Annotated in this window: 47 protein-coding genes and 2 pseudogenes (1 of these 49 running past the window's edge); 22 read left to right on the top strand and 27 right to left on the bottom strand. The window is 68.6% G+C overall.

The window, feature by feature from the left end:
* On the bottom strand, nucleotides 1-1,282 hold a 1,282-nt coding region (locus NMK44_RS31400; protein ID WP_254749583.1), incomplete at its 3' end, for a S8 family serine peptidase.
* Nucleotides 1,283-2,171: 889 nt separating this feature from the next.
* Here NMK44_RS31400 and NMK44_RS31405 point away from each other — a divergent pair.
* The gene (locus NMK44_RS31405; protein WP_254749585.1) at nucleotides 2,172-2,858 is read left to right on the top strand and encodes a hypothetical protein; all 687 of its coding nucleotides are present in this window, start codon (nucleotides 2,172-2,174) and stop codon (nucleotides 2,856-2,858) included.
* A 321-nt stretch (nucleotides 2,859-3,179) separates the two neighbouring features.
* Nucleotides 3,180-4,319 carry a S1 family peptidase gene (locus tag NMK44_RS31410; RefSeq protein WP_302888871.1) on the top strand — a complete coding sequence of 380 codons (1,140 nt, stop codon included), beginning with the start codon at nucleotides 3,180-3,182 and terminating at the stop codon, nucleotides 4,317-4,319.
* Nucleotides 4,320-4,394: 75 nt separating this feature from the next.
* Here the strand turns inward: NMK44_RS31410 and NMK44_RS31415 are convergent, their stop codons facing one another.
* The 14 genes from NMK44_RS31415 to NMK44_RS31480 form a co-directional block, all read right to left on the bottom strand.
* The gene (locus tag NMK44_RS31415; protein ID WP_254749589.1) at nucleotides 4,395-5,141 is read right to left on the bottom strand and encodes a FadR/GntR family transcriptional regulator; all 747 of its coding nucleotides are present in this window, start codon (nucleotides 5,139-5,141) and stop codon (nucleotides 4,395-4,397) included.
* A complete protein-coding gene (locus NMK44_RS31420) occupies nucleotides 5,132-6,163 on the bottom strand; it encodes an aldo/keto reductase (RefSeq protein WP_254749591.1) in 1,032 nt (343 codons plus the stop codon). Before NMK44_RS31420 ends, NMK44_RS31415 begins: the two co-directional genes overlap by 10 nt.
* Before the next feature lie 223 nt (nucleotides 6,164-6,386).
* Nucleotides 6,387-7,148, bottom strand: coding sequence for an SDR family oxidoreductase (locus NMK44_RS31425; RefSeq protein WP_254749593.1), 762 nt, complete (start codon nucleotides 7,146-7,148; stop codon nucleotides 6,387-6,389).
* Complete coding sequence (locus NMK44_RS31430) at nucleotides 7,145-8,185, bottom strand: zinc-dependent alcohol dehydrogenase (RefSeq protein ID WP_254749595.1); 1,041 nt, start codon at nucleotides 8,183-8,185, stop codon at nucleotides 7,145-7,147. The genes NMK44_RS31425 and NMK44_RS31430 overlap by 4 nt, the downstream gene beginning before the upstream one ends.
* An 8-nt stretch (nucleotides 8,186-8,193) precedes the next feature.
* A complete protein-coding gene (locus tag NMK44_RS31435) occupies nucleotides 8,194-8,625 on the bottom strand; it encodes an RbsD/FucU domain-containing protein (protein ID WP_254749597.1) in 432 nt (143 codons plus the stop codon).
* Nucleotides 8,616-9,518, bottom strand: coding sequence for an amidohydrolase family protein (locus NMK44_RS31440; RefSeq protein WP_254749599.1), 903 nt, complete (start codon nucleotides 9,516-9,518; stop codon nucleotides 8,616-8,618). The genes NMK44_RS31435 and NMK44_RS31440 overlap by 10 nt, the downstream gene beginning before the upstream one ends.
* Nucleotides 9,511-10,836, bottom strand: a complete 1,326-nt coding sequence (locus NMK44_RS31445; RefSeq protein WP_254749601.1) for an enolase C-terminal domain-like protein — start codon at nucleotides 10,834-10,836, stop codon at nucleotides 9,511-9,513. The genes NMK44_RS31440 and NMK44_RS31445 overlap by 8 nt, the downstream gene beginning before the upstream one ends.
* Nucleotides 10,837-10,933: 97 nt before the next feature.
* Entirely contained in the window at nucleotides 10,934-11,977 is a 1,044-nt protein-coding gene (locus NMK44_RS31450) for an ABC transporter permease (RefSeq protein ID WP_254749603.1), read from the bottom strand.
* The gene (locus NMK44_RS31455) at nucleotides 11,970-13,532 is read right to left on the bottom strand and encodes a sugar ABC transporter ATP-binding protein (RefSeq protein ID WP_254749605.1); all 1,563 of its coding nucleotides are present in this window, start codon (nucleotides 13,530-13,532) and stop codon (nucleotides 11,970-11,972) included. The genes NMK44_RS31450 and NMK44_RS31455 overlap by 8 nt, the downstream gene beginning before the upstream one ends.
* A 45-nt stretch (nucleotides 13,533-13,577) precedes the next feature.
* Complete coding sequence (locus tag NMK44_RS31460) at nucleotides 13,578-14,636, bottom strand: sugar ABC transporter substrate-binding protein (protein ID WP_254749607.1); 1,059 nt, start codon at nucleotides 14,634-14,636, stop codon at nucleotides 13,578-13,580.
* A gap of 371 nt (nucleotides 14,637-15,007) precedes the next feature.
* On the bottom strand, nucleotides 15,008-16,177 hold the full coding sequence (locus NMK44_RS31465; protein WP_254749609.1) for a M20 family metallopeptidase: 1,170 nt from the start codon (nucleotides 16,175-16,177) through the stop codon (nucleotides 15,008-15,010).
* Between the two features lie 5 nt (nucleotides 16,178-16,182).
* Nucleotides 16,183-17,247, bottom strand: coding sequence for a ketopantoate reductase family protein (locus NMK44_RS31470; RefSeq protein ID WP_254749611.1), 1,065 nt, complete (start codon nucleotides 17,245-17,247; stop codon nucleotides 16,183-16,185).
* Nucleotides 17,248-17,274: 27 nt separating this feature from the next.
* On the bottom strand, nucleotides 17,275-18,072 hold the full coding sequence (locus NMK44_RS31475) for an SDR family NAD(P)-dependent oxidoreductase (protein ID WP_254749613.1): 798 nt from the start codon (nucleotides 18,070-18,072) through the stop codon (nucleotides 17,275-17,277).
* Nucleotides 18,069-19,385 carry an MFS transporter gene (locus NMK44_RS31480; RefSeq protein ID WP_254749748.1) on the bottom strand — a complete coding sequence of 439 codons (1,317 nt, stop codon included), beginning with the start codon at nucleotides 19,383-19,385 and terminating at the stop codon, nucleotides 18,069-18,071. Before NMK44_RS31480 ends, NMK44_RS31475 begins: the two co-directional genes overlap by 4 nt.
* A gap of 136 nt (nucleotides 19,386-19,521) precedes the next feature.
* Here NMK44_RS31480 and NMK44_RS31485 point away from each other — a divergent pair, with 136 nt between their 5' ends.
* The 3 genes from NMK44_RS31485 (at nucleotide 19,522) to NMK44_RS31495 (ending at nucleotide 22,740) form a co-directional block, all read left to right on the top strand.
* Nucleotides 19,522-20,538, top strand: a complete 1,017-nt coding sequence (locus tag NMK44_RS31485) for an Lrp/AsnC family transcriptional regulator (RefSeq protein WP_254749615.1) — start codon at nucleotides 19,522-19,524, stop codon at nucleotides 20,536-20,538.
* A 21-nt stretch (nucleotides 20,539-20,559) separates the two neighbouring features.
* Entirely contained in the window at nucleotides 20,560-21,480 is a 921-nt protein-coding gene (locus NMK44_RS31490; RefSeq protein ID WP_254749617.1) for a polysaccharide deacetylase family protein, read from the top strand.
* 291 nt (nucleotides 21,481-21,771) lie between these two features.
* Nucleotides 21,772-22,740 (top strand): RICIN domain-containing protein, encoded by a 969-nt coding sequence (locus NMK44_RS31495; RefSeq protein ID WP_254749619.1) that lies wholly within the window; start codon nucleotides 21,772-21,774, stop codon nucleotides 22,738-22,740.
* A 235-nt stretch (nucleotides 22,741-22,975) separates the two neighbouring features.
* On the opposite strand, the gene NMK44_RS31500 is transcribed toward NMK44_RS31495, so the two are convergent.
* Nucleotides 22,976-24,367, bottom strand: a complete 1,392-nt coding sequence (locus NMK44_RS31500; protein ID WP_254749621.1) for an aminotransferase class I/II-fold pyridoxal phosphate-dependent enzyme — start codon at nucleotides 24,365-24,367, stop codon at nucleotides 22,976-22,978.
* Between the two features lie 252 nt (nucleotides 24,368-24,619).
* Between NMK44_RS31500 and NMK44_RS31505 the strand changes: the two genes are divergently transcribed.
* From NMK44_RS31505 to NMK44_RS31530, 6 genes are all read left to right on the top strand, one after another.
* On the top strand, nucleotides 24,620-25,525 hold the full coding sequence (locus NMK44_RS31505) for a type 2 periplasmic-binding domain-containing protein (protein ID WP_254749623.1): 906 nt from the start codon (nucleotides 24,620-24,622) through the stop codon (nucleotides 25,523-25,525).
* Between the two features lie 17 nt (nucleotides 25,526-25,542).
* On the top strand, nucleotides 25,543-26,352 hold the full coding sequence (locus NMK44_RS31510) for a deaminated glutathione amidase (protein ID WP_254749625.1): 810 nt from the start codon (nucleotides 25,543-25,545) through the stop codon (nucleotides 26,350-26,352).
* The gene (locus tag NMK44_RS31515; RefSeq protein WP_254749627.1) at nucleotides 26,349-27,293 is read left to right on the top strand and encodes an ABC transporter substrate-binding protein; all 945 of its coding nucleotides are present in this window, start codon (nucleotides 26,349-26,351) and stop codon (nucleotides 27,291-27,293) included. The genes NMK44_RS31510 and NMK44_RS31515 overlap by 4 nt, the downstream gene beginning before the upstream one ends.
* 20 nt (nucleotides 27,294-27,313) lie before the next feature.
* Nucleotides 27,314-28,306 (top strand): amino acid ABC transporter permease, encoded by a 993-nt coding sequence (locus NMK44_RS31520; protein ID WP_254749629.1) that lies wholly within the window; start codon nucleotides 27,314-27,316, stop codon nucleotides 28,304-28,306.
* 53 nt (nucleotides 28,307-28,359) lie between these two features.
* Nucleotides 28,360-29,112 (top strand): amino acid ABC transporter ATP-binding protein, encoded by a 753-nt coding sequence (locus NMK44_RS31525; protein ID WP_254749750.1) that lies wholly within the window; start codon nucleotides 28,360-28,362, stop codon nucleotides 29,110-29,112.
* Between the two features lie 80 nt (nucleotides 29,113-29,192).
* Entirely contained in the window at nucleotides 29,193-30,515 is a 1,323-nt protein-coding gene (locus NMK44_RS31530) for a M14 family metallopeptidase (RefSeq protein WP_254749631.1), read from the top strand.
* Nucleotides 30,516-30,635: 120 nt separating this feature from the next.
* Here the strand turns inward: NMK44_RS31530 and NMK44_RS31535 are convergent, their stop codons facing one another.
* The 5 genes from NMK44_RS31535 to rocD all read right to left on the bottom strand — a co-directional run bounded on the left by NMK44_RS31535 (nucleotide 30,636) and on the right by rocD (nucleotide 35,857).
* Nucleotides 30,636-31,829, bottom strand: a complete 1,194-nt coding sequence (locus NMK44_RS31535) for an amidohydrolase (protein WP_374215370.1) — start codon at nucleotides 31,827-31,829, stop codon at nucleotides 30,636-30,638.
* A gap of 80 nt (nucleotides 31,830-31,909) precedes the next feature.
* Nucleotides 31,910-32,701 carry an amino acid ABC transporter ATP-binding protein gene (locus tag NMK44_RS31540; RefSeq protein ID WP_302888866.1) on the bottom strand — a complete coding sequence of 264 codons (792 nt, stop codon included), beginning with the start codon at nucleotides 32,699-32,701 and terminating at the stop codon, nucleotides 31,910-31,912.
* Nucleotides 32,698-33,648 (bottom strand): amino acid ABC transporter permease, encoded by a 951-nt coding sequence (locus NMK44_RS31545; RefSeq protein ID WP_254749633.1) that lies wholly within the window; start codon nucleotides 33,646-33,648, stop codon nucleotides 32,698-32,700. Before NMK44_RS31545 ends, NMK44_RS31540 begins: the two co-directional genes overlap by 4 nt.
* A 24-nt stretch (nucleotides 33,649-33,672) precedes the next feature.
* Nucleotides 33,673-34,584: an ABC transporter substrate-binding protein gene (locus NMK44_RS31550; protein WP_254749635.1), complete on the bottom strand. Its 912-nt coding sequence runs from the start codon at nucleotides 34,582-34,584 to the stop codon at nucleotides 33,673-33,675.
* A 49-nt stretch (nucleotides 34,585-34,633) separates the two neighbouring features.
* Nucleotides 34,634-35,857: an ornithine--oxo-acid transaminase gene (gene rocD / locus NMK44_RS31555; protein ID WP_254749637.1), complete on the bottom strand. Its 1,224-nt coding sequence runs from the start codon at nucleotides 35,855-35,857 to the stop codon at nucleotides 34,634-34,636.
* Nucleotides 35,858-35,993: 136 nt separating this feature from the next.
* Here rocD and NMK44_RS31560 point away from each other — a divergent pair, with 136 nt between their 5' ends.
* Nucleotides 35,994-36,647 (top strand): TetR/AcrR family transcriptional regulator, encoded by a 654-nt coding sequence (locus NMK44_RS31560; protein WP_254749639.1) that lies wholly within the window; start codon nucleotides 35,994-35,996, stop codon nucleotides 36,645-36,647.
* Nucleotides 36,648-36,687: 40 nt separating this feature from the next.
* On the opposite strand, the gene NMK44_RS31565 is transcribed toward NMK44_RS31560, so the two are convergent.
* A complete protein-coding gene (locus tag NMK44_RS31565; protein ID WP_254749641.1) occupies nucleotides 36,688-37,797 on the bottom strand; it encodes an FAD-dependent monooxygenase in 1,110 nt (369 codons plus the stop codon).
* Between the two features lie 166 nt (nucleotides 37,798-37,963).
* Between NMK44_RS31565 and NMK44_RS31570 the strand changes: the two genes are divergently transcribed.
* The 3 genes from NMK44_RS31570 (at nucleotide 37,964) to NMK44_RS31580 (ending at nucleotide 41,461) form a co-directional block, all read left to right on the top strand.
* Nucleotides 37,964-38,926: a TetR/AcrR family transcriptional regulator C-terminal domain-containing protein gene (locus NMK44_RS31570; RefSeq protein WP_254749643.1), complete on the top strand. Its 963-nt coding sequence runs from the start codon at nucleotides 37,964-37,966 to the stop codon at nucleotides 38,924-38,926.
* A 201-nt stretch (nucleotides 38,927-39,127) separates the two neighbouring features.
* A complete protein-coding gene (locus NMK44_RS31575; RefSeq protein WP_254749645.1) occupies nucleotides 39,128-40,570 on the top strand; it encodes a glycoside hydrolase in 1,443 nt (480 codons plus the stop codon).
* 246 nt (nucleotides 40,571-40,816) lie between these two features.
* Nucleotides 40,817-41,461, top strand: a complete 645-nt coding sequence (locus NMK44_RS31580; RefSeq protein ID WP_254749647.1) for a LysE family translocator — start codon at nucleotides 40,817-40,819, stop codon at nucleotides 41,459-41,461.
* Here the strand turns inward: NMK44_RS31580 and NMK44_RS31585 are convergent.
* Together NMK44_RS31585 and NMK44_RS31590 are read right to left on the bottom strand one after the other, a co-directional pair.
* Nucleotides 41,429-41,806, bottom strand: a pseudogene (locus NMK44_RS31585) (IS5 family transposase); the annotation flags it as partial. The gene NMK44_RS31580 and the pseudogene NMK44_RS31585 overlap by 33 nt on opposite strands.
* Before the next feature lie 12 nt (nucleotides 41,807-41,818).
* Complete coding sequence (locus NMK44_RS31590) at nucleotides 41,819-45,511, bottom strand: beta-galactosidase (RefSeq protein WP_254749649.1); 3,693 nt, start codon at nucleotides 45,509-45,511, stop codon at nucleotides 41,819-41,821.
* A gap of 220 nt (nucleotides 45,512-45,731) precedes the next feature.
* Here NMK44_RS31590 and NMK44_RS31595 point away from each other — a divergent pair, with 220 nt between their 5' ends.
* On the top strand, nucleotides 45,732-46,430 hold the full coding sequence (locus NMK44_RS31595; protein ID WP_254749651.1) for an alpha/beta fold hydrolase: 699 nt from the start codon (nucleotides 45,732-45,734) through the stop codon (nucleotides 46,428-46,430).
* 110 nt (nucleotides 46,431-46,540) lie between these two features.
* Here the strand turns inward: NMK44_RS31595 and NMK44_RS31600 are convergent, their stop codons facing one another.
* Both NMK44_RS31600 and NMK44_RS31605 read right to left on the bottom strand, forming a co-directional pair.
* The gene (locus tag NMK44_RS31600) at nucleotides 46,541-47,566 is read right to left on the bottom strand and encodes an aldo/keto reductase (RefSeq protein ID WP_254749653.1); all 1,026 of its coding nucleotides are present in this window, start codon (nucleotides 47,564-47,566) and stop codon (nucleotides 46,541-46,543) included.
* A gap of 177 nt (nucleotides 47,567-47,743) precedes the next feature.
* The gene (locus NMK44_RS31605) at nucleotides 47,744-48,796 is read right to left on the bottom strand and encodes a LysR family transcriptional regulator (RefSeq protein ID WP_254749655.1); all 1,053 of its coding nucleotides are present in this window, start codon (nucleotides 48,794-48,796) and stop codon (nucleotides 47,744-47,746) included.
* Nucleotides 48,797-49,081: 285 nt separating this feature from the next.
* Here NMK44_RS31605 and NMK44_RS31610 point away from each other — a divergent pair, with 285 nt between their 5' ends.
* Nucleotides 49,082-49,744 (top strand): snapalysin family zinc-dependent metalloprotease, encoded by a 663-nt coding sequence (locus NMK44_RS31610; RefSeq protein WP_254749657.1) that lies wholly within the window; start codon nucleotides 49,082-49,084, stop codon nucleotides 49,742-49,744.
* Between the two features lie 168 nt (nucleotides 49,745-49,912).
* Here NMK44_RS31610 and NMK44_RS31615 read toward each other — a convergent pair whose 3' ends face one another.
* Complete coding sequence (locus tag NMK44_RS31615; protein ID WP_254749659.1) at nucleotides 49,913-51,406, bottom strand: glycoside hydrolase; 1,494 nt, start codon at nucleotides 51,404-51,406, stop codon at nucleotides 49,913-49,915.
* 521 nt (nucleotides 51,407-51,927) lie between these two features.
* Between NMK44_RS31615 and NMK44_RS31620 the strand changes: the two are divergent.
* The 5 genes and pseudogenes from NMK44_RS31620 to NMK44_RS31640 all read left to right on the top strand — a co-directional run.
* A pseudogene (locus NMK44_RS31620) lies at nucleotides 51,928-52,673 on the top strand (phosphotransferase family protein).
* Between the two features lie 563 nt (nucleotides 52,674-53,236).
* The gene (locus NMK44_RS31625; protein WP_302888867.1) at nucleotides 53,237-54,358 is read left to right on the top strand and encodes a 3-deoxy-7-phosphoheptulonate synthase; all 1,122 of its coding nucleotides are present in this window, start codon (nucleotides 53,237-53,239) and stop codon (nucleotides 54,356-54,358) included.
* Nucleotides 54,359-54,421: 63 nt separating this feature from the next.
* Nucleotides 54,422-55,786: an aldehyde dehydrogenase family protein gene (locus NMK44_RS31630; protein ID WP_254749663.1), complete on the top strand. Its 1,365-nt coding sequence runs from the start codon at nucleotides 54,422-54,424 to the stop codon at nucleotides 55,784-55,786.
* A gap of 60 nt (nucleotides 55,787-55,846) precedes the next feature.
* The gene (locus tag NMK44_RS31635) at nucleotides 55,847-57,172 is read left to right on the top strand and encodes a phenylacetate--CoA ligase family protein (RefSeq protein ID WP_254749665.1); all 1,326 of its coding nucleotides are present in this window, start codon (nucleotides 55,847-55,849) and stop codon (nucleotides 57,170-57,172) included.
* Nucleotides 57,169-57,671, top strand: the beginning of a protein-coding gene (locus NMK44_RS31640; protein WP_254749667.1) for a prenyltransferase/squalene oxidase repeat-containing protein. Its footprint extends 1,228 nt past the window's final position; the window shows 503 of its 1,731 coding nt (coding positions 1-503); its start codon is at nucleotides 57,169-57,171; its stop codon lies beyond the right edge, outside the window. The genes NMK44_RS31635 and NMK44_RS31640 overlap by 4 nt, the downstream gene beginning before the upstream one ends.

The raw sequence follows: 57,671 nt of genomic DNA on the forward strand, positions 1-57,671 counted from the left end.
GGTCGAGGAGGGGTTCCTTGACTCCGTCGCCGGAGTTGTCGGTCCAGCCGGAGTTGCCCGCCTTGAGGATGGCGGCGCGGATGGCCATCACGTCCTGGCGGTTCTTCGGCTTGTGGTCACCGCTGGCCAGCCAGGCCGCGGCGCCCGCCACATGCGGGGCGGCCTGGGAGGTACCGCTGTAGTTGGAGTACTCGCCGTTCTTGAAGGTGGACTGGATGCAGTCACCGGGAGCGGCGATGTCCACGCCGGGGCCGAAGTCGCTGCCGCCACCGTTGACGTGGTCGATCCACAGCGAGTCGTCCTTGTTGCGGTTCTTCTTGTTGCACCAGCCGAACGAGCCCTTGCCGCCCGGCTTTCCGTCACCGTCGCTGAGCGCGGAGACCGTGATGGCGTCGGGGACATCGGCCGGGGTGTGGTACTTGGCGTCCTTGACGTCCTTGCGCTCGTTTCCGGCGGACACCACCACCACGATGCCCTTGGCGACGGCCCGGTCGACGGCGTCCTTGACCGCGTTGGAGCTGTCGTCGTAGCCCGCGCTGATGTTGGCCACTTCGATCTTGTCGGCGTGGGCCGTGACCCAGTCCAGCCCTGCGACGAGCTCCGAGGAACTGCCGGAGCCCTCATCGTTGAGGATCTTCAGGGACCACAGCCGGGCACCCGGAGCGACACCGGTGTAGCCGGTCTTGTTGTCCAGCCCACCGATCACACCGGCGACATTGCTGCCATGGCCGTCACCGTCCGCACCGGAGTTGTCCTCGCACTCCTGGACGCCGCTGCAGTTCACCGAACGCACGACGTTGAGGTCCGGGTGGCTCTTGTCGATCCCGGTGTCCAGGACCGCCACGTCCACGTCCACCCGCTGATCGACACCATCACCGATCTTCAGCGCCTTGTTCTGGGTGGCCCCGACACGCTTCACACCGTTGGGCAACTGCTGACCCGCAACAGCCTCCGACCCGGGACGATCAGCCTTCTCGACAGGTGCGCGCCCCACGCCATCACGCTCGACATACGCCACCTTGGGGTCGGTACGCAGCGCGTGCACCGCCTCGGGGGTGAGCTTCGCCGAGAAACCCTGGACGGTCGAGCGGTAGACCGAAGCCACGCTCACACCGTTCATCCCCTCGACGACCGACGTGGGGTCGGCCGCCGCGGAGTCCTTGAGGACGACGATGTAGTCACCGGGGCGCTGCGCGGGCTGCTGGGTGGCGCCCATACCGGGGGCCACACTGATGCCCGCGGCCACCGCCGACAGACCGACAAGTATCCCTACGCGTTTCACACTTCCTCCGTGGGAATGTGGTTTTCGGCATTCAGTAATCACCTGTGCCGACAAGGAATGGGAACCCCGTCCGACGAATGAGAAGTGGTTGGGGTGGGGTCACTGTCTACCCGGACCAGATCGATACCGCAAGGTTTCTTTGGAAAATTATGGGTAGTCAATCAAGCTGCCTCGAAATCGATTTCACTTGGCATCACGCGTGAAGGCATCACCCAATTGCGTCGCAAGGCAGGGTAAAGCCATGGCATGGCGAAGCAGCTTTTTACGGCCGCGTCGATCGACTCACCTGTTCCGTGAAAGTGGTGCCGGTGCGAAATCCCCTACGAGGATCTATGCGGCGGTGCTGCGGCGGACGTGTTCGCCGCTGCCTTGTGGTCAGGGGGACGGGTACCTCATATGCAACGGGACTCCTCGACGGGTGAAGTTGCGTCTGCGGTGGGCCGGCGCGGGCGTTTCATCTAACCCCTGGCGCTGCCGCGCCGGCCCTGGACCCGGTCCGACCGCCTTCCCGGCCTTCCCGGTCGCTTTCATGACCGCTCCGCGCACTTGGACATCCCGTCACTTTGCGATTGCTTTACTTCCGTCGGCGCGCCGCTGCCCCGTGGACCGGTTGCGAGGGGACGAAGGGGGGCGCTCGAGACCCGGGAGGAACGGGTCTTCTCAGGGATGAACACGGCATCCTTCCCCACCGTATGGAAGAGCAGGACACTTCCCGGATTGGAGTTACATGGGACGCAGATCCAGACAACATCCCACCCTGGCCGGCCGACGCGTCATGACGGCGACAGCCGCCGTGATCCTTTGTGGGAGTGGCCTGTTGGCACTCGGTCTTCGTGCATCTGAAACAGAGGGGACGGCCAGCGCATCCAGCCCGGCCCATCGCGATGAAGTGCCCGGCAACCGGCAGGCGGCCACGCTCAAATGCCCCGATGTCGGCCGAACCGTCCTCGGTTTCCTTGAGCCTGGACAGGCGCGGACAGGGGATCTGGCCGCAGCGGATGCCCAGGCCATCGCCAAGTATCAGAAGCTCGCCAGCGCCAACAGCGAACGCGTCCGCCAGAACGCGGCCTGGGTCCAGGAGCGGCTGTTGACGCCCCTGCAGAACGAGCGATTGGCCCTGATCCGGCGGTACCTCCCGGCGCTCACCGAGCAGTCCGGGCAAGCCAAGGAGCTGGAACCCAAGGTGCTGTGCACCGTGGAGACGGACGGAGAAGCAGAGGAGACACCTGGCGCGACCGGCGTTACGGACGTCGACCAATCCGCTGAGGCGATCAGCGAGGCCGGGCCCAGCGCTGAACCCAGCCCCAGCGACGTCGAGCCCAGTGCCGACGCCGACGCCGACGCCGACTCGGACAACGGAAACGAGAACGGGAACGAGAACGGAAATGGGAACGGCCAGGACAACGGAAACGGAAACGGGAACGAGAACGGGAACGGGATGATCGGGGACGGGGCGTTTAACAGGAACGGCAACGGCAACGGCAATGGCAACGGGAACGGAGATGGGCTGAACAACGGGAACGGCAACGGGAACGACAACGGCAATCGCCTGAGCGACGGCAGCGGCAGCAGGTAGACATGCACCTCTGCCCGCTCCTGTCGGGGGAGCGGAACGTTTTCCGCGCTGCGCTTGGTGATGTGGGGCACATTTGATGGCCGCCCAAGTCGATGACCCAGCAGCAGCCTTGTGAAGTCTTTGTGTTGACCATGCGCCGCCTCTGTGGTGGCATAGGCGGCACCCGGACGTGAGGTCGATGGCTTTGCCGGGCCATCGCCCCTTGGTGTGTTCCGTCCGTGGCTCCCCCCATCTCACGCGGGCGCTCACGCCTGCCTCGGCAAAGGACTCCACGTGTCCCCAACTCGAATATCGATCGCAGCCGGCATCGCGGGCATTGCCATGGCCTCCGCCGTCGGCCTCTCGGCCGCCAACGCCTCTCCCGATCAGAGCCCCTCTCCCACCCCCACGTCCGCCGCGCAGTACGACGCCGGCATGGTGAAGGCTCTGGCGAAGTCGCTCGGCGTCAGCGAGGGCAAGGCGGTTGAGCGTCTGGACAGCGAGAGCAAGCAGCAGAAGAGCCTGGAGCGGCTGGACGGTGACCTCCGCACGCTCGGCGCCTACTTCGACAACGACGGCAAGCTCACCGTCAATGTGGCCGACGAGGCCGCAGCCGCCAAGGTCAGGGATGCCGGGCTCACCGCCCGGGTGCCCGAGCGCGGCCAGGAGCGCCTGGACAAGGTGATGGCCGCCCTCGACAGCGCCGCCGCCCAGCGCGTCCCCGCCGGGGTCAACTCCTGGGCGGTCGACCTGGCCACGGACACTGTCACTGTCACCGTCAGCGACGACAGCACGCCCGCCGCCCGCGCCTTCCTCAAGAAGGCGAAGACGTACGGAAGCGCCGTCAAGGTCGTGAACGAGAAGTCAACCTTGGTCGCCCAGCAGAACGTCACCCCGGGCCACAGCATGGACGTGGGCGGCGGCGTCTGCTCCGTGGGTTACGGCGCCCGCGACCGCTCCGGCAAGCAGTTCCTGGTCTCCGCCGGTCACTGTCTGGAGGGACTTCCGGACCTGACCTACGAAGGCAATCACTTCGCCAAGGCGACCAACACCCGGTTCCACAAGGGCCAGAACAGTGTCGACATGGGCATTGCCAAGCTGGACAAGGGCGTCAAGATCGAGACCAAGGTGCATGGCAAGGACGTCCGCGGCAGCAAGCGGGCTTCGTCCGGTGCCGCGATGTGCAAGGAAGGCCAGACCACCGGCTGGACCTGCGGGAAGGTCAAGTCGTACAACGTCACCGTCACGTACGACGATCCCCACGGCGGCCCCCAGACCACCGTCAAGGGACTGGCCAGCTCCACCGTGTGCACGGAAGGCGGTGACAGCGGCGGCGCGTACATCTCCGGCAACCAGGCCCAGGGAATGACCTCCGGCGGTCCGCAGGACCAGCAGTGCGACGGCTCCAGCGGGAAGTCGTCCTTCTTCCAGCCCCTGGATGACACGTTGAGGCACTACGGCCTCTCGCTCAACACCCGCTGATCCACTTCGGATTGGCACAGCGGTTCGTCCCCGGGGCCCACGGCTGAAGGCCGTGGGCCCTTCGGGGTCTCCCGACTACCGCACCGCGCGGTCAGCCGGCTTCTCGCGGGCCGTCGCAAGGTTCTGCAGGCTGGCCGCGGCCTCCAGGTGTTCCCGGAGCCACTGTTCGGTGTGGCTCACATGCAGCAGCGCCGCGGCTTGGCTCAGTGAGGGATCGCGGGCCGACAGAGCCTCGAAGATCGCCTCGTGCTCCACGAGCGTCCTGGCCGCGGCGTGGGTGTCGGCGATGCCGCGCCAGATGCGGGCGCGCAGGGTGCGGCTGGAGATGCCCTCGAGCAGGGTCAGCAGGGTCTCGTTGTCGGTGGCCGAGATGATGGCGCGGTGGAAGGCCGCGTCGTGTGCGTTGAGTCGCTCGATGTCGTCACGGGCCTCGCGCATGGCGTCCAGATGCTGCTTCACTTCGGCCAACTGGTCGTCGGAGATACGGGTGGCCGCCAGCGCGGTGGCGGCCGGTTCCAGGAGGCGGCGTACCTCCATCAGATCCACCAGGGCCGTCGCGTCGCTCTGGAGCAGTTCCACCGCGCCGCCGAGGCCCTCGAGAAGCACACTCGGCTGGAGACTGGTGACATAAGTGCCGTCACCCCGTCGGACATCCAGCACCCGGGCCACGGCCAGCGCCTTGACCGCCTCGCGGGCGAGGTTGCGGGACAGGCCGAGCTGCGCCGCCAGCTCCGCTTCCGGCGGCAGCTTCGAGCCCGGTGGCAGCGCGCCGGTGCGGATCAGCTCACGGATCTGTTCTATGGCCTTGTCGGTCAGCGCCAACGCGGATCCCTTCCCTCTCCGTGGGCGTCCTCCGCGCTGCTCGGCGCAGGTACGTCCGGCCTGATCAGGCCGTGTGCGCGGAGATCGTCCCACAGTCCCTGGGGGATGGGCCGACGGTGGAGCTCGGTGTTGCGCCTGACCTGTTCCGGGCTCCGCATGCCCAGGGTGACGTTGATGATACGGGGATGGCTGAACGGGAATGCGATCGCTGCCGCGGGCAGGGGCGTGGAGTGCTCCTCGCAGATCTCCGCGATGGCTCGTGCCCGGGCGACCAGGGCGGCGGGGGCGTCCTCGTAGTCGTACTTCATGCCCAGCGCGGGCCGGTCACAGGCGAGCAGGCCCGAGTTGAACACGCCGACGGCCACCACACTCTTGCCGTGTTCCTGTGCGGCGGGCAGGACGTCGTCCAGGGCCGACTGATCGAGGAGGGTGTAGCGTCCGGCGAGCATCACCACGTCCGCGGCGGTCTCGCGCAGGAAGCGGGCGAGCATCGCCGACTGGTTCATACCGGCGCCGATCGCTCCGATCACACCGTTGTCGCGCAGCTCCGCGAGGGTGGGCAGCGCCTCCTCGGCAGCCTGCTTCCAGTGGTCGTCGGGATCGTGGACGTAGACGATGTCGAGGCGATCGAGGCCGGTGCGCTCCAGGGTCTCCTCGAGGGAGCGCAGGACGCCGTCCCGGCTGAAGTCCCACTGACGGCGCTGGTCGTCATGGACGACGAAGCCCTCGCTGTCGACACCACGCGGCCGCTCGTTGAGCACGAGCAGTCGGCCCACCTTGGAGGACACCACGTAGTGCTCGCGGGGGCGGTCGCGCAGGGCGGCGCCCAGACGCCGCTCGGCGAGGCCCAGCCCGTAGTGGGGGGCGGTGTCGAAGTAGCGCATGCCCGCGTCCCAGGCGGTGCCGATCGCGGCCGCCGCCTCGTCGGCCGGGGTGACCTGGTACAGGTTGCCGATAGGGGCGGCCCCGAAACCGAGTTCGGTGAGCTTGACGTCGGTGTTCGTGATCTTCCGATGCCGCAAAGGGAGCTCCTGAGAGGTGGCGGGCCGGGCAGGAGGAGCCGTCCAGCGCCGAGAGCGGGGGCGCTCCGGGCCGGTCACCGCGGTCGGACGTGTGCGGCGCTGGGGTGCGTCCCGGCCGGGTCCCGGGCGCCCACCGGACTGCTCCAGGGTGAGCACGGTGGCCGCGAGACCGCCGGGGAGCGGGCCCGTGCCCGAGGTGGAGCGGATGGTCGCGCTGACACGGTCATCGGCCCATCCATCCGCCGTCGACGGGCAGGATGGTGCCATGGATGTACGCCGCGGCGTCCGAGGCCAGGAACACCGCGGCGCCCGCGAGATCGTCGGCGCAGCCCCACCGCCCGGCCGGAATGCGGTCCAGGATGGCCCGGCTGCGGTCTGGATCGTTCCGCAGCGCTTGGGTGTTGTCGGTCGCGATGTAGCCGGGTGCGATGGCGTTGACGTTGACTCCATGTGGGGCCCACTCATTGGCCAGGGCCTTGGTCAGGCCGACGATGCCGTGTTTGGCGGCAGCGTAGCCGGGGACGGTGATGCCGCCCTGGAAGCTGAGCAGCGACGCCACAAAGAGGATCTTTCCCTTGCCGCGCGCCACCATCAGCGCGCCGATCGCGCGTGTCAGTGCGAACTGTGCGCTGAGGTCGACTTGGAGCACCAGCTCCCAGTCGGCGTCCGAGTGTTCTACGGCCGGGGCGCGGCGAATGGTGCCCGCGTTGTTGACCAGGATGTCCACCGGCCGTTCACGCCCCGCGAGGTCCGTCCCGAGGGAACGTACGGCCTCGGGGTCGGCGAAGTCGGTGCGGATTGCCTCGAAGGTACGGCCCGCGGTGACGACGTCCTTCTCCACCGCGCTGACGGACTCCTCCAGCGTGGCGCTGACGCCGATGATGTCCGCGCCGGCCTGGGCGAGCGCGCGGGCCATGGCCCGTCCGATGCCTCGGCGGGCACCGGTGACGACGGCCAGTTTCCCAGTGAGGTCGAAGGCGTTCACGCGCTCGCTCCCGGCGCTCCGTCAGTGCAGTCCACGAGGACCTTCATCACGTTGCCGCCCTCCAGGGCCTCGAAGGCGGTGGACGCCTGGGCCAGCGGAACGACCCTGCTGATCAGCCGCTCGACGGGCACCGTGCCGTCCGTGACGAGCGATACTGCCGTCTCGAAGTCGGCGCGGTCGTACAACCGGGCGCCGACGAGGGTGAGTTCACGCCAGAAGAAGCGGTGGAGGTTCACCTCACGGGGCTGTGGATGGATGGCCACCAGGCACATCCGGCCGCGGACGCGCAGTACCTCGACCGCCGTGTTCACTCCGGCCGCGGCGCCGGACACCTCGAAGGCGACGTCCGCACCCGCCCCGGCCGTCCACTGCCGGACCAGCTCGGGGATGTCGTCCGTGTCCGGATTCCAGGAGGTCAGTCTCAACTCATCGGCCAGCAGACGGCGATGGGCACTGGGCTCCACCACGCGGACCTCGGCCCCGGCCGCGCGCGCGACCAGCGCGATCAGGATGCCGACGGGGCCGCCGCCGACCACGACGACCCGCTCGCCGTCCCGCACGGCGGCCCGGTCGACGTCGTGCACGGCCACGGCCGTGGGCTCGACCAGCGCGGCCCGCCGGAGCGGGAGGTACTCCGGCACCCGGATCAGAGTGGAGACGGGCACGTTCCAGCGCTGCTGCATCGCGCCCGGCGAGTCGATGCCGATGAAGTCGAGGCGGTGGCAGATGTGCCGGTGGTCGGCCCGGCAGGCAGGGCAGGTGCCGTCCCAGCGCAGCGGCATCACCGTGACCGCGTCACCGGGCCGCCAGCCCGCCACGTCCGGGCCGACGCGCACCACGCGACCGGACATCTCGTGCCCGATGACGGTGGGCGTACTGACCCGGGCATCCATGTCGCCGTGGAAGATGTGCAGATCGGTGCCGCAGATGCCGACATAGGCGGGGGCCAGCTGGACCTCGCCGGGGCCGGGCGGGGAGCTGAGCGCGGGGGCCGTGTCCAGGGTCCGGGCGCCGGTGTAGCGGACTGCGAATGCCATGGTGTGGGTCAGGTCCCTTCGACGTGGCCGCGGACACCGATGGTCAGCAGCAGGTTGGCGTAGGTGCGGAGGTCGGCGGTGACGATCGCCAGCGCCAGGTCGGGGGACCGGGCGGCGTCGTAGAACGCGAACCGGCCGAGCGTTGTGAGGGGGACAGCCCCGAGCAGTGAGCGGTATTCGGCGAGGGCGGGCGGCTCCGGTTCGCCCGCGGGCCCCACCATGGCCTGGGCCGACTCCACGGGCAGTACCCGCAGCAGGACGTCGAGGACGGTGGTGACGTCGAGGAGGCCCGGGGCGAGATTGAGGTGGACGGTTCTGGAGCGTTCCCCGATGGCGGTGCTGGCGGGGTAGTGGCCGTCGGCGAGCAGCACGCGGGCTCCGTGGCCGGAGCCGGCGAGGGACTCGAGGATCCCGGGGTGCAGCAGTTCGGTCAGGAGCACGGTGTTTCCCCTTTCGCAGCGGCTCGCCCCAGGCGGTAGAAGGCGGTCGCGGTGCCGGTGAGGATCGCCTCGGTCTCGTCGGGGGAGCAGTGGGTGAGGAGTTTCTCGACGGTGGCGGCCCAGCGGTTCCAGCCGCCCGCGAGGACGCAGACGGGCCAGTCCGAACCGAACATCAGCCGTTCGGGTCCGAAGGAGGAGAGCAGAACCTCCCACACCGGCCGGATGTCGGTGAGGGTCCACCGCTGGTGGTCGGCCTCGGTGACCAGCCCGGACACCTTGCACCGGACCTGCGGATATACGGCAAGCCGCCGGATCCGCCGCTCCCACTCTCCGAGTTCTCCATGGACGAGGGGTGGCTTTCCTGCGTGGTCCAGGACGAGCGGGAGCTCCGGGAGCCGCTCGGCCAGACTGATGGCCTGGCCGAACTGGTGATGGCGGATCAGGATGTCGTAGCCGAGGCCACGGCCGAGTGCGGCCCGTAGCCCCGATTCCACGGCGGGGCGTTGCAGCCACTCAGGGTCCGGCTCCTCCTGGACGATATGGCGCACGGCCCGCAGGTACCTCCCGCCGGGCCCGGCGCGCAGTCCGTCCAGGGTGTCACCGATCGCCGGGGAGGCCAGATCCGCCCAGCCGACGACGGCGCCGATCAGCGTGTCCCGGGCGGCCAGGGCGAGCAGTTCCCGGGTCTCTGCCACCGAGGCCACGCATTGGACGAGCACCGTGGTGTCGAGCCGCCGTCCGGCTACCCACCGGGACGCGGCCGATCGGAGGTCGTCCGGGCCGAAGCTGCGGCGGATGGGCGCGTGGCCGGGCTCATCCAGCCAGGGCTGGGGACGGTGATCGAGGTTCCACACGTGGTGGTGGGCGTCGACCAGGCGCGAGAGGTCAGCCACGGGCGGACCAGACCGGGCCGTCGGGGTAGGTGTGGTTCTTGAGGGACTCGGGTCGCATCTGTGCGCTCAGACCGGGTCGGGTCGGCGCCAGGTAGTGGCCGTCGGCGATGCGCACCGGGTCGACGAAGTGCTCGTGCAGGTGGTCGACGTACTCGATGACGCGGTCCTCGACCGTGCCGGAGACGGCGATGTAGTCGAACATCGACAGGTGCTGCACCATTTCGCACAGGCCCACCCCACCGGCGTGCGGGCAGACCGGTGTCCCGAACTTGGCGGCGAGCAGCAGGATCGCGATGTTCTCGTTGACCCCGCCGACCCGTGCGGAGTCGATCTGCACGATGTCCACCGCACCGGCCTGGAGGAGTTGCTTGAAGACGATCCGGTTGGCGATGTGCTCGCCTGTGGCAATCTTGATAGGGGTGAGGGCGTCGCGGATGGCGGCGTGGCCGAGGATGTCGTCGGGTGAGGTGGGTTCCTCGATCCAGTACGGCCGGTAGGGGGCCAGTGTGCGCATCCAGTCGATCGCGGGGCGGATGTCCCAGCTCTGGTTGGCGTCCACGGCGATGCGGATGCCGTCGCCGACCGACTCGCGGGCGATGCGCATGCGTCTGATGTCATCCTCCAGACAGGCGCCGACCTTCAGCTTGATCTGGGTGAAGCCATCCGCGACGGCCTCCAGGGCCAGGCGGGCCAGCTTCTCGTCGGAGTAGCCGAGCCAGCCGGGCGTGGTGGTGTATGCGGGGTAGCCGCGTTTCAGCAGCCGGGCGATCCGCTCGTCACGGCCCGATTCGGCGTGGCGCAGGATCTCCAGCGCTTCCTCCGGGGTGAGGGCATCGCTGAGCCAGCGGAAGTCGACCTGGGCGACCAGTTCCTCCGGCGCCATCTCGCACAGGAACCGCCACACGGGCTTGCCCGCGCGTTTGGCCGCCAGGTCCCAGGCCGCGTTCACGACCGCTCCGGTGGCCATGTGGATGGCGCCTTTCTCCGGGCCCAGCCAGCGTAGTTGGGGATCGTGGACGAGTGAGCGGGAGAACGCTCCGAGGTCGTCGCAGACCTCTTCGACGGGCAGGCCCACGACATGCGGGGCGAGGGCCGCGATGGCCGCGGCCTGCACGTCATTGCCACGGCCGGTGGTGAAGGCCAGGGCGTGGCCCTCCAACCCGTCGTCGGCGTCGGTGCGCAGGACGACATAGGCGGCGGAATAGTCGGGCTCGGGGTTCATCGCGTCCGAGCCATCGAGGTGTTCGGATGTCGGGAAACGTACGTCCAGAACGTCCAGGGCGGTGATCCGGGCCGATGGAGACACAGCAGAAGACATGACAGCAACTCCTGTGACAGCAGGCGGGAACATGGCCCCCTGCGAAGGGATGGAGACAGTGGCGAGGGATCTCCGGGCGCGACGGTGGTCGCCCGGTTCACTCTTGGACCTTGCCGCCCGTGACGCGTGAGATGGTCAGGGCGACCAGGATGATCAGGCCGTTGAGGGCGCCGGTCCACTGGGCGGGGACTCCCGCGAGGGTGAGTACGTTCTGGATCATGAAGAGCAGCAGGATGCCGCAGAACGCGCCGAACATGGTGCCCTTGCCGCCGCTGAGGCTGATCCCGCCGATCACGGCGGCGGCGAAGACGGTGAAGATGTAGCCGTTGCCCTGCGCGGAGGCCACTGAGGCCAGCCGTCCCGACAACAGGAGTCCGGCGAGGGCCGCGAGCATGCTGCCGGAGACGATCACGATCCACAGCACGCGGTCGGTGCGGATGCCGGCGGCCTTCGCGGCGTCGACGTTGCCGCCGATGGCGTACAGCGAGCGCCCGAAGCCGGTCCAGCCGAGGACGACGATGGCGACGGTGAACAGCACCAGGCAGATCCAGATGGAGGCGGGTATCCCGAACCATTCGGCGGTGCCCGGGTAGAGCATCGACTGCGGCAGTTGGAAGAAGGTCTGGCCACCGGAGATGCCGGTCAGGACACCTCGCAGGACGATCAGCATGCCGAGGGTGACGATGAAGCCGCTGAGTCCGAAGCGGATGATCAGGAGGGCGTTGACCACTCCGATCAGGGTTCCCACGGCGAGGGTGAGGGGGATGGCCCAGGCCCCGGGGAGGAGGCCGAGTCCGTGTCCAGCGCCGGTGGGCCCCACCAGCCAGGCGGCGACGCCGGGCGCGAGGCCCATCGTGGACTCCAGTGACAGGTCCATCTTCCTGACGATCAGGACCATGGTCTGGGCGAGGACCAGCAGGGCGATCTCGGACATGGTCTGGAGGACGTTGATGAGGTTGTCCGTCTGCAGGAACACCGGGCTCACGATCCGGCCGACGATCGCGATGACCACGATCGCGGGAATGAGCGCGAGTTCGCGCAGCCGCGCCAGCGGAATCCGGCCGCCTAACAGCGTGATCTGCCTGCCCCGCGGTTCGGCTGCTGTGGAGGCGGGCGTGTCCGCGAGGACGGTCTCAGGCATTGCGGTCCACTCCTTCCATCGCGGCCACGAGGTCGTGGTCGTGCCAGCCGCGGGTGATCTCCGAGGTCACTCGGCCCTGGAACATCACCAGGACCCGGTCGCACATGCGCAGGTCGTCGAGTTCGTCGGAGGCGATGAGTACTCCGGTGCCGGTCTCCGCGGTCTCCGCCACCTTGCCGAGGAGGAACTCCTTGGAGCGAACGTCCACGCCCGCTGTCGGATTGATCAGAACGAGCAGCCGGGGATCGTCGGCCAGGGCGCGAGCCATGACGACCTTCTGCTGGTTGCCTCCGGACAGTGCGGAGACGGGGAGATCAGAGCCTGGTGTCTTGATGGCCAGGTTCTCGATCAGGCGCTCGGCGAGCCGGTCCCGGCGGCCGTGGCTCAGGTATCCGTTCCTGCCCAGTTTGCGGGGTACGGACAGTGTGGCGTTGTCCGCGATCGACATGTCGGGAACGTAGCCCTGGTGGTGCCGGTCCCGCGGGACGAACCCCGCTCCGGCGGCCAGTGCGGCGGGCACGCTGCCGGGGCGGTGGGGGTGGCCCGCGATCTCCACCGTGCCGGTGTCGGGGGTCCGCAGCCCCACGACCGTCTCCGCCACTTCGGTACGTCCGCTGCCCGCTGCTCCCGCGAGGCCGACGATCTCGCCTGCGCCGACCCGTAGGGTCACCTCGCCGTAGCCCGCGCCGCTCAGATCCCGGACGCTCAGCGCGGCCGTGGTGCTGTCGTCGACGGTGCTCATCCGTTCCTCGCGCCGGTCCGCCGCCGCCTCACCGGTCATGGCGGCGACGAGTTCGGCGCGGGGCAGCTCCGCGACGGGAGCGGTCAGGATGTGCTGTGCGTCCCGGTACACCGTCACGATGTCGCAGATCTCGTAGATCTCCTGGAGGTGATGGCTGATGAACAGGAAGGTCACGCCCTGGCGCTGCAGGTCGCGGATGCGGTCGAAGAGCCGGTTGATGGCGGCCGCGTCGAGCTGGGCGGTCGGCTCGTCGAGGATGATGAACCGGGCGCCGAAGGACAGTGCGCGGGCGATTTCCACGAATTGCCGCTGTTCCACGCTGAGATCACCGGCGGGAGTCTGCGGGTCGACGTCGACGGACCAGGCTGACAGCAGGTCCTGGGCCCGGCGGCGCATGGTGGGCCAGCGGATGAGTCCGGTGCGGCCGTGGCTGTGCCGGTTCAGGAACAGGTTCTCGGCGACGGTCAGTGTGGGGATGATCGTCGACTTCTGGTAGACGCAGGCCACGTGCCGACGCCAGGCGTCGCGGTCGGAGGGCCTCGGCGCGGGATCGCCGCCGAAGGCCACCGTTCCCTGATCCGGGGTCTGCAGGCCGGTGAGGACGGACACCAGGGTCGACTTGCCGGCGCCGTTGCGGCCGACCAGCGCGTGGGTCTCGCCGGGCTGGATGGTGATCCGGGCGCCTCTGAGGGCCACCGTCGGGCCGAATCGTTTGACGATCCCCGTCGCCTCGACGACGGGCGGATCCGTCAGGCCCGGTCCATCGTCCGCCGACGCGGGTGGGAGGTTGACTGCTCGCTCCCCGTCGCTCATTGCAACCACCTTGCAATCGTGAGCCGTTGGATTCCGGGAAGGGCGTCAGTCGGGGTTGTTGCCCCACAATGAGGTGTCGGTGCTCTTGGTGCTGGGCACGCCGCCGTAGGTGGCGCCGTCGGCGGTGACGAGCGGGGCGGGGATCTGGTCCTCCAGCAGTCCGTCGCGGACCCGGACGATCGTGCTGTGGTGGTCGGTCCTGCCGGGCTTGAATGTCTTCCCGTCGATCGCGGCCTTCAGGTAGTACAGGGCGTACTTGGCATAGAGGTCGGCCGGCTGGGAGACGGTGGCGTCGATCTTCCCGGCGGCGATGTTCTTGAGCTCCTCCGGTATGCCGTCGTTGGAGACGACGAACACGTGCTTCTTGTCCTTGGGGCCGACCGATAAGCCCTTCTGTTTGAGCACTTGGAGTGTGCCGGACAGGGCGAAGCTGGACTGCATGTAGATGCCCTTGATGTCCGGGTGGGCGGTCAGGTCGGTCTGGAGCTTCTGTGCGGCGACGGCGCCATCCCAGTTGGTGGCCTCTCCGAAGACCTTGATGTCCGGGTAGTTGTTCTCCATGCAGTCGTTGAACGCCTCGGTGCGGTCACGGCCGTTGATGGAGGAGAGGTCGCCCTGGAGCATGACGACCTTGCCCTTTCCTCCCAGCTTCGTGCCGAGGTAGTGGCATGCCTTCTCGCCGTAGGCCCGGTTGTCCGCGCGGATCACCATGTAGACCTTGCCGTTGTCGGGGCGGGTGTCGACGGTGACCACCGGGATCTTCTTCGCTTCCAGCTGTGCCAGGGCCGGTGAGATGGCGGCGGTGTCCTGTGGAGCCATCGCGACGCCCTTGACGCCCTGGCTGATGAAGGTCTGTGTGTCGGCGGTGAGTTTGGCGACGTCGTTCTGCGAGTTGGTGGTCTTGAGCGAGAGGCCGAGCTCCTTGGCGTACTGCGGCGTGTAGTTGATGTATGAGTTCCAGAAGTCGGTGTCGGAACGCGGGTAGTCGACGCCGACCAGTGGCTTGCCACCGGATGAGTCCGCGGCGCCGGAGTCGCAGGCGCCGAGCAGCGCCAGTGCGCAGAGCGTGGAGACGGTGGGACAGAGGGCGCTTCTGAGTCTCAACGGGGCTTCCTCTCTGAGTTTCATCGGTCTTCCTCGCGCTGGTCCCGAAACGGGATCGTTCACCGGTGCGATAGCTGCGTATGGCTCAGGGAGAGATGGGATGTATGTATAGACGCCACAAGGGGAGACTGTCCAGTCTTCGCGTGGGGAATCCCAGTAAACAAGCGCTTTGCGCCAGAGTTGAGCGGTTGAGTGCGGTGCCCCGCGGGGGTTGATTGCTCCCATCAATGATGGGTTGGGTTTCGCTGTCTGGCCGGACTTCGCCGGTGACCCCGTCTCAGCCGGACGGGCGTGGGTGTGCCCGGGCCCGCCGCGACGAGCGGCGGAACCCAGGAGAACCACACCTCACGGACCTGGCCCGGCCGCGGGCGTCACGCGGACAGCAGCCCGGCGAAGAGGGCGGCTCGCTCGGCCAGGCTGTCGACGTCGACGTATTCGTGGCGGGCGTGGGCTCCGCCCCCTACGGCGCCGAGCCCGTCCAGCACCGGAACACCGAGCGGAGCGACGAAGTTGCCGTCGCTCGCGCCGCCGACGTGCGCTTCCGACAGGCGGACACCGAGGGCGGTGGCGATGCGCCGGGCGCTGAGAAACAACTTCTGGGTGGCGGGGTTGTCGGCGAAGACAGGGCGGTTCCAGCCACCGGTCACGGTCAGCCGGATCCGTGGGTCGCGGGCCGAGAGGGCGCGCAGCGCACGCTCGACGCGGTCTCCTTCGGCCTCCTCGGCGACGCGTACGTCGATCTGGGCGGTGGCGTGGCCGGCGATGACATTGGGGCGGCTGCCGCCGTTGAGCACTCCGACATTGACGGTGGTGCCTCGCCAGGGGTCGGCCAACTGGTTCGCGGCCAGGGTTGCTTCGGCGATGGCGGTGACGGCCGAGGCGCCGTGGTGGGGCTCGAGGCCGGCGTGGGCTTCGATGCCGTGGGCGGTGATGTCGAAGTCGGCGATGCCCTTGCGCGCGACCTTGAGGTCGCCGTCGCCCGCGCTGGGCTCGAGGACCAGGCAGGCCCGGCATCCGACCGCCTCCCGCTCGATGACCTCGCGGGACAGGGGGCTGCCGATCTCCTCGTCGCCGCTGAGCAGCAGCCGTACCGGGGGGCGCGGCAGGCCGAGCGCTTCCAGGGCGCGCAGGGCCCAGACACCTTGGACGAGGCCGGCCTTCATGTCGTAGACGCCCGGTCCGCTCGCCCGCCCACCGGTGACCGTGAACGGCCACTGGGCGAGTGTGCCTTCGGGCCAGACCGTGTCGTAGTGGGCGAGGACGAGCACAGGAGGGCCGGGAAGCTGACCGGGCAGATCGACGACGGCCGTATCGCCGTGGACGCCGTCGAAGTGGCCGCGGGCCAGAGTGCCACCACCGCAGCGGTCGTCGAGCCACTCCAGTACATGCGTGAGCCCCTCGTCGAGGAGGGCTTTGTTGTCGCTGGGTGTCTCCCGCTCTACGCAGGCGGCGAGGTCGTCGAGGAGCTGTCCGTGGTGGTCGGCCAGCCAGCGGTGTACGGCCACGGCCGTGCTGTCCGCGGAAGGGGTGGGTGTGTTCACCGGGGTCACCGCCGGTCCGCGGCGGCCGGAGTCCCCGCGGCCTGGCCCAGTTCGACGACGTTGGCGTCAGCGAAGGTGCGCTGTCCGGTTTCGAGTTCGGTGAGCATCTGGTCCAGTCGGCGCAGCAGGGGGACGGGGAGTCCGTGGGTCTCGGCTCGGCGGATGTGCCCCTCCAGGTCGAGATGGACCTCGGTGCGGCGGCCGCGCACCGCGATATCGCGCCATACGCCGCTGCGGTCCTTGGGCATGGTGGTCAGCCAGGCGACGAGCCGGTCGAGGGCCGCCTGGGTGGTGGTCGGGTCGGCGCGGTCGGTGAAGGCGGCCGGATCGTAGGCGTCGAACCGTTCGAGCCGGTGGCCCTCGGCGGCCGCGATGCGGTTGACCTCGCGGGCGACGGCGGTGACGACACCGCGATGACGGTCGATGGTGCTCGCCATGGGGGCGTCGACCAGGGCGGTGGTGGTGAGCATTTCGGCGAAGCCGTGTTTGGCCCACAGGTACCCGGTCACGTTGCCGGTCTGCCGGACGGGACCCCAGGCGCGGAGGTCGGTGACGGTCTCGGTGACCCGTTTGCTGAGGGTGCCGTCGAGCTCGCCGATGACGAACGCCGCCGAGCCCCCGTCGCGGATGACCCCGGGGCCGACGACGTCCGCGAAGAGGTTGACGAACGCCCCGACCACTCGGTGGTGGCCGATGAGCTCGGCGATGACCGGTTCGTTGTCACCGTTCTGGCAGGAGACCACGAACCCGTCCTCGGCCAGATGCGGGGCCAGCCACGTCATGGCGGTGCGGGTGTGGTGTCCCTTGGTGGCCAGCAGAACTCGCCGGGCTGTGATGCCGGCGGCGTCGGCCTCGTCGGGCGTCAGGGCGTGGGCGACGGGGACGCTGCGGCGCTCGCCGTCGCGGCGGGTGAGGGTGATGCCGTCCCGGCGGATCGCCGCGATGTGCTCGGTGTCGGTGTCCACCAGGGTGACGGGATGTCCGGCCGCCGCCAGGTGGTGTGCGAGGGTGCCGCCGATCGCACCGGCACCCAGGACGAGGTAGTCGCGAAGGTCGGAGGGGTGGTTCACGGGAGTGCCTTCCGGGGAGGGGAGGAGTCAGGGGGCGGGCGGGTGCTGCGTGGCGGATTCACCGGCCCAGTGCAGGGGGAGGGCGGTGGTTCCGGCCGTGGAGCCGCCGTCGACCTCCAGGACCGCTCCGGTCACCCAGGCCGCCTCGTCGGAGAGCAGGAAGCGCACTGCCCCGAGCAGATCGTGAGGCAGTCCGGTGCGGCCCAGGGGATTGGCGGAGACGGCCACGGCGTACTGGGCGGTGACGGGGTTGGCGGCGCTGTCGACGGTGACGAAGCCGGGGGAGACGGCGTTGACACGGATGCCGTGGGTGCCGAGTTCGACGGCGCATGCCTTGGTGGCCATCGTGAGGGCCGCCTTGGAGCTGCAGTAGTGCGCGGCGCCGGGGCGGGCGCGCAGGGCGGCGCCGGAGGTGATGTTGACGACGGCGGGGGTGCGGCCGTGGGCGACGGCGTGGTGCGCCAGGGCCACGGTGGTCAGCAGGGGAGCGCGGACGTTGACCGCCATGACGTGGTCCCAGGCTGCCGCAGTCATGTCCAGCAGGGGCCGGGCGGGGTAGATCCCGGCGGCGTTGACCAGGGCGTCCACCGGGTGTTCGTCCCATGCGTCGGCCACGAGTTCTTCCAGGAAGTCCATGTCGTTCAGATCGCCGACGCGAATGTGCGGTGCGGTGCCGGTGCGGCGTAGTACTTCCTCCCGTAGCTGTTCGAGACCGTCGGCCCGGATGTCGGTGGCCGTGAGGCGACGGCCGCGGGTGGCGAGGTCGATGGCGATCGCGGCTCCGATACCGGAGGCCGCTCCGGTGACCAGGGCGTGGCCGTTCATGTGAGGTCCTTGCCTTTTGTCTCCGGCATGGTCGCGTAGACGGCGACGCCGATCAGGGAGGCGACAATGAGGTAGAGGGCGACCCAGCTCTCCAGATCGTGGGAGAAGAGCCAGGTGGTGACGTAGGGGGCGGTGCCGCCGAAGACGGCCACCGCGAGCGCGTAGGGCAGCGCGATGCCGACCGTGCGTACTTCCGCGGGGAATTGCTCGGCCATGACGGTCGCGCAGTTGGCGGAGTAGCCGACGATGAGCAGCATGCCGAGGACGGACAGGCCGAGGAAGCCCCAGAAGTCATCGCTGAGCAGTTCCAGCATCGGCCAGGCCAGGACGGCGAAGCCGATGGCGAAGGCCAGCATGGTGGGTTTGCGTCCGTAGGTGTCCGAGAGCTTTCCGCCGAGGGGCAGGGCGGCGATGAAGACGCCTTGGGCGATGGTGTTGGCCCACAGCGCCTGGCTCAGCGGGAGACCGGTGGTGAGCTGGGCGTACTGGGCGAGGTAGACGATCCAGACGTAGTAGGTGACCGTGCCGGCGATGGTGATGCCGAAGACACGCAGCGCGGCGCGCGGGTGGTCCCGCAGCAGTACGCGCAAGGGGTTGGTACGGACCCGGCCCTCCCGGGTGGCCTGCGAGAACTGCTCCGTCTCCGCCACCCGGGTACGCAGCCACAGTCCGACGACGCCGAGCAGTCCGCACACTCCGAAGGCGATCCGCCATCCGTAGGCGGCCTGTTGCTGTTCGTCGAACACGGTGGTGATGGTGGCGGCGATGGCAGCGGCGATCAGTCCGCCCGCACCCACGGATACCTGTTGCCAGGAACCGGTGAACGCCCGCCGTGAGGGGGCCGCGCTTTCGACGAGGAAGGCCGAGGACGAGCCGAACTCACCGCCGGCTGAGAACCCCTGCACCAGCCGGGTCACCACCAGGATGAGCGGCGCGGCGATCCCGATGGTCGCGTAGGTCGGGGTCACGGCCATGACCATCGAGGAGCCGGCCATGAGCAGGACGGTGAGCGCGAGCCCCTTCTGGCGTCCGTGCCGGTCGGCGAAGGTGCCCAGCACGGCGGCGCCGATCGGACGCATCACGAAGGCCAGGGCGAAGACCGCGAGTGTGGCGAGCAGGTCGGTGGCGTTGTCCTGCGAGGGGAAAAACGATTCTGCGAACAGTGGGGCGAAGTAGCCGTAGATCGACCAGTCCACCCACTCGACGGTGTTGCCGACCACGCCCGCGACCGTGGCGCGCATACGGCGTCTTCCCTCGGTCGGATCCGTGGGCGCGGCGGCTTCGTCGGCGCGCGCCCGGGAGACATCCTCCATTGTCAACCCTTTCACTGTGATGCTGCGATGCAGACATTCGACATTCAGAGACCCTTGGATGACGGGTTGCTGCGAAACCATAGGCTGAAATGAAGGATCACTACAAGAGTCGGCGATGAGCCGCTATGCTGCCGGCATGGTGGATCTCCCTCTCGACCCGACCGACGCCAGGGTGCTGGCCGGCCTCCAGACCAATCCCCGCGCCAGCTGGGGACAGATCGCCCGCGTCCTGAAAACCAGCGAGTCGACCGTCGCGCGCCGCGCTACCCGGCTGTTCGACTCGGGGCTCGCCCGGGTGATCGGCGTCGTGGACGTGCTGCGCTGCGGAGTCGGTGTACCGGCGTTCGTGATGATGCGCTGCTCCCCGGGGCGAAGTCATCAGGTGGCGGAGAGCATGGCCGCGCACCCGCAGGTGCGGTTCGTCGCGCTGGTCACCGGCAGTGTGGATGTGATCGCGGAAGTGGTCCTCGACTCCCATGAGTGCGCGACCCCCGTCATCGACGAGACACTCGGCAGACTGCCCGGAGTGGTCGCCACCGAGACGGCGTTCGTGATGAGCACCTTCACATCGGTCCATGACTGGGGCCGTCATCTGCTGGGGGACTCTCAGCTCGCGGAGGAACTGCCGCAGCCGGAGCCCACACCCCCGGCGCCGCACGAGGCGTTCACCCCGCTCGAACGGTCGATCCTGGACGCCCTGGCCGACAACGGACGGCTGTCCTACACCGCCCTGGCGTCGCTCTGCGGTGTCTCGGAGTCGATGGCCCGGCGCCGCACCGAGGCCCTGGTCGAACGCGGCTGTCTGCGCTTCCGCACCCTGGTCGAGCCCCGACTGCTCGGCTACGACATCGAGTTCGACCTGTGGCTCACCGTCGAGCCCGCACATCTGCTCACCGTCTGCCAGCAGCTCGCCCGGTGTCCGGACGTCCGCTATCTGTCCGCGATCACCGGCCCCGCCAACGTCTGCGCACAGGTCTCCCTGCACCGCCACCAGGAGATCTTCGGATTCCTCAACGAGACCATCGGCGCATTGCCGGGAGTGCGCGGTGTCGAGACGCTGGTTCTGCTGCGTGTCCTCAAACGCGGTTTCGCCGACGTCCCTTCATCCGCCCAGGCGGACCAGCCCGCCCCCGACGACCGGCCCCTCGACTGACCCTCACGGGAAAGGACGACAGTGTCCCCTTCTTCCACCTTCACCGACAGCGCCCAGACAACCCAGCCGTGGCAATGGCCGGAGTCGGAGTGGCGAGCCCACGCCGAACGTGTCGGGGCGGGCCGCTCCCTGCTGCCGGACCAGTGGCCCGGCGGCGCCCGCGTCGCGGTGGCGCTGTCGTTCGACTCCGACCATGAGACCCCCGCTCTGCGCGACGGCATCACCAGCCCCGGAGAAATGGCGCAAGGACACTACGGCGCGAGGGTCGGAGCGCCACGCATCCTGCGTCTGCTCCAGGAGTTCGGGATCCCGGCCTCCTTCTACCTGCCCGCGGTGTCCGCCCTGCTCCATCCCCAAGAAGCCCGCAGGTATGCCGACGAAGGGCACGAGGTCGCCCTGCACGGCTGGATCCATGAGCGCAACGCCCTGCTGGACGCCGATGACGAGCGGGAACTGCAACTGCGCGCGGCCGACACCCTGGAGCACATCACCGGTACGCGCCCCGTCGGGCTGCGCACCCCGTCATGGGACTTCTCACCGCACACTCTCCCCATCATCGAGGAGATGGGACTGCTCTACGACTCCTCACTGATGGCCGACGACGATCCGTACGAGCTCCTCGACCGGGGCCGACCGACCGGTATCGCCGAAATACCCGTCCAATGGATACGGGATGACGCCCCGTACTTCGTGATGGAGCGCTACGCGGGGCTGCGCCCCTACACCCCGCCCCGCTCGGTCCTCGGCATTTGGCGAGATGAGTTCCAGGGCGCACTGGCCAGTGGTGGACTGTTCCAACTCACCCTGCACCCCCACATCATCGGACACCGCTCCCGCATCGTCATCCTGCGGGAACTGCTCGAAGAGCTCGCGGCGACCCCGGGGGTGTGGTTCGCGACCCACGCCGAGATCGCGCGGCACAGCCTCGGGCTCGCGGAATGACCCGCCTCGCACGGGCCCCGGGACTGCCTCGGGAGTAGGGCAATCTGACCAGATCTCGATGGGGTGACGGCGCGTGGCCAAGGCGGCTCTGGGGTCTGGAGGTGATGTCGGCGCTGCGCCTACCAGGCAGGATTCCGTTCCCTGGACCTTCTGTGGAGAAATGCGGGATCGTATACTACTGTCGCTCTCGCTTCGGGTCGCTGTCCAAAATCCGTCCATCGTAAGGAATTTCGAGGCGGCCTGCTGTTCTGGCGAATCGCTCGATCCAAGCCCGACTATGAGGGTCCATCGATGCCCACATGCCCCTTTTGCGGTGACCCGTCATGTATTGCTCGTGGAGACTGTGGAGCAAGACGCGCCCCGGCCGACGCGGGCTCGCCCTTCGAACTGCCCGTCTTCCTCCCCTCCGACTCCACCCCGCCGGACCCGGACGTCGTCGAGGCCTTCGACCACGGCGGTACACCGCCGCCCGAGGACCAGGATCCGCTCCCGGAGCGTGGCGATGATCCGCCACCCGGAAGTTCCGCCAGGCGCGGCATCCTCGGCCTCTTCCGGCGCCGCCGGGCCAGGATCGGCGCCGCGATCCTGGTCGGCGCCGCCATCACGTCCTCGCTCATCCTCCTGCCGAACCGGGATGACCCGAGCACCTCCCCGTCCTACTACGGGACACCACCGGCGCATCGCTCCACTGCGCCCAGCGCATCTCCCACGGACACCCCGCCCCACCCCATCGCCCCCTCCCGCTCGCCGGACCACCCCGCCGCGCCACAACCCTCGGCGTCCAAGAGCAAGAGTGCCGACCCGAAGCCCCCGGGCTCCGGCAAGGCTCCGCCGAAGCACACGCCTGAGCCGGAACCGACGACGCCGTACGCGTACCAGTACGTCGGCGTCAAGTCGGGACTCTGCCTCGATGATCCCTTCTCCTCCACGGAGGACGGGACGCAGTTGCAGCTCTGGCCCTGCTACGGAACGGCGAACCAGCGGTTCGTCCATACGGCCGCGACCGAACTGCGGCTGCTCGACGACATGTGTGTGACCGCGACCGGAGGCCGGGGCGAATGGGGTACGCCCGTCGTGGTCGCCCGGTGCGACGGCGGGGTTCGCCAGCGCTGGCAGCTCAAGAAGGACGGCACCATACGGCAGGACGGGCTGTGCGTCGATGCCACGGGCGGGTTCGACGACCCGGGCACCCCCATTGAGATGTGGGAGTGTGTGGTGGCGAGCAACGAGCAGTGGTCACGCGAGCGGCCGCCGCACTGATCAGGCGCGGGAGTGGCGCCGGTGGGTGACGCACATAGGTGACGGGGCGTCAGTTCGTTTTTCCCCGTGCGTTCTCCTGGCCGTCGATGACGACGCATGGCGGCTTCGACATGCCGAGGTGGCTTTGATGCGCAAGGTGAGGTGTCGGCCGAACTGCTCGATACCACCTCGATGGTGGTCGGCCGCGGTTCCGGCCCCGATGCGGATGATGCCGGAGCAGTGGGCGCTTCTGCGGTCAGGCCGGATGGCCGCCGGAGGTTCCGGCCGCGATGGCGATCAGCGAGGCCGTCTCATCGAGCAGATCGGACTCCTGTGTGAGCCTGCTGGTGGCGACCTTCAGATGGGGGCGGGTGGAGGAGACGCAGAACCGGCTGCCGGGCGACGCGGTGATGCCATGGGCGGCCAGGGTGACCAGGGCGGAGGTCTCCTCCGCCACCGGAACCCACAGCATGAGCCCGGCCCGGTTGCCGGTGGGCACCCCTCGCTGCGCCAGGCGCTCGGCCAGGGCGTCCCGGCGTGCGTCGTAGCAGCGGCCGGCCTCCTCCACCAGGCGGCCCGTCTCCTGGTCGGTCAGCAGGTAGGCCAGGGCGTCCTGGAGGATCCGGCTGGTCCATCCCGTGCCGAAGGTGCGCAGCACCCGAGCCCGTTCGATCACCTCGCGCGGCCCGCCCACCACGGCGATCCGCAGATCGGGTCCATACGCCTTGGAGTAGGAGCGGACCAGTGCCGTCCGGTCGGGCAGATGTGTGCCGATGCTGACGGCCGGGCCGGTGGTGAGCGGGCCCAGGCCGTCGTCCTCGACGACGATGACGTTCGGCGCGTCCTCCAGCACCCCGGCCAGCGCGGACGCCCGCTGCAGGTCGAGGGACCAGCCGCAGGGCACCTGGGCCCTGGGCTGGTGCAGGAAGAGCGCGGGGCGCGCTTTGAGCGCCTGGGCGAGGGATTCGGGGAGCGGCCCCTTGTCGTCGCACGTGACCGGCACGGTCTGGGCGTCCAGTGCCTCCAGGATGTCCAGGAGGCGCGCGGCTGTCGGGTCCTCCACCACGACGCGGTCGCCGGGCACGATCAGTGCCTGGCACAGGAGCTGGACACCTTCGTAGCCACCACCCACCGCCATCCATGCGTCCGGTCGATAGGGCCAGGTGTCCTGGACTGCTTCCAGCAGACGATCGGTGATCGCCGTCCGCGAGTAGTCATTGAGCCGGGGGGTCCGTGCCCCGGCGAGGAGAGCGTCGTCGAGCGGAGGCAGCAGCGACCGGTCCGGGGCGGCGAGGACCAGGTCCAGTGCGAGGCGGTCGCCGAAGTTCCCGATGCGTTCGTAGCGGGTGGGGCGCGGGACGCTCGGCGGGCCGGTGACGACACTTCCGCGGCGGCCGAGGGTCGTGATCATCCGGTACTTGCGCAACATCGCCCAGGCGTCCGCCACCGTGCCGGGGCTGACACCCAGTTCGGCGGCGAGTCCGCGCACGGTGGGCAGGGCGCTGCCGGGTGCGAGCTCCCCGGCCCGGATGAGGTCCGTCATGGCCGCCGCGATACCGCGTGCGCTGGCGTCCGGGATGCGGTCCGCCAGGCGTGCCGCCCGCCCCGGATCCGTCGGCCGTGCCCCGTCCGCGATGTTCTCCTGCATCCCGCTGCCCCCTGTCCCGGCCCGCGACCTTGCTCTGGATCAGCAGGTCACAACGGTGAAGAATTATGTTCGGTAACAGAATAGACCTTGTCCCGCGACTTCTCTGAACAATAACCTCCTAGACATCGCGCAGCCTTATGCAAAAGGTGTGCGGGTGTGCGATGTGCAAGGAGAGTGCGAACTGTGCCAGCTCCTCTGATACGCCTTGGCCTTCGTGACTGGGACCACCTCGTACCACTGGTATCCGGGCGTGTGAAGATTCCCCACTTCAATGTTCTGATCGAGGTTCGGGACGTCACGCCCGATGTCCTCGCGGAGCCCGGGCTCGACGGTGGCGAGACCTCTTTCAGCCGTTATGTCCAGGCTCGTGCCGCGGGGGACCACCGCCTCGTCGGCCTTCCCGCCTTCGTGATGCGCGGGTTCCGCCACCGATGCGTCCTGGTACGCAACGACAGTCCGCTGCGCTCCCTCGAACAGCTCGACGGTGCCCGCGTCGGGCTCACCGGATGGCCGGACTCCGGCAACGTGTGGACGCGCGCCCTGCTGCGCTCCGCAGGGGTGGACCTCACCGGCATCCGGTGGCATGTAGGGCCACTGGCGTCCGGAGAGCCCGGCAAGGACAGGCTGGGCAGCCGGCCGCTGCCCGAGAACGTCGTGGCCATGGCCGAGGGCACATCACTGGTGGACGAACTGGCCGCGGGCCGTCTGGACGCGGTGCTCTCCCCCTTCATGCCACCGGAGCTGTTCACCCGGACCAGCCGTTTCCGGCATCTGCTCGATGACCACCGCGCCGCTGAACGGGCCTACTGGACGGACACCGGATTCGTCCCGGGCATTCATCTGGTCGCGCTGAAACGGGAGGTCGTGGAGATCCACCCCGAGCTCCCCGCCGCGCTCCTCGCGGGTCTTGAGGAGTCCAAACGCCTGTGGCTCGAACGACGCCGGCTGCTCGCCGACACCACCCCGTGGTTGCTGCATGACCTCACCGAAAGTGCCCGGCTCTTCGGCGACGACTGGATGCCGTACGGGGCCGAGGCGAACGCGGCGATGACCCGGGCCTTCTGCGGAGAACTGCACGCGCAGGGCGTCTGGCCCGATCCCATCGACCCCGGCCTGGTCTTTCCCGAGCCCGCCCTCACCGCCGTCCCCACCCCATGACCGCCCGGAGCAGGCCCATGCGCATCGCCGTAGGACAATTCGCCGCCACCGCCGACTGGACGTCCAATCTGGCGGTGTGCAAGGAGCTCACCGCGGAGGCGGAACGGGGCGGAGCGGATCTGCTCGTGCTTCCCGAGGGTGTGCTGGCCCGCTTCACCGAGGACCGTCACCGGATCCGTGAGGTCGCCCAGCCACTGGACGGCCCGTTCGTCACCGCACTCCGCACCGCCACGGCGGGCGGGAACACCACCGTCGTCGTCGGCATCCACGAGCCGTCCGGGGACGGCCGGGTGTTCAACACCCTCGTGGCGCTGCGCGACGGTGCGCTGATCGCCCACTACCGCAAGATCCATCTCTATGACGCCTTCGGTGATCTGGAGTCCGAGAACGTGTGCCCGGCGGAGGGCCCACCCGTCATCGTCGAGGTGGCGGGCACCAAAGTCGGCCTCATGACCTGCTACGACGTCCGCTTTCCCGAACTGGCGCGGCTTCTGGTGGACGCCGGCGCCGAGGTGCTCGCCCTCCCCGCGGCCTGGGTGCGCGGACCTTCCAAAGAACATCACTGGGAGGTGATGATTACCGCGCGGGCCCTGGAGAACACCTGCTGGGTGGCGGCGAGCGGCGAATGCGGTCCGCGCAACATCGGCAACAGCCTGGTCGTCGACCCGCTTGGTACCGTTCGCTCCCGACTCGCCACGGCACCCGGCCTGATCTGGGCCCAAGCCGATGCCACCAGCACCGCCGCGGCCCGCCGCGCCCTCCCCGTCCTCGCCAACCGGCGTTTCGCCGTCGATCCCACCCCCATTCCCCTGGGAGCCCCCCGATGAGATTCCTGACGAGACCGCTCCTGGCCGCCGCCTCCACCGCCGTGTGCGGCTGTCTCGCGTTGTCGGCCTGCGGGACCAACCCACCTCAGGCCGAGGGGGCCGCCGATGCTTCCGGCAAGTCCGGGAAAGTGGCGGCCATGGCCGAGGACAAGGCGCTGCACGCCCTGCTGCCGAAGAAGAACCGCGCGTCCGGCCGACTGGTGTCGGTCAACAACGGCTCCTTCCCGCCGTACGAGATCGCCGGTTCGGATGGCCACAGCCTCACCGGGGCAGCGGCGGACCTGGCCGTCTCCCTGGGGCAGGTACTCGGCGTCAAGGTCGACCATGTGACCGCGGACGGTCTGCCCAGCGCCCTGACCGGCATCGCGGCGGGACGCTACGACCTCGCCCTCGGCCCCATCGGCGACTTCAAGGACCGACAGCGCTCCAACGACTTCGTCGACTGGGTACGTGAATTCGTCGTCTTCGCGGTGCCCAAGGGGAATCCCCATCACATCACCTCCCTGGCGGCCACCTGCGGACAGCGCATCGCGGTGATGGCCGGCGGCTCCGCCGAAGGCGTCATCAAGAAGCAGTCGGCCACCTGCCGGAAGGACGGCAAGAAGGCCGTCACGGTCCAGTCCTACAAGGACCAGCCCGGCTCCATCCTGGCCGTGCGCTCCGGCCGCGCCGATGCCTTCTTCTCCTCCAGGGCTCCCCTCACCTATTTTGTCTCACAGGCCAAAGGCGAACTCGAGCTGGCCGGCACCGACCAGGCCAACGGCTTCGAGGACCTCTACCAGGGCGCTGTCGTCGGCAAGAACTCCCCGCTCCGCGACGTCCTTCACAAGGCCCTCAAGAAGCTCATGGACAACGGCACCTACACCAAGATCATGAAGAAGTGGGGTCTGTCCGCGAACACCCTCGACAAGCCGGGGATCAACCTCGGCGGTGAGTCCTGAGCCCAGGAGCTGAGCCGATCATGTCCACCACGCATCATCCGACCGTCCGGGGCGACGCGTCCGAGGCCGAACACCCACCTGGTGCCGTCCCGGCCGTCGACGTGGCCGGAGCCGCCCCGGTCCGTCATCCGCTCCGCTGGCTCTCGGTACTGATACTCGCCGTCCTCGGCACTCAGCTCGGACACTTCCTGGTGACCAACCCGCACTTCGAGTGGGGCACCGTCGGCAGCTATCTCGGGGCGCAGGTCATCGGCCAGGGCATCGCCACGACGGTCGAACTGACCGCGATCGCGATGCTCATCGGTATCGCCGGGGGAGTGCTCGTCGCGGTGGGACGGATGTCGGACAACCGCGTCCTGAGCTCGGTCTGCGGCGCCTACGTGTGGTTCTTCCGCGGTGTCCCGGTACTGGTGCAGCTCGTGTTCTGGTACAACCTCTCGGCACTGCTCCCCAGGATCTCCTTCGGCATCCCGTTCGGACCCGAGTTCGCCAGCTGGCACACCAACGCACTCATCACTCCGCTGCTCGCGGCCATCCTCGGCCTCGGCCTCAATGAGGCCGCGTACATGGCCGAGATCGTGCGCGGCGGTCTGCTGGGCGTCGACCCGGGCCAGACCGAAGCCGCTTCCGCTCTCGGGATGGGCCGCGCCAGACTGCTGCGCCGGGTGATCCTCCCGCAGGCCATGCGTTTCATCATCCCGCCCACCGGGAGCCAGGTCATCAACATGCTCAAGGCGACATCGCTGGTGAGCGTGATCGCCCTGGCCGATCTGCTGTACACGGTGCAGTCGATCTACAACCGCACCTTCGAGACCATCCCGCTGCTGATCGTGGCCTGCCTGTGGTACCTGATCATGACCTCCGTGCTGTACGTCGGCCAGTCGTTCATCGAGCGCCACTACGCACGCGGGGCGACCCGCCACGCTCCCCAGAGCTTCTGGAGCTTCGCGCTGTTCCGCCGGGCTCCGGCGGCTGAACGGGACGCCACCGTCAGCAAGGAGGAGACCCGGTGATCCAGGACACCAGCCGCCCGACCGGCCCGAAGGACACTCCGGCGGATCCGCCGATGGTCGTCGCCCGACACGTCCGCAAACGTTTCGGACACCTGGAGGTGCTCCGCGGCATCGACCTCGAGGTGCGACGGGGTGAGGTCGTCGTCATCCTCGGCCCCTCGGGTTCCGGCAAGTCGACCTTCCTGCGGTGCATCAACCACCTGGAACGCATCGACGCCGGATCCATCCATGTCGAGGGTCAGCTGATCGGCTTCCGGCAGGCGGGCGGACGCGTCCACCATCTGCGCCCGCGCGAGATCACCCGGCAGCGCCGCGACATCGGCATGGTGTTCCAGCACTTCAACCTCTTCCCCCATCAGACGGCTCTGGAGAACGTCATGGAGGCCCCGACAGGTGTCCTCCGCGTTCCCAAGGCCGAGGCACGAAAGGCCGCGACGCAATTGCTGACGCGTGTGGGCCTGGCCGACAAGGCGGCCTGCTACCCGCGGCAACTCTCCGGTGGACAGCAGCAACGCGTAGCCATCGCCCGCGCCTTGGCCATGGAGCCCAAGCTGATGCTCTTCGATGAGCCGACCAGCGCCCTGGACCCCGAACTCGTCGGCGAAGTCCTCGCCAGCATGCGCGACCTGGCCCGGGAAGGTCTCACCATGCTCGTGGTGACCCACGAGGTCGGGTTCGCGAAGGAGGTGGCGGACCGCGTGGTGTTCATGGACGGAGGACAGATCCTGGAAAGCGGCAGGCCCCAGGACGTGCTGGACAACCCGACCCATCCCCGCACCCGGGCGTTCCTTCGCCGCTTCCTGTGAGCAAGGCGCGCCGCACTCAACCGCATCGATCCGCTCTTACCCCCCACGCGAACCGTCCCCATCCCAGGAGGTACTTCCCCATGCTCCCACCAACTTTCTCGAACCGTGCCGCCATCGGCGGAACGGTGGGCGCGATCCTGACAGGGTCCTTCTTGATAGCCCCCGCACACGCGGAAACCTCCACTCCGCGAACGGGCTTCGAGACAAGCCACGGCGCCCGTTGGACCTCGGAGGCCGAGGAGACGGACTTCCTCACCACGGTCGACAAGGCCAGCTCACGTGTTGCCATCCGTCAGATCGGCACCACCGCACAGGGTCGCCCCCTGCGCCTGGTGAGCATCGGAGCCCGCTCCGCGCCCACCGACCCGTCCCGTGCCACCCCGAACACCCTGCTGCTCATCTGCTCGCAGCACGGCGATGAGCCATCGGGGCGCGAGGCGTGTCTGACGACCATCAGAGAGCTCGCCTTCGCCCAGGACGAACGGACCCGGCGCTTCCTGCAGCGCACCAATGTTCTGGTGATCCCCACCGCCAATCCGGACGGCCGCGCCGCCGACACCCGTACCAACTCCCAGGACGTGGACATCAACCGCGACCACATCGAGCTGAAGACGGCCGAGTCCCGCACCATGGCGGCCGTACTCCGCGACTGGAAGCCCGACACCGTCTACGACCTGCATGAATACACGCCCACTGTCCCGTATTACATGAAGGACGTACTGACGCTGTGGCCGCGTAACCTCAACACCGCCGACGCTGTGCACAAGGAGGCGCACACCCTGTCGAACTCCTATGTCCGGCCGAGCGCCGAGGCCGCGGGCTACCCCGCGGGGGACTACGGCATCTGGACCGACCCGGAGACCGGCGAGCCCATCAAGCAGACCGCCGGAGACGGCCAGGAACGGATCCTGCGCAACACCCTCGGCGTCAAGAACTCCGTGGGGCTGCTCGTCGAGACCCGTGCCGAAGCCATCACCCCGGAAGAAGAGAGCGACCCCGCGCTCAACAACCGGCGGCGTGTCACCTCCCACCTCGCCTCGCTGGACGGGGCCTTCGCCTATGTCACCAAGCGGCGCGGGTCGATCGAAGCGGCCACCACGGCGTCCCGTCTGGCCGGTCTGGCGGATCGCGGACCGGTCTACCTGGGCGGCGCGGACAATGACCCGGCGAGCGAGGACGAGATCCTCAAGGACCCGCCGTGCGGATACCGCCTGGACGCCGCACAGTACAACGACGTACGGGACGAACTCGCCCTGCACGGTGTGAAGACGCGCCCCGTCCCCGGCTCCGACGGTGAGGCCTTCGTGCCGTTGCGCCAGTCCGCGCGTGCCCTGGTGCCCCTGCTGCTCGACGACCGTGCCGCCTACCACCTGACCTCCGGACGTCCGGTGGACGGCTGCTGAGGCCGTAGCTCTGTCCAGCCCCCCGTGGCCCGTTCGTCCCCGGCGGACCGGCCACGGGGGGTTCGCTGATACACCGGGACACCTCGCCCATGCTCACGCACCCGGTGAGTGGCGTGTTCGTCAGCGGCCCACGGTCCGCTGCTCCTCGAAGACGTTCCACGCCCCGCGGGTGACGGCGGGGTCGTCGAAGGCGTCGTACGCAGTGCATGCGAGGGCTTCCGCCGCTGCCAGCATGGCTGCTCTGCCCCGTTCGTCCCCGGCCGCGGTGGCGAACTCGGGGGTGTGATCGCTGTGGTCGGGCGGGAGGATCCGCACGAAGGGGTGGATGGTGGGGACGCGGGTGCTCACATTGCCGATGTCGGAGGAGCCGAGGAACACGCCGGGGTCGGGCTCGGTCGCCGTGATGCCGAGGCGAGCCAGGTGGCGGGTGAACACCCCGGCGAGGACGGGGTTGCTGCGGAAGTGACCGTAGGCGTCGCCCTCCCGGGAGATGGTCACCCGGGCGCCGACCGTCCGGGCGGCCTCGGTCGCGCACCGGGTGAAGCGGGATTCCAGCTCCGCGAGTGCGCCCGTGGTGAGTGCGCGGAGGCAGAAGCGTCCTTCGGCGTGGTCGGGAATGACGTTCGTGACCTTTCCTCCTTCGGTCACGATGCCTTGGATGTGCGAGCCGCTCGGCGCGTTCTCACCGAGTTCGTCGAGTGTGGTGAACAGTCGGATCAGTGCGTGGAGGGCGTCGACGCCGTCCTCCGGGTTTCCGGTGGGGTGTGCGGCGCGGCCGTGGAAGGTGACGCGCAGGTCCGTCAGCGCGGTGAGGGGCGCCCACGACCAGTTGTGCACTCCCGGATGGAACATCAGCGCCGCGTCGACGCCGTCGAACACCCCTGCCTCCACCTGGGCGATCTTTCCTCCGCCGTCCTCTTCGGCGGGGGATCCCACCACCAGCAGGGTCCCTCCGGTGGCGGGCAGCAGATCACGCAGGGCGAGGGCGGCCCCGAGGCCCGCGGCGGCGATCAGGTTGTGTCCGCAGGCGTGCCCCAGCTCCGGCAGGGCGTCGTATTCGAGGATCAGTGCCACACGAGGGGCGTCGCCGCTCCCGGCCCGCGCCACGAAGGAGGTCGGCAGACCGGCTGTTCCCCGCTCGACATCGAAGCCCGCTGCCGCCAGTTCACCGCTGAGGAGCGAGGCCGCTCGCCGTTCGTGATGGGAGAGTTCGGGTCGGCCGTGCAGCTCCAGGCTGATCTCCCAGAGCCGCCGCGACAGGGCGTCGATGCGCGTGCTGATGTGCTGGTGCGGCAGGGTGGATGGGGTGTCCACGGGTGGTTCTCCGGTGTCGGGGCTGTGGGAGCGCCGGTCTCGGGCGCCCGGGGGACGAGTGAGGTAGGGGTGATGCGGCATCACAGCACCTTGGAGAGGAACTGCTGGGTGCGGAGGTGGCGGGGTGCGGTCAGGACGTCCCGCGGGCTCCCGGATTCGACCACGACGCCGTCGTCCATGAAGACGACGGCGTCGCCGACCTCGCGGGCGAAGCCTGTTTCATGGGTGACGACGATCATCGTCATACCGTCCTCGGCCAGGCCGCGCATGACGTCGAGGACCTCCCCGACGAGTTCCGGGTCGAGTGCGGAGGTGGGCTCGTCGAAGAGCATCAGTTTGGGCTCCATGGCCAGTGCCCGGGCGATGGCGACGCGCTGCTGCTGGCCACCGGAGAGCTGACTGGGATAGCTCCGGGCCTTGTCGGCCAGGCCCACCCGGGCCAGCAGATCCAGCGCGCGGTCCCGGGCGGCGGCCTTCGGCTCCTTCTTGACCCGCACCGGAGCTTCCATGATGTTCTCCACCGCGGTCATATGCGGGAAGAGGTTGAAGCGCTGGAAGACCATGCCGATGTCCCGACGCCTGCGCGCCACTTCGTTGTCCTTGAGCTCGTACAGCCTGCCGTCCCGCTCGTGATAGCCCACCAGGTCGCCGTCGACCGTCAGCCGTCCGGAGTTGACCTTCTCCAGGTGATTGATGCAGCGCAGAAAGGTTGACTTGCCCGAGCCGGAGGGGCCGAGGAGGCAGAAGACCTCTCCGGTGGCCACTTCGAGGTCGATGCCCTTGAGGACGTCCACCGGACCGTAGGACTTGCGCACCCCCTGGGCCCGGACCATCGGTTCCGCCGTGGGTGTCGGGTGGGTCGGCTGGTTCATGAGGAGCCTCCGGTGACGAGGGGCGCGCGCCGGGCCCGGAGCGCGGTCCGGACACGTTGTACGGGGGTGGGCGGGAGGGAGTGGGTGGTGCCCCGGACGTAGCGCCGTTCGACGTAGTACTGGGCGATGGTCAGCAGCGAGGTGAACAGCAGGTACCAGACGCTGACCGCGATGAGGGAGGGGATGATCTGGAAGGTGCGTGAGGAGATGTCCTGACCGGCCCGGGTGATGTCGACGAGGGAGATCGCGCTGACCAGCGAGGTGGCCTTGAGCATGGAGATGGTCTCGTTGCCGGTCGGTGGGATGATCACCTTCATGGCCTGGGGCAGGATGATCCGCCGCATCGTCTGTCCATGGGTCAGTCCCAGGGACGCGGCCGCTTCGGGCTGGCCCCTGTCCACGGACAGGATCCCGGCTCTGACGATCTCCGCCATATAGGCGGCCTCGTTCAGTCCCAGGCCCAGTACGGCGGCGGTGAACAGGGACACCAGGTCGTTGTAGTCCCACGAGTGGAACGAGGGGCCGAAGGGCACACCGATGGAGATCGTGGGCCACAGGGCGCCCAGGAAGTTCCAGACGAACAGCTGGACGAGTACCGGCGTGCCGCGGAAGACCCAGATGAACAGCCAGGACGCGCCGGACAGTATGGGGTTGCGCGAGAGCCGCATGACGGCCAGCAGGACACCGCCGACCAAGGCGATTCCCATGGCCAGCACGGTCAGTTCCAGTGTGGTCCGCAGACCGCGGAGCACCGAGGGGTCGGCCATGATCCCCCCGACGGTGCCCCAGTCGAGACGGGGGTTGGTGAGCATGGCGTGGCCGAACATGGCGCCGAGCAGCACGACGGCTGCGGCTCCTGCCCAGCGGCCGGGATGACGGACGGGCACGGCCGGGATGTCCTCGGAGGGCCGGTTGCGGGCGGTGTCCGGGGGAGCGAGAAGTTTCACGGTCTTTCCTCGGATAGCGCTGGCTCAGTGGGTGGCGGCATTGACGGCCGCGCGTTTGATGGCACCGGAGTTGACACCCCAGCGGGTGAGGATCCGGGTGTAGGTGCCGTCGTCGATCAGCGCCTGGACGGCGCCCCGTACGGCTTCGGTGAGCCGCCCGTCGCCCTTGGGCACGACGATCCCGGAAGGGTCGACAGCATAGGCGGTTCCGAGCTGCTGGATCTGACCGCCGGACTGCTTGACGGCGTAGGCGACGACGGAGGAGTCGGAGATCATGGCGTCGTCACGCCTGGCGATGAGGGCGGTGGTGACATCCGTCTGGAGTTCGAAGCGGTGGCCGTCGCCGGGGATGGCCGGGCGGCCCTTGGCTTCGCATTCCGGGTTCCGCCGGTCCTTGATGTCGTCGGCCGAGACGCTGCCGGTCTGGACGGCGACCTTCACCCCGCACATCCGGTCCGGGTCGATTCCTTTGGGGTTTCCCTTGTTGACGGCGACGGCGAGACCCGCGGAGAAGTAGGTGACCATGTCGACCGACTTCTCGCGTTCCTTGGTGGCGGTGAAGGACGACATGCTCAGGTCGTATTTCCGGGCCTGGATCCCACCGATGATCCCGTCGAACTTGGCGTTCTGGAAGTCGGCCCGCAGACCCAGCTTGCCGGCGATCGCCTTGCCCAGGTCGATGTCCACGCCGACGATGGTTCCGTCGGGTTCCTTGTACTCCATGGGCGCGTACGAGGCGTCGGTGGCGATGGTGAGCGTGCCCGACTTCTTCAGATGCGGTGGGACCATCGCGGCCAGTTCATCGTCCGCCGCGACCCGGACGGGCCGGCCGGCCGAGCCGGTGTCCGAGACCGGGCGGCAGCCGGTGATGAGGACGGATCCGGTGAGGATCAGTGTGACCGCCACACCGAAGGGCGGTCCGGTCTTCACGGGCATGCGGTGTTCTCCCCTTGCGGAGGCTGGTCATGGACGGGGACCCGACCGGTCAGCGGGCGGAGAGGACGTCGCGGAACTGCGCGAGGGCATGGTCGATCTCGTCCTTGTCGATCACCAGTGGGGGTGCGATCCGGATCGTGCTGCCGTGGGTGTCCTTCACCAGTACGCCGCGCCGCATCAATGCCTCCGCGACCTCGCGGCCGCTGCCGAACCGCGGAGCCACGTCGACTCCGGCCCACAGCCCCCGGCCGCGAACGGCGGTGACCGCTCCGGTGGCGGTCAGCGAGGACAGCTCGCCTCGCAGATGCTCACCGAGTTCGGTGGCGCGCCGCTGGTACTCACCGGTCCGCAGCATCGCGATGACCTCCAGGGCGACGGCGCAGGCGAGCGGGTTTCCTCCGAAGGTCGATCCGTGGCTGCCGGGGGTGAACACTTCCAGCACTTCTCGTGAGGAGACCACGGCGGAGACCGGGACGACTCCGCCGCCGAGGGCCTTCCCCAGGACATACATGTCGGGTACGACGCCCTCGTGGGCGCAGGCGAAGGTCGCGCCCGTGCGGCCGAGTCCGGACTGGATCTCGTCGGCGATGAACAGCGCCCCGCGCTCGGCGGTGATCCTGCGGACGGCCGCGAGGTATCCGGCGGGCGGCACCAGGACTCCCGCCTCACCCTGGATGGGCTCCAGCAGTACCGCCACCGTGCGGTCGTCGACGGCGGCGGCCAGCGCCTCCTCGTCGCCGAAGGGAACGGTGACGAAACCGGGGGCGTAGGGTCCGAACCCTTCCCGGGCCTCGGGGTCGTCGGAGAAGCTCACGATGGTCGTGGTGCGGCCGTGGAAATTGCCGGCCGCCACCACGATCCTGGCCTGGTCGGCGGGGACCCCCTTGACCCGGTAGCCCCAGCGGCGCGCTGTCTTGATCGCCGTTTCCACGGCCTCGGCGCCGGTGTTCATCGGCAGCACCATTTCCATTCCGCACAGCTCGGCCAGTGCGGAGCAGAACGTGGCGAAGCGGTCGTGGTGGAAGGCCCGTGAGGTGAGCGTGATCTGGTCCAGCTGTTCCTTCGCGGCGGCGATCAGCCGCGGGTGGCGGTGGCCGAAGTTCAGCGCGGAGTAGCCGGACAGCAGATCGAGGTACCGGCGGCCGTCGACATCGGTCAGCCAGGCCCCCTCGCCGGAGGCCACGACGACGGGGAGCGGGTGATAGGTGGGTGCGCTGTGCGCTTCGGCGGCGGCCCTCAGCGCCGCACCGCCCGGGACGAACGTCTCCGACATGGCTTCTCCGTACCTGTGCTGGGTCATTCTTTGACGCCAGAGTCAAAGATAGGTGCGGGAGTCATGTCAAGGGCTCAACCGTCGGTAGCCATTATTTCTCGTACCCGCCAGTTAAATAATTGGGTACACTCCCCGCATGGCCCGCCCGAAGAACCAGACCGCCCGCCGGGAACAACTGATCCGAGCAGCCAGCCGCGCCATCAGCGCCCAGGGGCTGGCCCGGCTGAAGGTCTCGGGCATCGCCGACAGCGCCGGGGTCACCCGCGGCTCCGTGCACTACTACTTCAGTGATCTCTCGGAACTGCTCGTCCAGGTCCACAAGCGCGCCCTGGAGCGGTTCTTCACCCAGCGCGCCACGGTGACCCAGACGCTGCCGGACGCCCGCGACCAACTGGTGGAGTCCATCCGCCGTGGTGTCCCCGACGGGCCCGACGACGAACTGGCCGTGGTCCTCTGTGAGTTCAACACCGCCATCAGGGACGAGCCGCTCTACTCCACCCTGGCCCAGAGCCGCTACGACCGGCAGGTCGTGATGTACACGGCCATCCTCGACGTCGGCACCGCGCAAGGCCACTTCCGGCTCTCCGAGCCGGCCCGTGACGTGGCGTCCAACATCGTCTCGCTGGAGGACTCCTACCTGCTGCACATCGTCTCGCGCAATGACTCTCTGCCGCCGCGACGGGCCTTCGAGCTGATCCTGGGCTACGCCCGGACGGCCACCGGTTGCCCCGACCTCACCCCCGACCGTCCTCAGGCCGGACCGCCTTCCGTCACCGATCCCGACGCCTGAAGCCGAACGCACCAGCGTCGGGTGATGCCGGGTTAGGAGCTCAACTCTCCAGTGAGAGTGCGTTCTTGGCGTGCGCGACGGATTCCTCCGAGGCGGGCCCGCCGGGATTCTCGGTGGCCAGGGCCTGGTTGAGGGTGACGAAGGGGCGCATCCGCCGCTCGTAGCGGGCATACGCGGTGCGGTGGTCGCCGTTGTCCCGGGCGAGGCAGTCGGCCAGTACATGGGCGCCCACGAGGGCCAGGCTGGTGCCCTGCCCCGAGAGAGGGGAGGGGCAGTAGCCGGCGTCTCCGAGCAGGGCCACCCGGCCCCGTGACCACTGGTCCATGCGGATCTGGGCCATGGCGTCGCAGTAGAAGTCGGGTGCCTTCCGGGCGGCCTTGGCCAGGCGGGTCCCTTCCCATCGCAACGACGCGAGCTTGTCCGCGACGAGCTGCCGCAGAGTCGCGGTGTCGCGGCGGTCGTGGGCGAGGGGGGCGGACTCGAAGCCGAAGGCGATCCTGAGTTCGGTGTTGTCGCGTACGGGCATGATGCCGAAGCCCGCGTCGCCGTCCCGCAGCCATATCTGCCAGTTGTCCAGGCCGAGGAAGTTGCCCGCGCTGAACACCGAGAGGTAGCTCCCCAGGTGGTGGGCGAAACCCTCCTCCGGGCCGAAGGCCAGGCGTCGCACGGTGGAGTGGAGGCCATCGGCTCCGACCACGAGGTCGAAGGTGCGGGACGGTCCGTGTGCGAAGTCGACACGCACACCGGTCCCGTTCTCGTCGAGCGCGGTGACGCTGTCGCCGAAAAGGTACTCGACGTCTGCGCGCGTGTGCTCGTACACCATCCGGACCAGGTCCTCGCGCAGCACTTCGATGTCTTCGCTGTCGAGCCGGCCGCTGCTGAAGGTCGCCTCGGTGGAGCGGTCGATCTCGTGGCCGTCGGGGTCGAGGATCGACATGCCGCGCATCCGGGTCCGTACGCGGCTCGCGTGCTCCAGCAGTCCCATCCGCTCCACGACGTCGAGCGCGACGCCACGGATGTCCACGGCCTGGCCGCCGGGGCGTTGGCCCGGAGCGCGTTCGACGACGGTGGGTGCGAAGCCGTGGCGGCGCAGCCAGTAGGCGAGGACGGGTCCCGCGATGCCGCCGCCGGAGATGAGTACGGTCTGCATGAGAAGCTCCTCCAGTGCTCTGTACGGTGTACGCGCTCTGAACGTACGTCGTACGTGCAGGCCCTTCAACTGGCCATATGCGGTGCGTGTACTAGGACAGGGCCCGTTCGTTCCGCGTTGCCGCTGCTACCCTCTGCACTAGTACAGGAGAGGAAGGCGGCAGGACGTGACGAAGCCCACGGGAACAGCCGGTGATCCGCCCTATCTGCGCATCGTCGCCACGATCCGGCGGCGCATCGCGGAGGGTGAACTCGCCCCCGGGGACCGGGTTCCCTCGACCCGTCAGATCGCCGGGGAATGGGGCGTCGCACTCGCCACCGCCACCAAGGCCCTGACCACTCTGCGTCTGGAGGGACTTGTCGAGTCCCGGCCCCGGGTTGGCACGGTCGTCGCCGGAACCGCCCCCGCCGCGCCGACTCGCAAGCGCCCGCCATCCGCCCCCGACCCCGAGCAGGAGCTGAGCCTTGCCCGGATCGTCCGTACCGCCATCGAGATCGCCGACGCCGAGGGGCTCTCGGCGCTGTCCATGCGCGGCGTCGCGGCCCGGCTCGGCGTCGCGGCGATGTCGACCTATCGGTACGTCGCGAGCAAGGAAGACCTCGTCCTGCACATGGCCGACGCCGCGTTCGGCGAGGAGACCTACCCCGCGAACGCCCCCGAGGATTGGCGTACCCGCGTTGAGATGGGTGCCCGGACCCTGTGGAGCTTGTACCGGAAGCACCCGTGGCTGGCGCAGCTCGGCTCCCTCACACGCCCGTTGCTCGTGCCGAATCTGATGGTCCACGGCGAGTGGGTGCTGGGCGCCCTCGACGGCCATGGCCTCGATCCCACGAGGGTGTTCGACATCCACGTTCTGCTCTACAGCCATGTCCAGGGCCTGGCGGCGCATCTGGAGATGGAAGCGCACGCCGAGGCCGCCACGGGCCAGTCGGAGGACCAGTGGATGGACAGCCGCGCCCCGGCCCTCCAGGAACTGGTGGAATCCGGCCGCTTCCCGACCTTCACCAAGGTGGTCGGAGCCTTCGAGGACGGGTACGACCTTCGTCTCGACGCGCTCTTCGAATTCGGCCTCAAGGCACTCCTCGACGGCCTGACTTCCCTCATCGAGGGTCAGGAAGTCGCCGCGTAGACACGCGGGTTCCCTCGTGGCATGAAACCGGTGTCGCACACCTGGCGGACACTTCGTATATCGAATACGTTCAGCGTGCCGGGGGCCGCTGGGTGACATCCATCCGTGTACGGCCCTCGCTCCCGCCCATGCAGACGAGGAGAATCAGACATGCCACCCCCCAACCCGCTGCCACGCAGAACCATGTTGCGTGGAGCCGCCGTGGCCGGAGCCGGAGCGGCGATGTGGCCGCTGTTGGACCAGTCCCATGCAGTGGGCGCGCCCAAGGACGATGCGGCCGCCTACACGATCCGCTTCGACAACGGCCGCAAGCAGACGCTCTGGGGCCTCGGCTTCGAGATCCAGTCGGATTCCATCAACTCCGGCAATGACGGCATGGACGACAAGGTGGTCAGCGGTGTTCCGTATGACCTGACGGACAGTGAGCGGGAGCGCTTCTACGGGCAGCTGCTCAAGGCGGGCTCCGGACGCGGATTCCGCTACTGCCGCCTGGCCATGGGGCTGTACCACCGTGGTCTTGATCCCCAGAAGAAGCACATCGTGGACCGCTACAAGGGGCAGACGGCACTGCTGGCGGACATGATCGAGCGGACCGGGATCGAGGGTATCTCCGCGGAGTACTGGTCACCCGCTCCCGGCTGGAAGAAGAACGGATCCTACGTCGGCGGCAAGCTGGCCTCGTTCTCCCCCGAAGCCCTGGACGCCCTCGGCGACGCCATGGTGCGGGACCTGGACTATCTGGCCGCTCGTGGTGTGCCGATCTCCATGTGGGGATTGCAGAACGAGCCCCGCGCCGACACCAAGTACTCCTCGTGCACCTACTCGCCCGATGAGTATCTGAAGACCTTCAAGGCGGTCGCCCCCAAGATCAAGAAGAAGTACCCCCGGACGCGCATCATCGCGGAGAGCCAGGACGGCTGGAAGCGCGGAATCGGCAAAGCGATCAAGGCCGATCCGGACGCGCTCCGCCTTGTCGACGCGTGGACGTTCCACCGGGTGGGCACGTCGAGCAAGGAACAGATCGAAGGTGACTTCACCTCCGGCCGGGCCGGCAAGACCGTGTTCAACAACGAGTTCGAGTACCTGCACTACGGCAGCGTGAAGCCCAGGCACACGATCAACACGGCGCAGTCGATCATGAACTGGATGACCTTCCAGAACGCGCCCTCCTGGTTCTGGCTGCACGCGCTGAAGCCCACGTCCAACGCGGAGGCACTCGGCTACGGACTGGGCTTCTGGCGCTCCCCGCACGGTAAGCACCTCCCTCGTTTCCCGGACCTCAAGCCGGGCCACTGGACCTTCAACGCGCTCAACTGGAACGCCGTGGCCGGGTTTCTGCGGTACATGCCGTGGGACTCCGTTCGCTACCACGTCGACGAACCCCGGCACGCCGACGGTACGCCGTACACCGAGCACCGGATCATGGCCTGGCGCACCCCCAAGGGCGACCCCGTCTTCGCGGTCACCAACAGTTCTGAGAACAAGCCGTTCACCTACAGCGTGGACACCCAGACCAAGGAAGCCTTCCATGGCCACCGGTACGGACCGAAAGTCAACGACATGAGCATCGGCACCAAGCACGGACCGCAGCTCACCTTCACCGTGCCCCCGCTGTCCATCGAGTTCTGGGCATCCGGCTCCTGAAGGGCCGAAAGGGAAGGCGCATACGGCGGGCCGTACCGGCAGCAACCGGTACGGCCCGTACTCCGGTGTGCGCGTATCCCGCGCGCGGCAGGGACAGGCAGCGCCAGCGGGAGTCAGGGTGCACGGAGACACCGAACGCCAGGGCCGTATCCTGAGGCAGGCGATGCAGGCACTGCCGATGCGTCGCAGCCGGGTGCCGCCCCACTCCGGGTACCTGATACCCGGCAAGCAATCAGGAGTTGACCGGTGATCAGTCTGGCCGCAGTGGGGGGAGTGGCCCTGGTCGAACTGGGCATGGCCCTGACTCCGGGACCGAACATGATCCACCTCGCCTCTCGCGCGATCACCCAAGGCCGCAGGGCGGGCCTGGTCAGCTTGAGCGGGACCGCCGTGGGATTCCTGTGCTACCTGCTGGCCGCGGCCGCGGGCCTATCGGCGTTGTTCACCGCCGTGCCGCTGGCGTTCACGGTGGTCAAGCTCGCCGGGGCCGCCTACCTGGCCTACCTGGCCTGGGACATGCTCAAGCCCGGTGGCCGCTCGCCCTTCGCCCCGGCCCAGGGTCTGCCTCCGGTCTCTGACGCCCGCCTGTTCTCGATGGGGCTCCTGACCAACCTGCTCAACCCCAAGATCGCTCTCATGTACGCGGCTCTTCTGCCCCAGTTCATGGACCCGCATGCGGGTCCGGACTGGGCGCAACTGCTCCAGCTCGGCGGTGTGCAGATCATCGTGGGAATCTCCGTGAACGCTCTGATCATGCTGGGCGCAGCGCGGGTGTCGGGGTTTCTGGCCGCCCGGCCCCGCGTGATGACCGCTCAGCGGTTCGCGTCAGGCGGCTTGCTCGGCGTCTTCGCGCTGCGCACCGCCCTGTCCCGTACGCCGGCCTCGGCCTGAGCCATGCCCGCGCGACCGGATCGGTGCGGGCGCCGGCCGCAGCCGATGCGCTTGGACAGTGGTGGAGTCCACCGAGATGTCCCAGTCGATCTCGCCTGCGGCGTCGGCCGCGGCCTGGACCTGCTGGAGCAGACGTTCCCAGGTGCCGTCGGCCGACCACAGACGATGGCGTTGATGGACGGTCTTCCACGGCCCGAACCGTTCGGGCAGATCACGCCACCGCACCCCGGTCCGCACCGTGTGCAGAATCCCATCGATCACCTGTCGGTGATCCCGCCACCTGCCACAACGTCCGTTGCTGACCGGCAGGAACGGCCGAAGCCGTTCCCACTCGGCGTCACTCAGATCACCCCGCCCCTAGCCGCAGGTCAGCCGGGCGCGTGCCCAGTCGGCGTGGTCGTGGCTGTTGCCGTCGCCACCGTCGGTGACGCGTAGTTCCAGCACCCGTGCTCCGGTGATGTCCGTGTCCAGGGGCACTCCCGTCCCTCGGCCGGTAATGACGTCGGTGGTGCGCAGGGGCTTGCCGTCGGCCAGGACGGAGAAGACGGCGCTTCCGGCGTCGCCCGTCTCGTCGTCGATTCCGGCGACGCCGGTGAAGCGGGTACACGAGCCGCCCAGGTAGAGGGTGACGGCGCTGTTGGCGTGCACACCGAGGCCGGTGTCATAGCGCGTGCCCGCGATGGTGATGGGTTTGCCGTCGCGCGCTTCCTCCTCACCGTTCGAGGTGTTCCGCTCGACGGGGCCCCAGCCGTTCTCGGCGTCGAACTCCAGTGAACTCACTTCCTGGGTACCGGCGTTGGGCGGCGGGGGAGGGGAGAGGACCGTGGCGGGGGCGCTCGCCGTGGCGGGCCGGCCGTCGGAGGTGTAGTGGGCGGTGGCGGCGAAGGCCGCCGTCCACGGGCTGCCGGTCCCGGAGGATGCGGTGACGGTCCATGAGCGCTTCACGGTCCGGCCCGCGGGGACGGTGCCGAGCTCGCGTGGCTCGGCCGGATCCGCCTTCCATCCCGGCGGCAGTCCCAAGGCGAGCGTCGCGTTCCGGGCCGCCGACCGGCGCGGGGTGAACGTGGCGGTGACGGTCCCGGTGGCGCCGCGGGCGATGGTGTCCGGAGCGGTGACCCGGACGTCGGCGCTCGCCTGGGCGTCGCGGTGCGGCACCTGTGCGTAGGTCGGGGAGGCGAGGTCGCCGTACCGCAGGGGTGTGGTGTGGTTGCCGTAGGACTCCAGGGAGACGGATCCGAGCCCGCCGCCCCGGCCGTCCTCATTGATCACCGCGATGGCGATGGTGTTGCCGCCCTTGGTCCTCAGCATGCCCGGCGGGACGGGAAAGGACTTCTGCGGTCCGAGGTCGTTGATGTAGAGCCCGGCCATCCAGCCGTTGACGTAGAGCAGAGCGCGGTAGTGCCGCTTGCCGTCATCGTCGATCCGCAGCCCGAGCGGTACGTCCTGTCCGGGGGGCAGGTCGAGGTCGACGGTGGTGCGGTACCAGGAGACACCGGGGGTGTCGTCGCCGTGGGGCAGTGTGGTCTTCTGCCAGCCGTCGGACGGGTAGCCGGGCAGGTGCATGCCGTGGCGTTCGCCGTACAGACCACCGGTGTTGAGCGGTCCGCGGACCGGGTCGGCGAGGTCCTCACCGCCGAGCGCGCCTTGCAGTCGCCACCCGATCCGCCGCTCGGAGCCGGTCAGAGTGGCGCCGAGCAGACCTCTCGGCTCCTTGTGGCTGTCGTCCGCGGACCAGTCGACGTTGTGCGCCATGTTGGCCGTGAGGACCGCCAGGACGTTGTCCTTCCCGGGCTTGAGGACACCGCTCGGGATGGTGAAGGTGTGTTCACCGGCGCGGCTGCTGCCCAGGAACCGGCCGCCGAGCCAGACGAGGTAGGAGCCCGCTTTGCCGGGGGAGACGTTCAGCCGTACCGATGTCTCCTGGCCGGTGGCCGTGAAGTGGCCGCGGTACCAGACGGAGCCGGTGTGGAAGCCGTAGTGGTCGGCCGCGAGCGAGGGGCCGTCGGCGGCGCGCCAGGCGGCGTCGTCGAAGTCGGGCCGGGCCTCGGGGGTCTCCTGCTGGAACCGCCAGTCTCCCAGCTTCGGAAGGGTGACGGGATTCGGTCCGGCCAGCGCGGCGCCGGTGGTGTCCAGGGCTCCCGGGACGCGCTCGCCGTTCCAGGTGACCGAGGTGGCCCGGGTGCCGGTGAGTACCCGCAGTCGCGCTGCCTTGTCGGTGTCGCCGGTCAGCCGCAGCACGCCGTTGTCGTGGTCCGCGGTGCGCAGCAGCTCCGGTCCGGCGGCCAGTACCGGGCCGTCGGAGGTGTCGAGCCGCCAGAAGGTGTCGGCCGTGGCGTCGTCGGCGAGGAGCAGCAGCACCGGGGTGCCGTGCGCGGGGGTGACGAGGACCTGGGCGAGACCGTCATGGCGGTAGTTCAGCCGCAGGTCCCCTTTGCCCGCGTCCCAGTGTTGTGCGACGGAGCCGCTGACCACCTTGACCTCGGGGCGCGCGTCGTAGTGCAGGACGCTTTCGCCGTCCTGCCCGTGGCGGCCGTAGAGCAGTGCCACATCGCGGTCTCCGAAGGTGTCGTGCGTCATGATCTCGGAGGTCGAGTAGCGGAGCCGCTGGTGGTCCATGGCGTAGTCGGCGACGAGTGTCTTGGTGTCACGGGCGTCGATGGTCAGCGCGGTCCCCGGCTCCTGCGGCACGGTGGGGTACGAGCCGAGGGCCAGGTGTGTGGTGTCCCGGCTCTTGTCGTTGACGTCCTTGTGGCGCACCACCGTGAAGGTGGTGCCGGTGTCGGGGTTGCGGCGGTCACGACGGGAGATCGCGGTGTTGTCCGGGGCGGTGGCGGTGTGCGGCCCGGTCCTGGTGAGCGGGGCCACCGCCTGGACGAAGTACCCCAGTCTCTTGTTGACCAGGTACTTCTCCGTCAGTTGCCGGTCCTCGCTGATCGAGGCGCCGTAGTCGTAGGAGGTGTAGACGTTCTTCGGCGCGGGCAGCCAGCCCCAGGACGTGCCGCCGTAGGCCATGTAGAAGTTCTGGAGAGTGGCGCCGGAGGCGATGTTGTTCTCGTACGCGGCCTTCTCGAACTCCCCGTTGGTGAGCTGTCTGCACTTGCCGTAGCCGGGGCCGCCCCAGGGATCGAAGGCTCCGCCCTGGAACTCGGCCAGGAACAGGGGCTCGTCCGGTGCCTTGGCCCGCGACCAGTCCGGCAGCTTGTTCCAGCGGTCGGGACTTGAGCAGTTGAAGCCCTGCGGGTAGGAGTCGCTGCCGTCGATGTCGAGCTCTTTGGCGAACGTGCCGTTGTGGTTGCCGGTCAGCGGCACCGTGATGCCGTGGTCGCGCGCCTGGTCGACGAGGTGGCGGATGTAGGCGTGTCCGTCCGCGGTGTCCTTGTAGTACTCGTTCTCCACCTGGTAGGCGATCACCGGCCCCTTGCCCTCACTCAGTTGGTGGCGGGCGATGATGGGGTCGATCTTGGACAGCCATTCGTCGACGGACTTGAGGTAGTCCGGCGCGGTGGTGCGTGCCTTTCCCTTCTGCGTGGTGAGGTAGCCGGGAAAGCCTCCGCCATCGGTTTCGGCGTTGATGTAGGGGCCGGGCCGGGCGATGACGTAGATGCCCGCCTCCTCGGCCATGTCGAGGAGGCGGTCGACGTCGCGCAGTCCGGTGAAGTCGTAGGAGCCCGGCTTGGCGGAGTGGAAGCCCCAGTCGAAGTAGAGGGAGGTGGCGTTGTAGCCACCCGCCTTCATCTTCTGCAGGATGTCGCGCCAGGCGTCCGGGCTGGGCAGCCGCCAGTAGTGGAACTCACCGGACCAGATGTAGAGCGGCTTGCCGTCGATGGTCAGGGAGTGGGCGTCGTAGGAGACCTTGTGAGGCGTGGACATGTCGGGCACGGACGACGCGGCGCCGGTCGATGCCGGAGAGGCGGCGGTGGCGGCCGGAGATGGCGCCTCCACCGGTGGACTGGCCTGCGCCGGGACCGCGAGGGAGCCCGCGGCCGCGAGGGCGCAGGCGGTGAGGGTGACCGTAAGGGCCGTGCGTCTGCGGTGCTTTGGGGTGAGCATGGACGTCGCTCCTCGGAGAGTTGAGCCGTGGGGGCGAGCCGGTGCAGCGTGAAGTCTAGAAAAGTTAAGGTTTGATGGGAACAGTCGGAACCTGTTTGTTTCTGGGCGGCGCTCTGGCGTGACCTGACGGAGTGTGGGGTGACCTGCTGATCGGCGCTGCCGGGCCGCCGCAACGGATATGTGGGAAGCGGCTGTCGTGTCGCTCCGCTACGGTGCGGGCATGGCGAACTTCGTGCTGGTCGCGGGTGCGCGGCTCGGATCGTGGGCGTGGGACGACGTGGTGCCGTATCTGGGTGCGGCCGGCCATGGCGTCCACCCGCTGACGCTGTCGGGTCTCGCCGAGAAGCGAGGTGTGCCGGCCGGACAGCGGACCCACGTCCAGGACATCGTCGACGAGGTTGAGCGCCAGGACCTGCGTGACGTCGTCCTGGTGGGTCACAGCTACTCAGGCATCCCGAGCGGTCAGGCCGCCGGACGGATCGGCGACCCGCTGGCCCGTATGGTCTTCCTCGACGCCAGTGTTCCGACCGACGGTGAGCCATTTGTCTCCGCCTGGCCGGATGGCGGGGCGATGGTGCGGGCATCGATCGCCGAGAACGGAGGATTCTGGCCGGTCGCCCCCGTGGCCCACTTCGAGGGCCACGGTCTCACCGATGAGCAGATCGCACGGATCGTGGCCGGTTCGACGCCGCACCCGGGCGCCACGCTGACCGAACCCGCCGTCCTGGGAGTGCCGCTCGGGGGTCTCCCGTCCACGTACATCAAGTGCACGCTCGGCGACCCCGAACCGAGCGACGACGTTGCCGAGCTGCTGACCAGCGAGCACTGGCGGTTGATCGAGATGAACACCGGCCACTGGCCGATGTTCTCCCGGCCACGCGAACTGGCGCGGATTCTCCTCGACATAGCCGGCGCGTGACCGTAGTTCCGTGTGTGCGAACTCCTTGCCAGGGGTGCACCAACTGCGCTGATGCAAGGACTCGTTGACGGCTGCGCGGAGGACGGTCGTCTCGTAGCGGACCGGAGTCGTCAGGTCGCCAGTACACGCTTGATCTCTGCGAGCTCCTCCTCTGCCAACGGCCCGAAATGCAACGCTCCGGCATTCTCCTCCGCCTGCGTGACCGACCGGAAGCCGGGGATGGGTACCGTCCGCGGGCTGCGCGCCCACAGCCAGGCCAGAGCGCCCTGGGCGAGAGTGCGCCCGCGGCTCGTGAGGACGGACCGTACCGCCTCGACGCGTACCAGCCACTGCGGATCGGCCCCACGACCCGCCGCGAAACCTGGCAGCCAGGCGGGCGGTGCGCTACGGATGTCACCGGAGGCGTGCGAGCTCCCCGGTGTGTACTTTCCGGTCAGCAACCCCATCGCGAGCGGGCTGCGGTTGATGCTCGCGAGGTCGGACTCCTCGCAGAAGGCGAGCATTTCCGGCGCGTCCTGGAGGATGTTGCAGCGGTGCTGCACGGCCGCGCAGTGCGGACCCGCAGCGAAGACGGCCGCGCGCTTCGGGTCGTCGGTGCTCCATGCGTACGCGCGGATCAGCCCTTCCCGTACGAGATCCTCGCAGGCGGTCCTCAGGAGGGCGGCTCGTTCGGGATCCGCGTCCGACAGATGCAACTGGTACAGGTCCACGTAATCGGTGCCGAGTCTGGCGAGCGACGCCGTCAGCGCACGTCGTACGTACGCCGGTGAATCGTCGCCGCCCGTCATGACCTTGCGCTCCTCGTCGAAGAGGTTGCCCCACTTGGTGGCCACGACGACATCCGCCCTGCGCCCGCCGAGGGCCCTTCCCAGTACGCGCTCGCTGTGCCCGGTCCCGTAGACGTCGGCGGTGTCGAAGAAGGTCACGCCGAGATCCAGGGCACGGCGCACTGCGCGCACGGACTCCTCATCATCGACTTTGCCCCAGCCGAGCGGGTTCCCGTCGGGCCCCTGCCATGGTCCGCCGATGGCCCAGCAGCCGAAGCCAAGAGCACTCACCTCGATTCCGCTTCGGCCGAGGGTTCTTGTGTAGGGCGCGTGCGCACCGGTGGACGTCGTCTCGCTATTCGTCTCCACCCCTGTGGAGGCTAGGAGTTGGAGTGCATGCGAAGGCAACCCTCAGGCCCGGTAAGCCGCCAGAGCCGAGGCCGAGGAGCGCGGTGATTCGCGCCCAGGCTGTGGGCGCCGGGTGGGGGAGTGACCGGAGGGCGTGGGACACCGTCGGAGTCCCGGCCGGCCGCGTCCCTCGGTGTGCTACGAGGCGTCGGCGGGACGCGCTGGTCCGAGGCCGGGCTCCGCTTCGGGCCCCTGTGTGTCGTGCGGGCGGGACAGGGGGCTCTCGTTGCGCACAAGCCATTCGCGGTACGCGCCGCTGGCCCACGCGATCTCGGAATAGGCGTCGTCCAGGTCGTCGAAGAGCGCGCCGATGTCCAGTGACCCGGTGGCTCCGGGCGTGGCGTCGTGGCGTCCGGACGTCGGCTCCTTCGGCCAAACCAGCAGAAGGCGGACCGCCAGCGGGTCCCTGTGCAGCGGACGGATGGCCACGCCCTGGCGTGGCCGCTCGGTGGGCTGGCAGTGGGTGACGACCTCCCCCGAGGCGACCAGTTCCATGGCGTTCGCGTAGTCGCCGTACACCACGCGTGGATTCAGCCCGAGGGCGGAGAAGGCGCGTTGGAGTCCCGCACCTCCACTGTCCATGGCCGGATCGATCATCCACTGGGCCGCGGCGAGGTCCGCGAGGTCCACCTCCGGACGACCGGCGAGGGGGTGGCTGTCCGCGAGGGCGACGAACTGTGGTTCGCGGGTGACGAGCACGCGGCGGTCCAGCCCGGTGGGGATGTTCAGTGGAACTCCCTCGGCCTCGTGCACGAATGCGGCGTCGAGTTGGCCTCCCGCGACCATCTTCAGCAGGGTGTTGGCCGACAGGTCGATGTGAATGCCGGGTTCGGCCTCGGGGTAACGCTTGCGGAGCCTGCGCAGCCAGCCCGCCACGGCCCGGTTGCCGGTGCTGCCGACGCGCGGCCAGGCACTGGCCTTCTGGTCGGCCTCCCGCTGCACCTGGGAGATCAGGGCGCTCATCTCGGCGACGATCGGTCGGGCCCGGCTGAGCAGGCACTGTCCGAGCGGAGTCGGGCGGCTGCCGGTGACCTCGCGGGAGAACAGCCGACCGCCGAGGGTCTTCTCGATGCGCAGAAGCTGGGTCGTCAACGAGGGCTGCGTCATGCCCAGTTCGCGCGCGGCTTTGCGCAGACTCCCGTTGTCGGCTATGGCGCAGAGTGCGCGCAAATGCTTTACCTCGAGGTTCACGCGGTGAGCATAACTATTACGTCGTAGTCACACCAGTCACAATTCCCACACCAAACCCTCACACAGAGAGGCGAGTTGTGGTCTCATCACGGTGGATGGGCCGTCAGGGGGCGGGTAAAAAGACAATATGCCGAGAGGGGTATTTAACGGATCTATCACCAATTGACATCTTTGCGCCGTGGTGAGGTGCCTCAAGACTCTGGAGCGCCAGGAGCCCAACTCATAGCTCCGGCCACCGGTTTCCCTCTGGTCACCGGTGCTCCAGATCCACGAGGAGTCCCCCACATGAAACTCCCCAAGGTGGCGCTGACCGCCACCCTCGGCCTCGGCCTGGCTGCGGCCGGCATGTCCATCGCATCGGCGTCGGCGTCCACCGATGTCCCCAGTGGCGCGGCCGACCGCGGCTACCTCGCGGCCTACACCCCGGGCGACGGTGACAAGCTGGACGCTGACAGCTTCAGGGAGGCGGTGCTGAAGTCGGCGCTGGCCAAGAAGGCCAAGTCGAACGACCTGTCGTCGACCGTCACCATCACCTACGACGCGAGCCGCGCCGGCAGCTTCCGCTCGCAGATCAAGCGCAGCGCCAGCATATGGAACGCGGCGGTGCACAACGTGAAGCTGAAGGAGGGCAAGAACGCCGACCTCACCTACGAGGAGGGTGACGACCCCCAAGGCTCGCACGCCAACCCCCAGGGCGGTGGACGCGGCGATGTCTTCATCGACCACAAGCAGTCCAGGCAGTACGACTCCGTCCGGATCGTCGCTCATGAGACCGGCCACATTCTCGGTCTGCCGGACCACTACGAGGGGCCGTGCAGCGAGCTGATGTCCGGCGGCGGCCCCGGCCCGTCCTGCCACAACGCCAAGCCCAACCGGACCGAGGCCCGGCAGGTGGACCAGAACTTCGCCGACGCCTGGGGCGACTACAAGCGGGGCTTGGCCCGATAGAACGGGTGAACCGCGGAGCCCGGCGGGCGCGAGGCGCCCTTCCCCTAGACGCCTGATCCCGCCCGGCCACTCCCCGCGGTCACCCGTAGTCCGCCCCCGGCGCCTCATCGCCGGGGGCGGGCGCGTTCGCCCACCAGGTCATCGGTGACGACTCATCGGTGCCGTCGCTCAGTCCGCGGTCCAGAACTCGATGGACAGCGGGGGCAGGGCCAGGGTGAGCTTCGGACCGGTCTTGGTGCCGACGCTCTTGTTGTGGGTCGACGGACCGTACCGGTGGCCGTGGAACTTGCCCTTGGTCTGGGTGTCCACGGTGTAGGTGAACGTGTCCTTCTCGGACCGGTTGGTGACCACGAGGGCCGGCTTCCCCCCAGGGGTGCGCCAGGCCATGATCCGGTGCTCGGTGTACGGCTTGCCGTTGGTGTGCCGGGGCTCGTCGACGTGGTAGCGGACGGAGTTCCACGGCATGTACCGCAGGAATCCGGCGACCGCGTTCCAGTTCCGGGGGTTGTAGTCCCAGTGGCGCTCCTTGATGTGCCGGAAACGCTCGGGGTTCTTGACGTTCGGCGGCCTCCAGAAGCCGAGTGAGTAGCCGTCCGACTCGGAGTTGGTGGTGGGCTTGAGGGCGTGCAGCCAGAACCAGGTGGGTGAGTTGTGGAAGGTCATCCAGTTCATGATCGACTGCGCGGTGTTGATCGTCCGCCAGTCCGTGGTTCCCCCGTGCAGGTACTCGAACTCGTTGCAGAACACGTGCTTGCCGGATCGTCCGGAGCTGAAGTCCTCGGTGATCTGCCGGTCGCTGTTGTGGTGCCCGTTGCCCAGCCGGTGATAGGTCCAGGCGTCCACGCAGCCGAGTGCGTCCGCGTCTGCCTTGACCGCCTTGCCGATCTCGCCGCTCCAGCCATCCTGGCTGTCCACATGGACGAGTGCGTCCGGATACTTCTTCCGGATCTTGGGAGCGACCGCCTTGAAGGTCTTCAGATACTGCTCGGGCGTGTACTGGCAGGAGGAGTACCCGGTCTTGAACCGAGGCTCGTTCTGCAGACCCCACATGGAGATCGGCACACCCCGGTCGCTGAGATACTTCAGATCGCCGACCATGGCGTCGCCCAGGGCGTCGAGGGCGTCGGGGGAGAACGAGGCGAGCCGCCCCCCGATGTAGGACTTGTTGTTCTTCCAGCCGGGTGCGGGAGACCAGTACTCCGCCGCCACGCCCTCCACACCGGATTTCTTGAGCATGTCCGCCAGCAGCGCGGTCTGACCCTTGTAGCGGTCGACCATGTGCTTCTTCGTGGAGTCCAGGCCCCGGTGGTACAGCCCCATGGCCAGGCGGCAGTACCGGAAACCACGGTCGGTGCCGCCCTTGAGGATCTGCTGGTAGAAGCGTTCGCGCTCACTGCCCGTCAGGTCGTACGGGACCCCGCTGACCACATCAGGCATGCCGTTGTTGCCGGAGCCGATGGAGTCCGACTGGATCTCGAAGCCCAGTCCCCAGATGGTCTGCTTGCGGTCCTTGTCGAAACGGACGGTGTAGCTGCCCGAGTCGATGTCCGGTGCGCCGCTGGCGCTGGCCTGGTCGAGTACCGGCCACAGCGCGGCTCCGGCGACGGCGGCGCCGGAGCCGCGCAGCAGGGTTCTGCGTGACAGGGGGTGGTGGGACGGCATGGTCTCGCTCCTCGTGCGGTGGGGGCGCGGGCGGAGTCGGCGGCTGCCGAGCGTGACCGCTCCGTCGTATGGCCGGATGGCGGTCTGCTGGCTGAAACCCGATGGCCCGTTCGAAGTTGAGGGCAAACGTATGCGATATACGAAGCAATCGCCAGGGGTGTGACCGGTGGATTTCCAGAATGTTTCAGACGCTGTGGCGGCGAAGGGGCCCTGGTTCAGGGGGCGTTGGGGGAGGCAGTGCCGATGGCGCTCGTTGAGCTGGACCCGTCGCTCACAACGGGCGCTTCGTCCGTGCCAACGGTGAAGAGGTGCGGACTTCGCTCATCGCCACCGCCCTGCCGGGGGGCAGATGCCGAACGCTACGGAGAGCGGCCGGGTGCGGTTGAGGGCTCTTCGCGGAAGTGGTGGGCTTGGCGGCCGGTGTCCAGCACGAGGACGCCGGGTGGCGGGACGCGGTGAGCCGCACGATCGCACGCGATATTCCCGGCGACGTGGACGGTCATCCGGGATACTGGTCGCCCATGGATGAGGTCCAGGTCGTCGTCGCCCATTCCGAGCGCGCGACCTTGCGCGTCGGCGACGTGTTCTTGAAGGTGGACGCCGATCAGGCGCGCATCGATGTCGAGGTCGAGGCGATGGCCCTGGCCCCGGTCCCGACCCCGAAGATCCTGTGGCGCAAGCCGCCCGTGCTCGCGATCGCCGCGGTCCCGGGGAAAGCGCTCGGCCGCCTAGGCGAGCCGTCGGCCGCGTCCCGGCGGCGTGGGCCGCGGCGGGTGCCGCCGTCCGGAAGTTGCACGACGCGCCGTTGCCGCCCTGGCCCGGCCGGGGCGGCCGGGGACTCGACGAGTTGGCGGCGGATCTCGACGGCGAGTGCGAGTGGCTCGTGACGAACGGCGTCCTGCCCGCCGACCTGGTCACCCGCAACCGCCACATCGCCGAGGCCGCGCTCCGGCCGTGGACTCCGGTGTTCACGCACGGGGACCTGCAGATCGCTCACGTGTTCGTCGACGGCGACGAGATCACGGGCATCATCGACTGGTCCGAGGCGGGCCAGGGTGATGCCCTGTTCGACCTTGCGACCTTGACGCTCGGACATGAGGAATACCTGGGTGACGTCGCCGCCGGCTACGGCGCCGACGTCGACCTCGACGTGATCCGTGCGTGGTCGTCCTTGCAGAGCCTGATGGGGGTTCGCTGGCTGGTCGAGCATGGCTTCGACCCGACCGCGCCGGGCTGTGAAGTTGATGTGCTGAGATCCCGGATGTGACGCTGCGCGGGCCGACGGCCGTGAGTGCGTTCTGGCGCATCGAGCAGGTCCTCGTTCCCGCAGGTTCGCCCCCTTCGAGTCAGCTCCAAAAGAGAACTGTCGCATCGTCGTGCAAGGGCTCTCCGGGTGTACGGAGTTGGCTCAGGAGGCCATGGAAAAAGGGGACGTGGCCGAGCTGAATGCTCGCGTTCAGCTGGTTCCTCCAGCTCTCCCGGGAGCCTGGTCGAGGCCCCGCGGCAGAGTGCCTCCGGTATTGATCGGTACATCCAGGCTCATGACGATGGATGGAACGGTGAATTCGCAGTTCATCCCGGATGGTTACGCACGCATGGTGTGCAGCTAGGTGCACAACAGCTTGCTGCACGCCCCACAGGTGGCGGTCCGGATCTCTCCTTGGGCACAGTGTTTCACGTGCTTGCCGAACGGTTGAATGCGGCGTCTCCACCGCTGCATCTGCTCAACCGAGCCTGATGAGGGATGGATAGTCAGAAGTTCAGAGGTCCGCCTGACTGATTCGTTGTCGACGCGCCGGAATTGCGCTGCCAAGAACGAATTGAGGAATGATGCAGAGTCTTGACACGCTGATTGAAGAAAGCCCTGATTCCACCGCCGAACGATTTCCACTGGACGCCATCGGTGGGCGGTACCGTACGCACTTCGCAAGCACCCCCGCCGAGCTCTTGAGGGAGCTGCCGCTCACCGAGGCCGCGGCCCGTTCTGTGAGTGCCGGCCGCCGGATGACCCGCCGGGTGCTGAACGGCGACGACGACCGTCTGCTCGTCGTGGTCGGCCCGTGCTCGATCCATGACGTGAACGCCGGACTGGCCTACGCCGAATTGCTGGGTGAGCTGGCCGCCAAGCTGGCTGACGACCTGGCCGTCGTCATGCGGGTCTATGTGGAGAAGCCCCGCACCACGGTCGGTTGGACCGGGCTGCTCACCGATCCGATGCTGGACGGCAGTCTGGACCTCGACCGAGGACTCCGTACATCACGGACTCTCATGCTGGCGATCGCCGACCTGGGCTTACCGATCGCAACGGAGTGGCTGAGCCCTTCGGCTCCCGCGTACCTGGCCGACCTGATCTCCTGGGGAGCCATCGGAGCACGGACGGTGGAGAGCCAGGTTCACCGGCAGTTGGCGAGCGGGCTGCCCATGCCGGTGGGCATGAAGAACGGTAGCGCCGGTTCCGTGGGGGTCGCTGTCGATGCCATCCGGTCCGCCGCCACGGCCCACGCCTACCTCGGCCTGGGCCCGGAAGGCCGGGCGGCAACGCTGCGGACCAGCGGGAACCCTGATTGCCACGTCGTCCTCCGGGGCGCGTCAGGCAGCCCCAACTACCGCGCGGAAAATGTGCGCGAGACGGTGGGACTGCTGTCAGCGGTCGGGCTGACGACCGGCGTGGTGATCGACGCCAGTCACGGGAACAGCGGCAAGGATCACGAGCAACAGGCCGTGGTGGCCCGGGAGATCGGAACGCAGATCACGGCGGGCAATACCGATATCCGCGGCGTGATGCTGGAGGGCTTCCTGGCGCCCGGGCGTCAGGACCTCGGTGTCGGCGAGCCCGAGTTCGGCCAGAGCATCACCGACGCCTGTATGGGATGGGACGCCACCGTGGATGTGCTCCAGGACCTCGCGGCAGCGACCCGTCAGCGCCGGGCCTCACGAGCAGCAGAGCGTTGACCGCCCTGTCCGCCGTATCCCCCGCACACCACGTGACTGGCCGGAAGGAGCAGGAGAGCGAGCATGCTGGAGATCCCCGCACTGGGTCCGGCCGGGCCCTACCGGACACGGAACCGCACCGCCGTAGCGGACGCCTCGGGCCTGTCGGCCCTTGAACTGGCCTCCGTCCCAGGTCTGGTCGTCTCCCACTGGATCGATCAGCTCCGGGCACACCCGCCCCTGCCTGTCGCCGAGGTGGCGGCTGTGCTCCACAAGGCGGCTGATGCCTTCGAGACCGAGGAGATCCTGGGAGACGACCTGGCAGCCCATGAGCGGCGGGTGTCGTCGCTGACGGGTACGCCCCTGCCCGTCGTCCGTGAATGCGGCGCGCTCATCACGCGGACCCTGCGCGATGTGGGACGCGCGCCGTCGGCGGCCCGGCCCACGGGCTGCGCCCCGGTCGGCACCGAGGTGTCGGCGGCTCCGTCGGCGGGCGCCCTGTGGTGCCGTGTCGGGGACGTCTTCGCCGTGCACGCCGCGAGCAACAGCCCAGGGGTCCACGCCATGTGGCTGGAAGCGCTGGCCCTGGGCTACCGGGTCGTCGTCCGACCCTCCACCCGGGACCCGCTCACCCCCTTCCGTCTCGTCACGGCGCTGCGGCGGGCGGGTATCCCCGCGAGCCAGCTCGTCATGGCACCCTGCAGCCACTCCACGGCAGATCTGATCATCGAGCGCTCGGACCGTGCCCTGGTGTACGGCGGTCAGGACGTCGTCGACCGATACGGCAACCGCGGGGACGTCCTGCTCCAGGGCCCGGGCCGCTCGAAGCTGGTCGTGGCCGCCGACGCGGACCGGGACACCGGAATCGGTATCGCTCTCGACGGCGCGCTGTACCACGCGGGCACCGCGTGTACCGCGACCACGGGCGTGCTGGTCGAACACGATCCTTCGGGATTCGCCGGTGAGCTCGCCGCCGCGCTGAAGAAGACCCGACGCACTGGGCCGCTCGACGACGGGGCCCTTCTGCCGTGCATGCCACAGGCCGAAGCGGAACGGCTCGTGGAGGCGGTCCTGGACCGGGCGAGGAGCGCGACGGTGCACCTGGAACCGCGGGTCGAACGGCTGGGCGGCTCGGGCTCGTTGGCGACGATCACACCTGCGGTCGTGGAACTGGTATCGGCGCACGACCCCTCGTTGTCGTACGAGGTGCCCTTCCCGTGTGTGTGGGTCGCGCCGTTCGAGCGCAACGCCCTGGACGTCCTCGACGGTTCGCTGGTGCTGTCGCTGCACACCACGGACCACGCGCTGGTCACCGCGGCCACCGAACTCACCGGCGTCTCCAATGTGTACCAGGGCAGGCCGACGTCCTGGGTCCATCCGGACGTACCGCACGACGGGTTCCTCGGGGAGTTCCTGATGCGCGCCAAGGGGTTGGCCCATGGTGCCTAGGCCCGATCGAAGGGGGCGCGCCGGCGCCTCGGCTCACTCGTCGCAAGCAAGGAGTGGAATATGAAGATCAACTCCAGGGGTGACCTCGACTTCATGGAGCGGATCCAGCGGGAGGTGACCGCTCAGCACCCCGAAGCCGGTTCCGCCGCGGCCTATTACGCGTCGAAGCTCTCCGACGCGTGGCACCGTGCGGAGCAGGCGTCGGCCTACGCCTCGCTCGGCGCCTTCTCGGCGCAGGCGTTCCAGAACCTGCCGACGACGTCCAAGGACGACCTCAAGGCCCGCCCTCTGGACTACCTGCGTGTTCCGGTCGGCGAGGGGCTCAAGTACTACCAGACCACGGGGACGACGGGGACTCCCACGCCCACGCCCCGCACGGCCGAGGACATGATCGCCAACACCGTGTCCGTGGCCGAGGCATGGCGTCCGATGCTGTCGGGCGGCGACCACCGCGCGCTGATCCTGCTGCCCTCGGACATCGTGCCCGTGGCCGATCTGATGGTCGGCGTCTGCGAGTTCCTGGGGATTCCTCACGCCAAGGCGTATCCGTACACCACCGGGATCTCCGACTGGGACCGGATCGTCGGTCTGTGGGAGGTCTTCCGGCCGACGGTGCTGTTCGTGGCGCCGGGTGTGCTCCTGGAGTTCTCCCAGGTCCTCAAGCGGCGCGGTCTGCTGGACCGCATGCGGGAGTCTGTCCGGCTGCTCATGCTGCTCGGGGAGGTGAGCACCCCGGAACTTCGTGAGATGGCCGGCCAGTGGTGGAACGCGCGCGCCTACGATGCCAGTTACGGCAGTACGGAGAGCGGCACCTTGGCCGCCTGCTGCGATCAGGACCGGCTGCACCTGCTGCGCCGGGCGAACTATTTCGAGATCGGCAACGAGAACGGCATAGAGCCCGCCGAGGCCGGCCGAGCGGGCCGGCTCGTCGTCACCCCGCTCAACAACGACGCCCGCCCCCTCCTGCGCCTGGACATGGGTGACGAGGTATCGCTGACCGACGGCTGCCCCTGCGGCATGAAGACCCCGGTGGTGACGGTCCATGGCCGGGGCAGCGACGGAACCGCGATCAAGGGCAGCCGGGTGCGTACCCGCGACCTCGAAGGCATCGTCTACGCCCACCACGATGTCATGGGCTATTTGATCGAGATCGACTCGGGCGGCACCTGGGCCAGGCTGCTGCTGGAGCGGGATCCGAGTGGCGACCGGCAGGCCGAACCGGCGAGGAACGACCTCATCCAACGGAGCACGGACGAGCACCTCGGCTTCCGATGGGACGAGGTCCGGTTCGTCAACCGGCTGCCGGTGACCACGAAGAGCGGCGGCTCCCAGAAGAGCTGGAAGCGCTCCAACTTCCGGGTCGTCGACGAGGTGGTGCCGGCATGACGTACGACACGCTGCTGGATTCGTCCGGGGTCGTTTCCGGGGAGTCCGACCTGTGGTGCACCTACGCCGCCGTGCGTACCCTCTCCTGGCTGGGCCGCATCGACGACCTGCCTTCCCCCGATGGTGTCGTCGGCTTTCTCTCCTCGCGGCAGAACTCCGACGGTGGGTTCGCATGGTCGGCCGGGATGAGTTCCGATGCCTGGGCCACGTACTACTGCACCCAGACGCTGGCCGATCTGTCGGCCGACACCCATGGAGCGGTGGGCCGATCGAGCTCGGCGTGGGTATGGAGTGCCGCCCACGCGGACGGCGGGTTCGCGATGACACCTGGCCAGACCTCAGATGTCTGGGCCACCTACTACGCCGTACGTACGCTCGTGGAGATCTACGAAGAGCGTCCGCCGGGGACACTGTTCGACTGGCTGGCCGCGCTGCAGGCCGAGGACGGTGGGCTGGCGTGGAGTCCGGCCCACGCGAAGAACGGCACGTCCGACGTACG

The organism is Streptomyces cucumeris (assembly GCF_024295805.1).
Lineage (GTDB): Bacteria > Actinomycetota > Actinomycetes > Streptomycetales > Streptomycetaceae > Streptomyces > Streptomyces cucumeris.

Bases quoted from the DNA above. Each gene is read 5' to 3' on its own strand.
- NMK44_RS31560 (WP_254749639.1), top strand. From the start codon at position 35,994: ATGGCCCGCCCGAAGAACCAGACCGCCCGCCGGGAACAACTGATCCGA.
- NMK44_RS31525 (WP_254749750.1), top strand. From the start codon at position 28,360: ATGGTCGTCGCCCGACACGTCCGCAAACGTTTCGGACACCTGGAGGTG.
- NMK44_RS31450 (WP_254749603.1), bottom strand. From the start codon at position 11,977: ATGCCTGAGACCGTCCTCGCGGACACGCCCGCCTCCACAGCAGCCGAA.
- NMK44_RS31610 (WP_254749657.1), top strand. From the start codon at position 49,082: ATGAAACTCCCCAAGGTGGCGCTGACCGCCACCCTCGGCCTCGGCCTG.
- NMK44_RS31410 (WP_302888871.1), top strand. From the start codon at position 3,180: ATGGCCTCCGCCGTCGGCCTCTCGGCCGCCAACGCCTCTCCCGATCAG.
- NMK44_RS31510 (WP_254749625.1), top strand. From the start codon at position 25,543: ATGCGCATCGCCGTAGGACAATTCGCCGCCACCGCCGACTGGACGTCC.
- NMK44_RS31540 (WP_302888866.1), bottom strand. From the start codon at position 32,701: ATGAACCAGCCGACCCACCCGACACCCACGGCGGAACCGATGGTCCGG.
- NMK44_RS31475 (WP_254749613.1), bottom strand. From the start codon at position 18,072: ATGAACGGCCACGCCCTGGTCACCGGAGCGGCCTCCGGTATCGGAGCC.
- NMK44_RS31635 (WP_254749665.1), top strand. From the start codon at position 55,847: ATGAAGATCAACTCCAGGGGTGACCTCGACTTCATGGAGCGGATCCAG.
- NMK44_RS31445 (WP_254749601.1), bottom strand. From the start codon at position 10,836: ATGTCTTCTGCTGTGTCTCCATCGGCCCGGATCACCGCCCTGGACGTT.
- NMK44_RS31520 (WP_254749629.1), top strand. From the start codon at position 27,314: ATGTCCACCACGCATCATCCGACCGTCCGGGGCGACGCGTCCGAGGCC.
- NMK44_RS31590 (WP_254749649.1), bottom strand. From the start codon at position 45,511: ATGCTCACCCCAAAGCACCGCAGACGCACGGCCCTTACGGTCACCCTC.
- NMK44_RS31455 (WP_254749605.1), bottom strand. From the start codon at position 13,532: ATGAGCGACGGGGAGCGAGCAGTCAACCTCCCACCCGCGTCGGCGGAC.
- NMK44_RS31515 (WP_254749627.1), top strand. From the start codon at position 26,349: ATGAGATTCCTGACGAGACCGCTCCTGGCCGCCGCCTCCACCGCCGTG.
- NMK44_RS31630 (WP_254749663.1), top strand. From the start codon at position 54,422: ATGCTGGAGATCCCCGCACTGGGTCCGGCCGGGCCCTACCGGACACGG.
- NMK44_RS31595 (WP_254749651.1), top strand. From the start codon at position 45,732: ATGGCGAACTTCGTGCTGGTCGCGGGTGCGCGGCTCGGATCGTGGGCG.
- NMK44_RS31550 (WP_254749635.1), bottom strand. From the start codon at position 34,584: ATGCCCGTGAAGACCGGACCGCCCTTCGGTGTGGCGGTCACACTGATC.
- rocD (WP_254749637.1), bottom strand. From the start codon at position 35,857: ATGTCGGAGACGTTCGTCCCGGGCGGTGCGGCGCTGAGGGCCGCCGCC.
- NMK44_RS31615 (WP_254749659.1), bottom strand. From the start codon at position 51,406: ATGCCGTCCCACCACCCCCTGTCACGCAGAACCCTGCTGCGCGGCTCC.
- NMK44_RS31530 (WP_254749631.1), top strand. From the start codon at position 29,193: ATGCTCCCACCAACTTTCTCGAACCGTGCCGCCATCGGCGGAACGGTG.
- NMK44_RS31565 (WP_254749641.1), bottom strand. From the start codon at position 37,797: ATGCAGACCGTACTCATCTCCGGCGGCGGCATCGCGGGACCCGTCCTC.
- NMK44_RS31625 (WP_302888867.1), top strand. From the start codon at position 53,237: ATGCAGAGTCTTGACACGCTGATTGAAGAAAGCCCTGATTCCACCGCC.
- NMK44_RS31495 (WP_254749619.1), top strand. From the start codon at position 21,772: ATGCCCACATGCCCCTTTTGCGGTGACCCGTCATGTATTGCTCGTGGA.
- NMK44_RS31485 (WP_254749615.1), top strand. From the start codon at position 19,522: ATGGTGGATCTCCCTCTCGACCCGACCGACGCCAGGGTGCTGGCCGGC.
- NMK44_RS31430 (WP_254749595.1), bottom strand. From the start codon at position 8,185: ATGGCATTCGCAGTCCGCTACACCGGCGCCCGGACCCTGGACACGGCC.
- NMK44_RS31480 (WP_254749748.1), bottom strand. From the start codon at position 19,385: ATGGAGGATGTCTCCCGGGCGCGCGCCGACGAAGCCGCCGCGCCCACG.
- NMK44_RS31500 (WP_254749621.1), bottom strand. From the start codon at position 24,367: ATGCAGGAGAACATCGCGGACGGGGCACGGCCGACGGATCCGGGGCGG.